We start from the raw sequence: 57,671 nt of genomic DNA on the forward strand, positions 1-57,671 counted from the left end.
CCTCGCCCCCGCCCGCGCCCACGCCCGCCGCGAACCCCTCTCCCGAGGAGCCCCCGCTCAAGCCGCTGTCGGACCGCGAGCGCGAAATCCTCCAGCTCATCGCCAAGGGCGTCTCCAACAGCGAGGCCGCCCGGCTCCTCACCCTGAGCAAGGCCACCATCCGCACCCACCTGGAGCACATCTACCGGAAGCTGGAGGTGACCAACCGCGTCGAGGCCGTCACCGAGGGCATCCGCAAGGGCCTCATTTCGGTGTGACGCGAGTTTTCCAAACAGGCTCTAAAAACCGACATTCCGGGTTTTGTCCTACTTAAGCCGCAACTCACGGACATGAGCGCCGATAACCCTCTTGTACGAAGCCTTCCGCCTTCGGCGAGAGAGAAAGAGGCCCTCCATGCTCCAGGTCGGTACGCGCGGTTCGGATGTGACGCGGCTGCAGAAGACCCTGGCCAAGGCCGGTTACAACCCGGGCACGGCGGACGGAATCTTCGGTGCGAAGACGAAGGCGGCGGTGGCGGCGTACCAGCGCAAGCACGGGCTGGAGGCGGACGGAATCGTGGGCAACAACACGGGCCGCTCCCTCTTCAACTCGCGCAACCAGGACATGTGGGACGGCAAGCCGGACGGCGCCAAGGGCCCCGGCACTGTCCCCGGCAACTTCCCGGTGAACGGCTCCAACCGCCAGAAGCTCGACTTCGCGTCGAACCTGGCCCGGCAGATGGGGCTGACCATCACCTCGACGACGGGCGGCACGCACACGCCGGGCTCGTACCACTACAAGGGCCGCGCCATCGACGTGGCGGGCAGCCCGGCGAAGATGGCCGAGTACTACACGCGCCTGGCGGGCACGAAGCCCACCGAGATGTTCTATGACCCGAAGGGCGGCATCAAGAACGGCTCGCCCATTGGCGCCATCGGTGGCCACGGAGACCACGTGCACGTCGCATACTGAGTCCCCGCCACACGCATGACACGCCGGGCCCGGTGGGAGCACGACTCCCGACCGGGCCTTCGTGCGTCAGGGCTTCGCCGCGGCCGCGGCCTCCACGACCAGGTCGGCATAGCGGTTGGCCGGGTCCTCTGGCTGCGTGCCGTCGCGGAAGAAGAACGTGTGCTCGTCCCACGCGTCCGGCCGCGCGTCGTTGGCGAACATCCACAGCGCGCCGGCGCCCACGGCGGACTTGCGCATGCACTCCAGCCAGCCGCGATACAGCGCGCGGCGCTGGGACAAGTCCAGGGCGCCTTCGTTGCGCAGGCCCAGCTCGCCCACGAACAGCGGCTTGCCCAGCCCCCGGGCGATGGCCGCGTGCTCGCGAATCCACCGCGCTCCCGCCTCGGCCATGTCCGCGTCGTCCAGGCCCCACGACTCTGGATAGAAGTGCACCGACGCGAAGTCGATGTACGGCGACGCGGTGTTGCGCGTGAAGCTGGAGCCCGGCGTGCGCAGCATCGTCGTGCCCGCGCGAGCCCAGAAGGCGCCGTCATAACCCTCCGAGGTCGGCTCGAAACCTTCCTCGCCCGTGCCCACCTGGTGGCCCGGCGCGCGGGACTTCACCTCGCGCGCCACCTCATCCACCCACGCCCGCATGCGCGCGCCCTCCGCGTCCAGGCCCCGGCCGCGCGGCTCGTTGAGCAGCTCCCACGCGAGCACCGCCGGATGGTCGCCATAGCGGATGCCATCCTCCGTGTTCACCCGCTCCAACATCCGCGCGATGTGCTCCTTGTAGAGCGCCACGACGACGGGCTCGGTGAAGAAGCGCGGGTCGCCCTGGATGGGAGACGGCAGCCCCGCCCACGTCACGTACTGGCGCGTACCGCCGTAGGCATCCCAGTAGTTGCCGAGCGTGAGCACCAGCCTGACACCATGCACGCGCGCGCGGGCGAGCACCCGGTCCAGCCCTCGCAGGGCGACCTCGTCGTACTGGAGAGGACCCACCTGGATGGTGCTGTCGCCCACCTTCTCCGGCGCTTCGTTGTGGCCATTGGTCCGCAGCGCCACGACGCCGAGCGCCGCCGCCTTGGCCAGCACCTCCTCGAGGACAGGCGACTCGGACAGGCCGCGGCGCACGTCGCGCGCGGCCTCCTCCTGGAGGAAATAGGAGTTGAGCACCATGCTGCCCACCGGCAGGCGCTCCAGGCGCAGGGGCTCGGCGCTCCCACAGTCGGCCGCCGTGGCTTCCAGCATGACGGGCTCTCCCTCACCACACGCGCACACCAAGAGGACGGGCGCGAGACAGGGACTCCAGCGCGGCGAGAACATGGAGCGCATGGTAACGGATGGGCTAGGTTGATGCCCGACATGGAGCTCCGACTCGAAGGCGTGTCCAAGACGTATCCCAATGGAACGAGGGCGTTGCACGACGTCACCCTCACCATTCCGCGCGGCATGTTCGGACTGCTCGGCCCCAACGGTGCCGGAAAGTCGACGCTCATGCGCAGCATCGCCACGCTGCAGGACGTTGACGGCGGGACGATGACGTTCGACGGCATCGACGTGCGCCGCGACAAGGACAAGCTGCGCGACGTGCTGGGCTTCCTGCCCCAGGACTTCGGCGTGTACCCCAAGGTGACGGCCTGGGACATGTTGGACCACCTGGCGCAGCTCAAGGGCCTGTCACAGCGCGGCCCGCGCCATGACGCCGTGAAGGCGCTGCTCACCAAGACGAACCTCTGGGAGCACCGGGACAGGCGCCTCGGCGGCTTCTCCGGCGGCATGAAGCAGCGCTTCGGCATCGCCCAGGCGCTGCTGGGAGACCCCAAGCTGCTCATCGTCGACGAGCCCACCGCGGGCCTGGACCCGGCCGAGCGCTTCCGCTTCCACAACCTGCTGGCGGAGATCAGCGCGGACGTCGTGGTGCTCCTGTCCACGCACATCGTCTCGGACGTGGCGGACCTCTGCCAGAACATGGCCATCCTCGCCCAGGGCAACGTCGTCACGAGCGGTCACCCGCTCCGGCTGGTGGACGCGCTGCAGGGGCGCGTGTGGAAGCGCTTCGTCACGAAGCAGGAGGAGCTGGACGCGCTGACGAAGGAGCTGGAGGTCATCGCCGTCAGGCGCGTGGCGGGCCAGCGGCTGGTGCACGTCCACGCGGAGAGCGCACCGGCGGGCTTCGAGCCGGCGACTCCCGACCTGGAGGACGTCTACTTCCACGCGCTGTCACGCGCGTCGAAGAAGGCGTGAGCGAGGACCCATGTTCAGCGCTCTCGTGACTTTCGAATTGCGGCGCCGGGTCAAGATGCTCTCGACCTGGATCTACGCCGCCGTGCTGGCGGGCGCCGGCCTGCTGATGATGCTGGCCACGGGCGGAGTCTTCCGCAGCGTCTCCGCCAGCTCCGGCTCCGAGCGCGTGCTGGCCAACAGCCCTCACACGCTCTTCGCCTTCATCACCATCATCGCCCTCTTCGGCCTCTTCATGGTCGCGGCCATCTTCGGCCAGGCCGCGCACCAGGACTTCGGCCACGGCACGTGGATGCTCATCTTCACGAAGAACGTGAAGAAGGCGCCGTACCTGCTCGGCCGCTTCCTGGGCGCGTACCTCTTCAGCGCCAGCCTGATGCTGGCCATCGTCCCCGGCCTGCTCGTGGGCGCGGGCGTCGTGTGGCTGGTCGATTCGACGCAGTTGGGGCCACACCAGACGCTCGCGTACATCTGGCCCTACCTGGTCGGCGTGTGGCCCACGCTGTTCTTCGCGGGGACGGTGTTCTTCTCGCTGGCCGCGCTCACGCGCCGCATGGCCCCGGTGTACGTGGGCATGGTGGTGCTGGTGCTGGGTTACCTGGTCATCAGCTCCGCCATGTCGGACGTGTCCAACCAGGACCTCGGCTCGGTGTTGGACCCGTTCGGGTTCACCAGCATCGAGAACACGACGCGGTACTGGACGCCCGCGGAGCGCAACCGGGACCTGATTCCGTTCGCCGGCCTGCTGCTCGTCAACCGGCTCTTGTGGAGCGCCGTGGCCGCCCTGCTGCTGGGCCTCACCGTGGCGCGCTTCCGGACCACCGTGGAGGAGCACAGCGGCGCGCGCCCCGCGGCGAAGGAGGAGACGCCCTCTGCTCCCGTGGCCATCCCCACCACGCGGGCCGAGCCCACGTTCGGCAGTTGGGTGCGCACGGCGCTGTCCTCCTCGTGGCTGGCGTTCCGCGACGTGCTTCGCTCGCCGGTGTACTGGTCCTTCGTCGTCGCGGGCCTGGCCTTCGTGACGATTGCGTCGCTCATCTCCAAGCAGCTCTTCGGCACCGCCACCCTGCCCGTGACGTGGCAGGCGCTGGAGACGACCACGTCCGCCTTCCATCCCTTCGTGCTCATCACCCTGACGTTCTACGCGGGCGAGCTGGTGTGGAAGGAGCGGGACGCGGGCCTGGGCGACATCGTCGACGCGACGCGGGCCCCGACGTGGGTCGGCTACTCCGCGAAGTTCGGGGCGCTGCTGATGGTGGTGCTGTCGCTCAAGGCCGTCGTCGCGCTCGCGACGGTCATCTCCCAGGTGAGCCGGGGCTTCTTCGACATCGAGTGGTGGCTGTACTTCACGGAGATCCTCCTGCTGGACTTCACGCACAACATCCTCCTGTGCGTGCTGGCCTTCTTCGCGCAGGTGCTCATCCACCAGAAGTACGTCGCGTACCTGGTGATGGTGCTGTACTTCGCCTCGCAGGCCGCGCTGGGGCTCTTGGGCATCGAGGAGCCGCTGGTGCGCTATGGCGCGGAGCCCTCGGCGCCGTACTCGGACCTGAACGGCTATGGCCACTTCCTGGCGGCTGTCGCCTGGCACCGCCTGTACTGGTACGGCCTGGCCACGCTCATGGTGGCCGTGGGCGCGCTCATCGTCGTCCGGGGACGCGGGACGGCCTGGAAGGAGCGGCTCGTGGAAGCGCGGGCCCGCCGCACCCGGGCCTGGACGGTGACCGCCACTGTCGCGTCGCTCGTGTTCGTGGGGACCGGCGCGTTCATCACCTACAACACGCGCTTCCTCAATCCGTACGTCACCGCGAAGGACACCGAGCGCGCGCTGGCCCGCTACGAGAAGGACTACAGGTCCTTCGCCGCCCTGCCCCACCCGCGCGTCACCGCGGTGGACGTCACCTTCCACATCCACCCGGAAGAGCGACGCCTGGAGACCCTGGGCACCTACCGCGTGCGCAACAAGACGGACCAGCCCATCTCCCAGGTGCTGATGGAGCTGCCTCGCGACGCTCGCGTGCGCAAGCTGTCCCTCGCGGGTGTGGACACTCCGACGAAGCGCGACGAGTCGCTCGGCCTGTTCGTCTTCGAGCTGCCCACGCCGCTGGCTCCTGGCGCCGAGACGGACCTGGTGTTCGACCTGGAGTACGCGCCGCGCGGCCTGAAGCATGGCTCCACGCGCACGGACATCGTCGAGAACGGCACGTTCTTCAACAGCGGCAACCTCCCCACGCTGGGCTACCAGGAGGACGCGGAGCTGGTGGAGGACGGTGACCGCAAGGAGTACGGCCTGGCGCCCAAGGAGCGCATGCCGGACCGGGATGACCCGAAGGCCAAGGCCAACAACTACATCACCTCGGACTCGGACTTCGTCAGCTTCCAGGCCACGGTGAGCACCTCGGCGGATCAGATCGCCCTCGCGCCCGGCTACCTGGAGAAGGAGTGGACCGAGGGGGGCCGTCGCTTCTTCCGCTACAAGATGGACCAGCCCATCCTCAAGTTCTACTCGGTGCTGTCCGCGCGCTACGCGGTGGCGCGGGACACGTGGAAGAACGTGGCGCTGGAGATCTACCACCACCCCAAGCACACCTATAACCTCGACAGGATGATGCGGGGGATGAAGGAGACGCTGGACTACTGCACCGAGAACTTCGGGCCGTACCAGCACCGTCAGGCCCGCATCCTGGAGTTCCCCCGCTACGGGGCCTTCGCCCAGTCCTTCCCCAACACGATTCCGTACTCGGAATCCATCGGCTTCATCGCCCGCGTACGGGACGGCGCCGCTGATGACGTGGACTACCCGTACTACGTCACCGCGCACGAGATTGCCCACCAGTGGTGGGCGCACCAGGTGGTGGGCGCGCGCGCGCAGGGCGCCACCATGACGTCGGAGACGATGTCCCAGTACACCGCTCTGATGGTGATGAAGCACCGCTTCGGCGCGACGAAGATGAAGCGCTTCCTCAAGTTCGAGCTGGACGGCTACCTCATGGGCCGCGCGCTGGAGCGCAAGAAGGAAGTGCCGCTGTCCCGCGTGGAGAACCAGCAGTACATCCACTACCAGAAGGGCAGCCTCGCCATGTACGCGCTGCAGGACTTCATCGGCGAGGAGCGCGTCAACCGCGCCATGAAGCGCTACGTGGAGAAGGTCCGCTTCCAGGGGCCGCCGTACACGGGCTCCACGGAGCTGCTCGGCTTCCTGCGCGAGGAGACGCCGCCGGAGTATCAGTACCTCCTGGAGGACCTCTTCGAGACCATCACCCTCTACGACAACCGCGCGGTGTCCGCGACGATGCGGCAGAACGCCCAGGGCACCTGGGACGTCACGCTCAAGGTGCTCGCGAAGAAGTTCCGCAGCGACGACACGGGCAACCAGACTGAGCTGGAGTTCTCCGACTGGATGGACGTGGGCGCGCTCGACAGCAACGGCGAGGCGCTGTTCCTGGAGAAGCGCAAGGTGGGCAAGGGGGAATCGGAGATCACCTTCACCGTGCCGGTGCAGCCAGCCGAGGTCGGCGTGGATCCCCTCAACAAGCTCATCGACCGCCAGTCACAGGACAACGTGACGGAGCCCAAGGTGGCCGGGGCGCTCGCGATGGGGAGCCCCACCCAGCCCTGAGCAACACGTCTGACGAGGGCTTCACCAGCGAATGCGCAGGTCGAAGCCCTCGTTCTCATACCGCTCGACGTTCACCGTGACGCTCAAGGCGCCCGCCTGCTTGAGGGCGCCCTCGCACGTGCCAGCGGCGGCCTCCGCGGGGAACGGGTACCCGCGGAACTTCACCCGATACTCGTGGGGCGCCAGCAGCTGGGTCTGGATGTCCACCGGATCGAACACCGAGCTGAAGCTGAGCGCCACGCGCTTCATCGCCCGCTCCGGGCCGGCCACCTTGAGGGCCATGCCCACCACCCGGCCCACCAGCGTTTCGAAGTACTGCCGGAGCAAGTCCCGTCCCAGTTCCCGCTGCGCCTGCTGCGACGGGAGTGCCCCGTACGTCGTGCGCAGCACCAGCCCCTGGCAGGCGATGAACACGGCGCTGGGGTAGCTGGCCCGGGGCTTGTCCACGTCGTAGCCGGCGGCGAGGAACTCCGCGCGCATGGCCGCGTCGGGATTCGCGCAGCGGACCAGCGACTCGAACAACGTGGACTGGACTTTGACCTCGGTCGGCATGTGGGACGACACCCTAGGGGAGCTGCGTCATCCGGTCATGACGCGGTGAACCAAGACGGGACGCCGGACGCCCCACCCTCGTCTGATAGCAGCAAGGCCCCGCACCCTCGGCGCCCGCGGGCGGGACTACGCGTCCACCCGCTCCTGGACCTCGAAGCGCCCCGCCGTGACGACGTGCTTGTCCTCCACCACGAGCTTCGCGGCGCGCAGCGTCCCTCGGACCTCCAGTGCGTAGTCGTTGTACTGAGCCTGGACGTGCGTGGCCTCCAGGTTGCCTCCGATGATGACCGGGCCCTGGGACTTGAGCGTCTCGCAGGTGAAGTCTCCACCGACGAAGAGCGAGCGGCCCTGGAGGTTGTCGACGGGGCCTCTCACCGTCAGGTGGCCTGTCACCATCAGCGAGTTCACCGGCAGCTTGCCGTCGACCTCCAGGTTGCCGTGGTGGATGTAGCTCGACTTGGAGACCTTCTTCACCTTCTTGTCCTTGGGCGCTTCCGCGACGGCCGCCTGGATGAGCCCGATGCCCGCGAAGACGAGGTCCGGGTTCATCGCGGCCTGCTCCTCGATGCCCTCGAAGAACGCGTCGAGGGAGACGCAGTGTGCCTCCACGAAGACCGCGTCCATGATGCGGCGGAGCTTCTGCCACGAAGCGGCGCTCACGCCCGGCGGCGCGGCGCCTTCGAGATACCGGAGGACCTTCTCTTCCGACAGGCCCTTGGGCTTCTTGGGCGGAGGTGGGCGCTGGGACTTCGTCGGCAGCAGCAGCTCCACCAGCAGGGCCGGAACCTTTCGGCTGTGTCGCGAGGTCCGGGCCGCGCCCAGCACGCTCTGACCTCCTGGCGTCAGGCCGCGAGGGTCCGCGCCCTGCTCGATGAGGAAGCGAACCACGCGGTCCGCGCCAAACTCCGCCGCGCGGTGCAGCGGCGTGTCGTAGTGGTATGGCGCGAGGAGGTCGGCGCCGTACTCCTTCAAGAGCAGGAGGAGCTCCACGTTGTTCTGGGTGACGGCGAGCAGCACCGGCGTGTGGTGGTTCTGGTCGACGAAGTCCAGGCTCACGCCCCCAGCGAGGAGCTGACGGAGCTTGCCGAGCGTCACCTCGTTCTCCCCGCGCTCCTTGGCCAGGCGCTCATCGAAGCTGTCCGCTTCGTAGATCTGGACATGGTCCTCGAGGTGTCTATGGCTCTGGACTTGTCGAATGAGCCTGGTCAGTTCGTACTGCTGTTCCGTCATGGTGCGAGGCCTCGGAGCTTCGCGAATCCATCGCGTGACCCGAGCGCGAATGCAACCCCTGACACGGCTCGCGCCTCAGTCCGCGCGCGTTCCACCCAGCGAGGGCAGTTGCCGTCGGAGGAACTCTCCTGGAGGGCCTCCGGTGAATTGCCGGAAGTCGCGGATGAGGTGGGCCTGGTCGAAATAGCCCTGCTCCAACGCGAGACGGGCCCAGCTCGCCGCCACGCCGGACTTCAACACCTGGATGACGCGGTCGAAGCGGATGAGTCGCGCGAGCAGCTTGGGCGTCAGGCCCAGCTCCTGACCACAGCGCGCGATGACGTGCTTCTGGCTGAAGCCCAGCTCCCGGGCCAGCTCGCCAATCTCCACCTGACCACCGCTGGCGCGCAGCCGCTGCCACGTCCAGGTGATGACGGGCGATACCTCGCGAGCCGCGAGGATGCGGGAGAGGAGGAGCTGATCCACCAGCGCGAAGCGGGCCTCCCAGGACGGCGCCTCCACGAGCCGCTCCGTCAACAGCGGCCCCTCCGCGCCGAGCACCGACTCCAGTCCGACGACCTGCCGCGCGAGGTGATGCAAGGGCATGCCGAAGAACAGCCGCGCCCCCACGGGCGTGAAGTTCACCTGCATGCCGTTCATCGCCCCGGACGTCTCGGTGATGGAGTACCCGTCATCCAGCCCCGCGACGAAGCCAACCGGATGTCGTCCGAGGGGGCGCCCCGTTCGCGGGTCGACGATGCGCAGCGGCGGACCGAAGTCGATGATGAGCACGACTTGTGGTGCGGGGAGCTCGCGACGACGCACCGGGCCAGGAGTGGACTCGTGATAGCCGCAGTAGTTGTGGACGTACTCGCGCAGTCGGGCGTCGGGCGGGCCGTCCACCAGCTCCCAACCGCCCTGCTCGGAGGCCTGCCGGACCACTCGAGCATGAGGGCTTTGCGTGGTCATGCGGCACCCTCCGAAGACACGCCTTGTTGACGCCTTAGCATGGCCACCGGCGCCAATAAGGGACTTCAGGCGCCTGCCAACAAGGACCGGGCTCACCTCGCCATTGCCGCGGCCCGTTTTTGCGCCTATGGGACGGGAACGGCCCGTCCCACGGTGCCACTCCCCTGCGAGGACACAGCATGTCGCAAGTGCCTCTTCACATCGCCACCGAGTTCCCGGCTCGCTCGCTCGAAGAGTGGCGCCGACTCGTGGACAAGGACTTGAAGGGAAAGCCCTTCACGTCGCTTCAGTCGCCGCTGGATGGCGGGCTGACGCTCCAGCCCCTCTACGCTTCCCAGGACGCCGCGCCGCCGCCCCCGGGCGTCGCGCCGTACGTGCGAGGCACTCACGCCCTGGGCCATACCGAGGGTGGATGGCTGGTGTGCCAGGAGTACGCCGAGCCCGACCTCGCCGTCGCCGCCGAGGCCATCCGCAACGACCTGGAGCGCGGCACGCTGGCCGTCTGGCTGTGCCTGGGCCCCGCTCGCGGCATCCCGGTGAAGGACGAGGCCACGATGGAGCGGCTCTTGTCCTCCGTGCTCCTGGACCGCACTCCCGTGCACCTGGAGTCCGAGTCGGCGCCCGTCTCCATGGCATCCCTGCTGCTGGGCGTCGCCACGAAGGCCGGTGTTTCGCACAAGGCGCTGAGCGGCTCGCTGGGCATCGACCCGCTGGGCATCCTCGCTCGCACCGGCGCGCTGCCGGGTGGAGTCGACGGGACGTTCACCGAAGCCGCGCCGCTCGTCATTTCACTGAGCGGGCGCGCGCCGGAGCTGCGCGCGCTGCTCGTCTCGACGCGGGCGTATTCGGACGCGGGCGCCACGTCGGTGCATGAGCTGGCGTGGGCCATCGCCACGGGCGTCGAGTACCTGCGCGGGATGGAGCGCGCGGGCGTGTCGCCGGAGGTCGCGGCGCGCTCGGTGCAGTTCGCGCTGTCGGTCGGCGGACAGTTCTTCCCTGAGATTGCGAAGCTGCGCGCCGCGCGGCTGCTCTGGGCCAAGGTCGTCGCCGCGTCAGGCGGATCTCCCGAGGCGCAGGCCATGCGGCTGCACGCGCGCACCGCGAGCGCCACGAAGACGCAGCGCGACCCGTGGGTGAACATCCTGCGCGGCACGGCCGAGTCCTTCGCCGCCATCGTCGCGGGCGCGGACAGCGTCAGCACGTCGCCCTTCGACGAGCCGCTGGGTGCCCCCGATGAGGGCGCGCGCAGGCTGGCGCGCAACACGCAGCTCATCCTGCGCGACGAGTCCAGCCTCAACCGCGTCGCGGACCCGGCGGGTGGCAGCTACTACCTGGAGCAGCTCACCACTGAAATCGCGCGCGCGGCCTGGACGGAGCTGCAGCGAATCGAGGGACTGGGCGGCATGGAGAAGGCGCTGGTCCAGGGCGACATCGCCCGCGTGCTCACGGAGACGCGCGCGGCGCGGGACAAGGCCGTGCGCACGCGCAAGCAGCCCATCGTCGGCGTCAGTGAGTTCCCCTTCCTGGGGGAGACGCCCGTGAAGCGCGAGGCTCGCAAGGCCTCCGGCGTCGAGGCGAGCGCGGAGGCGGGCAAGAGCGTGGCCCTCAAGCCCTCTCGCATCTCGGAGCCCTTCGAGCTGCTGCGCGACGCGAGTGATCGCACGCTCGCGGCGAAGGGACAGCGCCCCGCCGCGTTCCTCGCGAGCCTGGGCGCGGTGGCGGAGCACACGACGCGGTCCATGTGGGTCGTCAACGCGCTGGCCGCGGGAGGCATCGAGTCGCGAGAGAAGCACGGCTTCGCCGACCCGGCCGCCGCCGTGGCAGCCTTCGTCGAGTCCGGCGCGGCCCTCGCGGTCATCTCCGGACCGGACGCGATGTATCCGGAGTGGGTGCCCGCGCTGACCAGCCAGCTCAAGGCCAGGGGCGCACGAGTGGTCGCCGTGGCGGGCCGCCCTGGTGACAACGAGGCCGCGTTCCGCGCGGCCGGTGTGGACCTCTTCATCTACGCGGGAGCGGACCTGTTCTCGCTCCTGTCCTCGCTGCAGACGCAGCTCGGAGTGGCCTGATGCGCACCCACGTCCCGAACTTCTCCGGCATCGACTTCGACGCTCCCGAGACGCAGGCGGCCACGCCCGCGCTCGACAAGCAAGGCAGCCAGGCCGCCACCAGCCGGCGAGACGCCGAACGCTGGGACACGCCCGAGGGCATCCCCGTCAAGCCCGTGTACACGCGCGAGGACCTGGCGGACGTCGAGCACCTGGGCTCGCTGCCGGGCCTGCCGCCCTTCGTGCGCGGCCCCTACTCCACCATGTACGTGCAGCAGCCGTGGACGGTGCGCCAGTACGCGGGCTTCTCCACCGCCGAGGCGTCCAACGCCTTCTACCGACGCAACCTCGCGGCCGGTCAGAAGGGCCTGTCCATCGCGTTCGACCTCGCGACGCACCGGGGCTACGACAGTGACCATCCTCGCGTCGCGGGCGACGTGGGCATGGCGGGCGTGGCCATCGACTCCATCAAGGACATGCGCATCCTGTTCGACCGCATCCCGCTCGACCAGATGAGCGTGTCGATGACGATGAACGGCGCGGTGCTGCCCATCCTCGCGCTCTACGTGGTGGCGGCCGAGGAACAGGGCGTCAAGCCCGAGCAGCTCAGCGGGACCATCCAGAACGACATCCTCAAGGAGTTCATGGTCCGCAACACGTACATCTACCCGCCGGGCCCGTCGATGCGCATCATCGGCGACATCTTCCGCTTCACCGCCGAGAAGATGCCGCGCTTCAACAGCATCAGCATCAGCGGCTACCACATGCAGGAGGCGGGAGCGACGCAGGACCTGGAGCTGGGCTACACGCTCGCGGACGGCGTCGAGTACGTGCGCGCGGGCCTCGCCGCGGGCCTCGGAGTGGATGCCTTCGCGCCCCGGCTGTCGTTCTTCTGGGCCATCGGCATGAACTTCTTCATGGAGGTGGCGAAGATGCGGGCGGCCCGGATGATCTGGGCCAAGCTCATCAAGGGCTTCAACCCCAAGAGCGACAAGAGCCTGGCGCTGCGCACCCACTCGCAGACCTCCGGCTGGAGCCTCACCGCGCAGGACGTCTACAACAACGTGGTGCGCACCTGCGTCGAGGCCATGGCCGCCACCCAGGGCCACACGCAGAGCCTGCACACCAACTCGCTCGACGAAGCCATCGCGCTGCCCACCGACTTCAGCGCGCGCATCGCCCGCAACACCCAGCTCTACCTCCAGCTCGAGAGCGGGACGACGCGCGTCATCGACCCGTGGGGCGGCAGCTACTACGTGGAGCGGCTCACCCACGAGCTGGCGCAGAAGGCCTGGGGCCACATCCAGGAGGTCGAAGCGCTGGGTGGCATGACGAAGGCGATTGAAGCCGGCCTGCCCAAGCTGCGCATCGAGGAGGCGGCGGCCCGCACGCAGGCGCGCATCGACTCCGGCCGTCAGGCCATCATCGGCGTGAACAAGTACCCGCCCGAGCGTCCGGACACCATCGAGATCCTCAAGGTGGACAACTCCGCGGTGCGCGAGGCGCAGATCGCCCGGCTCAAGGAGCTGCGCGCGGAGCGCAACGCGGAGGAGGTGCGGCGACGGCTGGACGCGCTGACGGAGGCGGGCCGACGCAACGAGGGAAATCTGCTGGCGCTGGCCATCGACGCGGCTCGGGCGAAGGCCACGGTGGGGGAAATCAGCGACTCGCTCGAGAAGGTCTTCGGGCGCTACGAGGCCACGGTGCGAAGCGTGTCCGGCGTGTATTCGAGCGAGGCAGGCAAGGACTCCCAGGGCATCATCCAGGCGCGCGCCGCGGCGGACACGTTCCTCGCGCGGTTCGGCCGTCGGCCCCGCATCCTCATCGCGAAGATGGGGCAGGACGGGCATGACCGGGGACAGAAGGTCATCGCCACGGCCTTCGCGGACCTGGGCTTCGACGTGGACATCGGCCCGCTGTTCCAGACGCCCGAGGAGTCCGCGCGCCAGGCCGTGGAGAACGACGTCCATGTGGTGGGCGCCAGCTCCCTGGCCGCGGGCCACCTCACGCTGGTGCCGCAGCTCAAGCGCGCCCTGGCCGACCTGGGCCGCGAGGACATCATGGTCGTCGTCGGTGGCGTCATCCCGGCGCAGGACTACGACGAGCTGCGCGCCGCGGGCGCCGCCGCCATCTTCGGCCCTGGCACCGTCATCTCGAAGGCCGCGGTGGAGCTGCTGGAGAAGCTCTCGGCGGCGCAGGAGGAGGAGGCGTGAAGCTGCTGACGGCGGAGGCCTATGTGGACGGCGTCCGCTCGGGCGACCGGGCCGTGCTGGCTCGCGCCATCACCCTGGTGGAGAGCGGTCACCCGCGCCATCAGTCGCTCGCCCAGGAGGTGCTCACGCGCCTGCTTCCTCACACGGGGGGCAGCAAACGCGTGGGCATCAGTGGCGTGCCCGGCGTGGGCAAGAGCACGTTCATCGACGCGCTGGGCATGCACCTGGTGGGCGCGGGGCACCGCGTCGCCGTGCTCGCCATCGACCCGTCGAGCAGCATCTCCGGTGGCAGCATCCTCGGCGACAAGACGCGCATGGCCCGGCTGTCGCGCGAGACGGCCGCCTATATCCGCCCCAGTCCCTCCAGCGGCACCCTGGGCGGAGTGGCCCGCAAGACGCGCGAGACGCTGCTCCTGTGCGAGGCCGCGGGCTTCGACGTGGTGCTGGTGGAGACCGTCGGCGTGGGCCAGTCGGAGACGGTGGTCGCCGACATGGTGGACTTCTATCTGGTGCTGATGCTCGCGGGCGCGGGCGATGAGCTCCAGGGCATCAAGCGCGGCATCCTCGAAGTGGCGGACATGCTCGCCATCAACAAGGCGGACGGGGACAACAAGCCCCGGGCCGAGCGCGCCCGCGCCGAGTACCGCGCCGCACTGCACCTGATGCGCCCGGGCAACGAGCCCGTGGTGACGACGTGCAGCGCGATGGAGGGCACGGGCATCGATGCGCTCTGGACCTCGCTGGAGGCACAGCTGGCGAAGCGTGTGGCTTCAGGAGCGATGGAGCAGCGTCGGCACGCGCAGCAGGTGGGCTGGATGTGGTCCATGGTGCAGGACGGCCTGCGGGCGGCCCTGCATGCGAACCCCACGGTGGCCGCCCTGGTGCCCCAGTTGGAGAACGATGTGCGCGAGGGCCGCGCCACGGCGACGTCCGCCGCACTGCGCGTCCTGGGGGCATTCCTGCCAGAATCGAGGGCTTGACAGTCCGCGTCGAGCCTCGGCGGGCCCCGCTTCAATCGCTTGCCCGACATCCACCGCGCTCCTACTGTACGCGGCGTGCGAAACGTTCAGTTGACCCCGGTTCCCGGGCCCTACAAGCCGCGATTCCACGTGCGAATCGTGACGGCCGCCTCCCTGTTCGACGGGCATGACGCGGCCATCAATGTCATGCGCCGGCTGATGCAGTCCTCGGGCGCCGAAATCATCCACCTGGGACACAACCGCTCGGTCTCCGAGATTGTCGACTGCGCCATCCAGGAGGACGTCCAGGGCATCGCCATCACCTCCTACCAGGGAGGCCACGTCGAGTTCTTCAAGTACATGATCGACCTGCTGAAGCAGCGCGGGGCGAACATCAAGGTCTTCGGCGGAGGTGGCGGCACCATCCTCCCCACGGAAATCGATGAACTGCATGCCTACGGCGTGACGCGCATCTACTCCCCGGACGACGGCCGCTCCATGGGCCTGCAGGGGATGATCGACCACCTCATCCAGGAGTGTGACTTCGAGAAGCGCCCCGCGGACTACGGGCCCGCCGTCGCGGCCATGCCGGTGCGCGACTCGATGAAGATCGCCTCGCTCATCACCATCGCGGAGAACTTCGCGAGCGCGGGAGATGCGCTGCGCGACGCGATGACAAAGCTGAGCGCGAAGCAGCCGCGCGTGCCCGTGCTGGGCATCACCGGCACCGGTGGCGCAGGCAAGTCCAGCCTCGTGGACGAGCTGGTGCGCCGCTTCCTCACGGACTTCCCGGACAAGACGCTGGCGGTGCTCTCCGTGGACCCGTCGAAGCGCAAGTCGGGCGGCGCGCTCCTGGGCGACCGCATCCGGATGAACGCCATCGACAACCCGCGCGTGTACATGCGCTCCATGGCGACGCGGCAGAGCAACCTCGCGCTGTCCAAGCACGTGGGTGACTCCATCGAGGTGTGCAAGGCCGCGGGCTTCGACCTCATCGTGGTGGAGACCTCCGGCATCGGTCAGTCCGACACGGAGATCATCGAGCACTCGGACGTGTCGCTGTACGTGATGACGGCCGAGTACGGCGCGGCGACGCAGCTCGAGAAGATCGACATGCTCGACTTCGCGGACGTCATCGCCATCAACAAGTTCGACAAGCGCGGCTCGCTGGACGCGCTGCGCGACGTGCGCAAGCAGTGGAAGCGCAACCACAACGCGTTCACCACGGCGGATGACTCGGTGCCCGTGTACGGCACCATCGCCTCGCAGTTCAATGACCCGGGGATGAACCAGCTCTACCGGGCCATCGTCGACACGGTGGTCCGCAAGACGGGCGCTCCGCTCCAGTCGCACCAGGAGGCGACGCCGGGCATGAGCGAGAAGAAGTGGATCATCCCGCCCGAGCGCACCCGTTACCTCGCCGAGATTGTCGAGACGTGCGAGGCGTACGACAAGTTCGCGCGCTCGCAGGCGGCGGTGGCCCGGCGGATGTATCAGCTCCACGGCACCATCGAGGCGCTGCGGCAGAACGTCGGCAAGAAGCGCCTGGAGATCGTCGAGCCCAAGGACACCTCCGACGTGGTGCACGTCACCGAGCGCGTCGAGGGCGAGCCCGCGTACCTGAGCGAGCTGGTGGAGCTCTACAAGGACCTGGAGTCCCGCCTGGACCCCGACTGCCGTCGGCTGCTGACGGAGTGGCCCGCGACGAAGCGGCGCTACGCGGCGTCCAAGTACCAGTACCAGGTGCGCGACAAGGTCATCGAGCTGGACCTGTTCACCGAGTCGCTGTCGCACCTGCGCATCCCGAAGATCGCCCTGCCCCGCTACGAGGACTGGGGCGACATCCTCATCTGGCTGTTGAGGGAGAACGCGCCGGGCGCGTACCCGTTCACCTCCGGCGTCTTCCCACTCAAGCGCGAGGGCGAGGACCCGGCGCGCATGTTCGCGGGTGAAGGTGGCCCGGAGCGCACCAACAAGCGATTCCACTACGTGTCTCGTGGGCTCCCCGCGAAGCGCCTGTCCACGGCGTTCGACTCCGTCACGCTGTACGGTGAGGACCCGGACCACCGGCCGGACATCTACGGCAAGGTGGGCAACTCCGGCGTGTCCATCGCCAACGTGGACGACGCGAAGAAGCTCTATTCGGGCTTCGACCTGGCGGACCCCGCGACGTCGGTGTCGATGACCATCAACGGCCCCGCGCCGATGCTGCTCGGGTTCTTCCTGAACGCGGCGGTGGACCAGCAGTGCGAGAAGTGGATTCGCGCCAACAACAAGGTCGACGAGGTCGAACAGAAGATCGATGCGCTCTACCAGGAGCGTGGCGTGCCCCGGCCCCGGTACCAGGGCGACCTGCCGCAGGGGAGTGACGGACTGGGCCTGCTGCTGCTCGGCGTCTCGGGTGACGAGGTGCTGCCTCGTGACGTCTACGAGAAGATCCGCGCGGCGACGCTCCAGCAGGTGCGTGGCACGGTGCAGGCGGACATCCTGAAGGAGGACCAGGCGCAGAACACCTGCATCTTCTCCACGGAGTTCGCGCTGCGGGTGATGGGCGACATCCAGCAGTACTTCACCGACAAGAAGGTGAGGAACTTCTACTCGGTGTCCATCTCCGGCTACCACATCGCGGAGGCAGGGGCGAACCCCATCTCCCAGCTCGCCTTCACGCTGGCCAACGGCTTCACCTTCGTCGAGTACTACCTGTCGCGCGGGATGCACATCGACGACTTCGCGCCCAACCTCTCGTTCTTCTTCTCGAACGGAATGGACCCGGAGTACGCGGTGCTGGGCCGCGTGGCGCGCCGCATCTGGGCCAAGGCCATCCGCGACAAGTACGGCGGCAATGACCGCTCGCAGAAGCTGAAGTACCACATCCAGACGTCGGGCCGTTCCCTGCACGCGCAGGAGATTGCCTTCAACGACATCCGGACCACGCTCCAGGCGTTGCTGGCGCTCAACGACAACTGCAACTCGTTGCACACCAACGCGTACGACGAGGCCATCACCACGCCCACGGAGGAGAGCGTGCGGCGCGCGCTCGCCATCCAGCTCATCATCAACAAGGAGTTCGGGCTCTCCAAGAACGAGAACCCCAACCAGGGCGCGTTCATCATCGATGAGCTGACGGACCTGGTGGAGGCGGCGGTGCTCACGGAGTTCCGCGCCATCTCCGAGCGCGGCGGCGTGCTGGGCGCGATGGAGCGCATGTACCAGCGGTCCAAGATTCAAGAGGAGTCGCTGTACTACGAGATGCAGAAGCACGACGGGACGCTTCCCATCATCGGGGTGAACACGTTCCTGGACCCGAAGGGCTCTCCGACGGTGACGCCGCCTGAAGTGATTCGCGCGACGAAGGAGGAGAAGGACTACTCCATCACCGCGCGGGACGCCTTCTGGAAGCGCAACGCGGCCACGGCTCCGGCGGCGCTGGAGGCCGTGAAGCAGGCGGCGCTCGACAATGGCAACATCTTCTCCGCGCTGATGGACGCCTGTAAGGTCTGCACCCTTGGCCAGCTCTCCCGCGCACTGTACGAGGTGGGCGGGCAGTACCGGCGGAACATGTAGTGTCACCGGGCCCACGGACGTGAGCGAGGGGCTGGTGCGTTCATGGCACTTGCCCTAGCGTCGACCCACCATTCCCTTGGGGGGTCGAACGCCATGAATCAACCCCAGCTCCTCGCCAGTCTGACGCGGTACATCGCCGAAGAGATTCTCGAAGGTGACGCGGAGGACCTCCTGCCCTCCACCCCGCTGCTCGAGCTGGGCATCCTGAACTCGCTCGAGACAGCCCGAATGATGACCTTCATCGAAAAGCAGTACGGCATCACCGTGCCCGCCGACGCGATGCGGGTCGAGAACCTCTCGACGCTGTCCGCAATCGCAGACATGGTCTACGCCTGCGCCCAGACCCAGCCGTCGTAGCGTCACCGCGCGGCTGTCAGCCTCTTGTCTTCTGGCCCTCCAGCAGCGCACGGACCTGCTCGTCCGTGAGCTGCTCGAGCAGGTCGAGCTTCCCCGCGAGCGCTTCGAGGTCCTCCCCCGGCACGTCGGGCTTCGCCGCAGGCGTCGCGGGTCTATCAAACCAGTACCGACTGCGTTGGAAGCAGCTCGTCGGGAGCACCACCTTGTCGTGCGGTTGGTCTCGATAGAACTCCGACCACGCGACTTCGGCTCCCGAAGCCACGAGGCCCGCGAGGCTCTCAAGGAGCGCTGTCCTGTCATCGTCCGGAGCGCGCAGGCTGGGGAACCAGGACCGCTCGGACGTGGGACGAACGCGCTTTCCCAGGGCCGTCCAGCCCGCCCCTGGGCCCACGTCCAGATATCCATCCACACCCTGCCCGGCCAACGCGTCCAGCGCGGCGACCCATTGAACGGGAGTTCCCGAGGGCCCTCGCCAGGACTCCGCTCCCGGGGACTCCACTCCCTTTCCCGTGAGCACGGACAGCCACGGGACACGGGGCCGCTCGTGCACTTTCGAGCGCGCCGCCGCTGCTACGGCCTCGCGTGCCGCGCTCCAGGCCGTCGTGGTGATGGCGTGAGGCGTGTCTCGCAATCTGGCGCGGCTCCCCTGCTGGAGCAGCTCCGCCTGCACTGCTTCGATGGCGGCACGCGCTCCAGAGAGGACTCCGTTCCCCTCACCGTCGAGCCCCAGCAGGCACACTTCCGGGAACCGCTGGAGCAACTCCGAGAGGTGCTCTGGCCGCTCGATGGTCAGCTCGGAGCCTGGAGCAGCACGCTCTAGCTGCTCGCCCAGCGTCGCCACGAGCTTCATCCCCTCTTCCCAGGAGAGCACACCCGCGGCACAGGCCGCCGCGTACTCCCCCGCGCCGACGCCCACCACCGCCGACGGCGCGACGCCCCACGCCCGCCACAGATGCACCAAGCCACACTGCACCGCGTACATCCCCGGAAGCGAGTGGCCCGGTGCCGGTGCGCGTGAAGCCGCGCCTCGCGCGAGGAAGAGCGCTGGGACGAGTGGACGGCCCAGCGCGACCTCACAGCGCAGGACCGCTTCCCGGAAGACAGGCTCGGACTCGAAGAGTCTCCGCCCCCAACCCTGCCAGTCCTGTTCCCAACCCCCGAACAAGAACGCCAAGCGGGGCCGCTGCCTCCCGGAGCCAGCCCATACGCCGGGAGTCTCCTCCCCTTGCACGAAGCCCGTGAGCCGTTGGCGGGCCTCTTCGTCGCTCGACGCCATGACGGCGACCCGGTGGGGAAATGCGACCCGGCCCGTGTTGGCCGTGAAGCAGACGTCGGGGAACGAAGGCCGGTGCGCCGCCTCTGTCGAGAAGTGCTCCACGTAGCGCCTCGCCAGGTCCTGAAGTGCTGGCGCGGAGCGGGCCGATAGCAGCAGGAGCTGCCGTGTCGAAGCGACGTCCGCCGGTGTGGCTTCGACGAGCGGAGCCTCTTCGATGAGGACGTGCGCGTTCGTCCCGTTGAAGCCGAACGCAGTCACCCCGGCGATTCGCCGCTTCGACCCTCGCGCCCAGCGCCTCCGCTCCCTGGGCACGACGACGGGCAGCGCATCCCAGCGGATGTTGGGATTGGGCGTCTCCAGGTTCAGGTGCGCGGGGATCTCCTCGTGCTGAAGCGCGAGGACGACCTTGATGATGCCCGCCACGCCCGCGGCGCCCTCGGTATGACCGATGTTGGTCTTCACGGAGCCGACGACCACCGGGTCCTCCCGCGAATGCGCGGGCCCGAAGACGCGGCCCAGCGCCTCCATCTCGATGGGGTCCCCGATGGCCGTGCCGGTGCCGTGCGCCTCCAGGTAGCCCACCTGCTCGGGCTCCACGCCTCCGGACTTCAGGGCCGCGCGCATCACCTTCGCCAGCGCGTTGCCGTTGGGGACCGTCAGCCCGCTCGACTGACCGCTGTGATTGGTCGCCGAGCCTCTCAACAACGCCAGAATCGGATCCCTGTCCGCGACCGCATCCGACAGTCGCTTGAGCGCGAGCATCCCGCAGCCCTCGCCTCGCACGAAGCCATCCGCCGAAGCGTCGAACGTGCTGCAACGCCCCTTCACGGAGAGCATGCGCATCGCGCAGTTCACCACGGACGTGAGCGGCGACAGGATGAGGCTGATGCCGCCGGCAAGGGCCAGGTCACACTCGCGGGTCCGCAGGCTCTGACAGGCCAGGTGCACGGTCACCAGTGACGACGAGCAGGCCGCGTCCACGGCCATCGTCGGACCCTGCAGCCCCAGGCTGTAGGCCAGTCTCCCGGCCGCGACGCTCAACCCCGAACCAGAAGCAGTGTGGAGATCGATCTGCGTCGCATCCGTCATCAGGTGCGAGAAGTCCTCGTTCATCATCCCGACGAAGACCCCGGTGGAGCTGCCCTTGAGGTCCGTCGCCGAGAGGCCCGCGCGCTCCAGCGCCTCCCAGGTGACTTCCAGGAGCAGCCGCTGGTGTGGGTCCATCCGGGCCGCTTCGCGAGGGGAGATGCCGAAGAACTGGGGGTCGAAGTCCTCCACTCCTCGAACGAAGGCACCGTGCCGCGTGTACATCTTCCCCGGCGCCCCCGGCGTCGGGTCGTAGTACTCGTCGACATCCCAGCGCGAAGACGGAATGGGAGCGATGGCGTCCCTCCCCTCCCGCAACAACTCCCAGAAGGCCTCCGGGGTGTCCGCGCCTCCTGGGAACCGCAGACCCATTCCAATGATGGCGATGGGCTCGCTCAGCGCCAGCGCCAGCTTCGACTCGAGCTTGCGAGCCAGCAGCGCCAGCTTGAGCGGCGGCAGGTCGGAGATGCGGGGAGTGGAATCCGTCGTCATGGTGTCCTCGCGAAGGTCGACTCAGCGGCGACGGCGCAGCAGGTCCTGGACGTCGCCATCGGCCAGGTCGTCCACGTCGGACAAGAGCGCTTCCAGGTCCTGGTCCTCGACGACCTCTCTGGAGGGAGCGGCTTCCTCCCGGAGGCCCAGCACCTCCACCGCCAGATGGTCCACGAGCGCGTGGACAGTGGGGTTGTCGAAGGCAACTGTCGCTGACAACGAGACGCCCAGGCTTCGCTGGAGGACGTTGCGAAGCTCCACGGACATCAGCGAGTCCATGCCCAGATCGAAGAAGCCCTGGCCCGGGTCCAACGCCTCCGTCAGCGGCCGTCCCAGCACGCCGTTCACCAGGCCCCCCACGTGCGCGCGCAATTCAGCGCGGCGCTCGGCGGGAGGGAAACGCGCCAGCTTCGCCCGGAGGTCTTCGCTCGCGGCCGGACTCGCCTCCGTGATGAAGCCCTCGTACAACGTGGAGCGGCCCCGCCGCCCGAGCACGGCCCAGTCCACTGGCAGGATTCCAAGCTGTCCCCCCAGTCCCAGAGCCTGCTCGAACACCTGCAACCCGTCCGCCGGAGGAATCACGCCGAAGCCCAGTTGCTCCATGCGCCGCTGGAGTTGCGCGTCAGCGGCGGCGCCCACCTCGGCCCAGGCGCCCCAGTCGAGGCTCAAGCCGGGCAGCCCCACGGAACGACGCAGGTGGGCCAGTGAGTCCAGGAACGCATTGGCGGCCACGTAGTTCGCCTGACCGGCGGAGCCAATCATCGAAGCCGCCGAGGAGAAGAGGACGAAGAAGTCGAGCGATGCCCCCTGGAACACGCGGTGCAGATTCCATCCGCCGGAGACCTTGGCGGCGAACACGCTGGCGAAGCGCTCGGGAGTCATCTGCATCAGCAACCCGTCGTCGATGACGCCCGCGGCATGCACCACGCCACGGATGGGCGGCTGCCGTCCCTCGAGCCCACCCAACGCGCGCTCCAACTCGGAGGCCACGGACACGTCGCAGGCGAGCGTCTGGACATCCACGCCCCGCTCCACCAGCACCGCCAGCCGCGCGCGCGCCTCCACGCTCGGGGCCTTGCGTCCGAGCAGGACGAGATGTCGCGCCCCTCGCTCCACCAGTCGCTCCGCCACGGCGAGCCCCAACCCACCGAGCCCTCCCGTGACGAGGTAGCTCGCATCCGGACGCAGCGAGGCTTCGGGCTCGCCGCTCGACAACTTCAGCCGACGGCTGCGCACCAGTCGAGGCACGCGGCGACTGTTGCCCCGTAGGGCCACCTCCTCCTCCATGCTCGCGCCGAGGAGCTCGTCGTGGAGCTGTTCCACCTCGTGCTCCGGAGCATTCGAGTCCAGGTCCACGCGGCGGCACTGAAGCTCCGGATGTTCGCGCGCAATCGCCTTCCCGAGCCCCCAGAGAACGGCTCCGGCCGGACCGGAGACCGACTCTCCCTCCACGGCGGCCTGCGTCCCGCGCGTCACCAGCCAGAGCGATGTCGTCGTCCCCTTCGGGACTCGCACGAGGGCCTGGACCAGCTCCAGCACCCGCGTGCCGTGCGCCAGGGCCGCCCCGGGCACCTCGGTCCCCGTGCCCGTACCGTCCAGGCTCCAGAGGTCGATGACATGCACCGGCGCCCCGGCTTCGCGCATCGCGAGGAGCGCTTCGGCCCGCTCACGGTCGAGGCCATGGCCCCGCGCGCCAGCGTCCACCGTCACCACACGCCAGCCACGCCCCTGAAGGCGCTCCGCGAGACGACGTCCCACCCCTGTCCCATCCGTGAGGATGAGGCAGCGGGGAACGACCTCCGCGTTGAGAGAGAGCCCCTCGGACGAAGCCCTGGACGACGCCACCGACGGACCGTCCCGCCACTCCAGCTCATAGAGCCAGTTCTGCAAGCGCTTGCTCCTTGCTCCCAGGAATCCCTCGCGGCCGACACGCTGGAGTCTCAGCCGCTCCACGACCGCCACGAGGTCGCCCTCCTCGTTGAACAACTCCAGGTCACACGTGTAGCCGGGCCCCTTCGAGTCCTCGCCACGCGTCATCCGCGCGTGAGCCCAGACCTCACGGACACCCGCCACCCGCACCTGGACTCTTCCGACTCCGACGGGGAGCCAGGCGGCGTCCCCCTCCTCCTCCAGGACGGCACCCACCATCTGGAAGCAGGCATCCAGGAGCGCGGGCGCGAGGACATAGCGCTCCGCATCCGCCAGGGCCGCACCGGACAGGGCGAGCTTGCCCAGGACCTCGCTCCCACCGCGCCACAGTCCCCGAATCGCGCGGAAGCTGGGGCCATAGGCGAGGCCCGCGCGGCCCAGCTTCTCGTAATAGCCATCCACGGCCACTTCGGTGTCGAGCGCGGTCCGGAGCGCCTGGACGTCGACACGTCCTCCCGACTCTCGCGCCGCAGCGGAGAGCTTGCCGTGGGCATGCAGGGTCCATGACGGCTCGGCTTCGCCGCCGTGCGCCTCCTGGCTGAAGATCTCGAACCTCCCCGCGCGCTCACCCTCGGGCGTGTAGAGCAGGTGCACGCGGCGCTCCCCTTCATCGGGAAGGAAGAGGGGCTGGGAGAAGCCGAGCTCGTCGACGACACCTCCCTCCGCGCCGAAGAGCGCCAGGCCCGCGGCGAGCCCCATCTCCACGTAGGCCGCGCCCGGCACGACGACCTGCCCGTAGACGGCATGGTCCCGGAGGAAGGCCGGCGTCGCGGGCCCCAACGAGGACTCGAACTGTTGCACCCGGGCCGGCGAGGCCTGTCGATTCCCCAGGAGCGGGTGGACGCCCGCGGCGCTCCGGGCGCGCACGCCCTGACGATCCCAACCCGTGCCAGCCAGCTCCATCCAGTGCCTCTTCCGCTGGAAGGGGTATCCCGGCAGCGCGACCTTGCGCCGCTCCCGCCCCTCGTCCAGCCCGTGCCACTTCACCGTCGCACCCGCCCCGTAGAGGGCAGCGAGCCCCTCCAACATCTGACGCCAGTCCGAGCGCTCTGGCCGCAGGCTCGCCACCCAGAGCGTCCCCTCCCCCGCGACACACTCCTGTCCCATCGCCGCGAGGGTCGGCTTGGGCCCCACTTCCAGGAAGGCCGTGACTCCAGCCCTGCTCAGCGTCTCCATGCTCCGTGCGAACCTCACGGGCCCTCGGAGCTGCTCCACCCAGTACCGGGGTTCCATCAGCTCCGGACCCGCCTCGTGGCCGCTCACGTTGGAGATGAGCGGGATGGCCGGTGGCTGAAGCCGGACCTTGGCCACCTCGCGCGAATACGCGTCGAGGATGGGGTCCATCAGGGCCGAATGGAATGCGTGGGACACCCGCAGCGGAGAGCCGCGCTTGCCCCGCTTGTTCAGCTCGCCAAGGCAGTCACTCACCGCGCCCTCGCGGCCCGAGATGACGACGCTGCGCGGACCATTGAGCGCCGCGATGGAGACCTGTCCCGCGTACCGGGGCAGCAACTCCTCCACCAGCGCCGGGTCCGCGGAGACAGCGGCCATCGCGCCCCCCGAGGGAAGCGACTGCATCAGTCGAGCGCGCGCGGCGACGAGTTGGAGTCCCTCCTCCAGCGTGAAGACGTCGGCCACGCACGCCGCCACCAGCTCACCGACCGAGTGCCCCATCACGAAGTCCGGGACGATGCCCCACGCCATCCACGTCCGTGCCAGCGCGTACTCGAGCGCGAACAGCGCCGGCTGCGTGTTGCCAGTCGCATCCAGTCGCGCGCGGGCGAGGTCGTCGCGCGCGGACGGGTACAGCAGCTCCAGGAGCGACTGTCCCATCAGGGGCGCCAACACCTCGTCACAGCGCAGCAGCGTCTGACGGAAGACGGGCTCGGTCCGGAAGAGCTCCTCTCCCATCCCGAGCCGCTGCGAGCCCTGCCCCGTGAACAGGAAGGCGATGCGCGGCGCGCCCCCGACACGCGGCACCGGCGGCGGCGCGTCACGTCCCGCGAGGAACGTCTGGAGCTGCTCGCGCAGGCCCTCCCGCGTCTCCCCGAGGACGGCGAGGCGGTGCTGGAAGTGGGTGCGCCCGGTGTTCGCGGTGAAGCAGATGTCCTCCAGTGGCTGGGCGGCCAGCTCGGCTCCACCGAGGGCCTCCTCGTAGCGCAGCGCGAGCGCACCCAGCGCCTCCTGACTCCGGGCCGACAACGCCAGGAGGTGGACGGGCCTCGGGAACGCCTCCGGTGCCCTGGGCGGCTCGGGCGGCGCTTGCTCGACGAGGACATGGGCGTTGACGCCGCTGAGCCCGAACCCGCTGGTTCCCGCGACCCGGGGCCCCGCGGGCCACGCCGTCAGTTGCGTGGGAATCCGGAGCCGCAGCTGGTCCCAGTCGATGGCCGGGCTGGGATGACGGAAATGGAGATGCGGCGGAATCTCGCCGTGGCGCAGCGACAGCGCGACCTTGATGAGGCCCGCGGCGCCGGCGGCGGACTCCAGGTGGCCCAGGTTCGTCTTCACCGAGCCGACGATGAGCGGCTCCTCCGCGCTTCGCCCCACACCGAGCACCGCATCGAGGGCCCGCAGCTCGATGGGGTCTCCCAGCGGTGTCCCCGTCCCATGCGCTTCCACGTAGCGCACGTCCGAAGGCGAAAGGCCCGCGGACTTCAGCGCCTTGCGCAAGAGCTTCTCCTGCGCGGGACCGTGGGGCACCGTCAGGCCCCCGCTGGGCCCGTCATGGTTCACCGCCGAGCCCCGGATGACGGCGTGGATGCGGTCCTTGTCCCGCAGCGCGTCCGAGAGCCGCTTGAGCACCAGGACGCCGCATCCCTCGCCACGCCCGTACCCGTTGGCGGACGCATCGAAGGTCTTCGAGCGCCCATCCGGCGCCAGCGCCCGCATCTTGGACAGGACGATGTTGTTGTCCGGATGCAGGATGAGATTCACGCCCCCGGCCAGCGCCAGCGAGCACTCGCCCTGGCGCAATGCCTGACATGCGAGGTGGGCCGAGACGAGCGCGGAGGAGCACGCCGTCGCGACCACCATGGACGGGCCCTGCAATCCCAATACATACGAGACGCGTCCCGCCGAGAAGCTCAGCTCGTTCCCGGTCCCCATGTAGGGGAGGTCCCGGGTCGGCAGCGCGTTGAAGGGGACGCGCCCGTAGTCGCTGCTGAGGAAGCCGACGTACACCCCCGTGTCGCTTCCGGCCAGCGAGCCCGGCGCAATCCCAGCGTCCTCCAGGGACTCCCAGGCGACCTCCAGCATCAACCGCTGCTGGGGGTCGACGTAGCTCGCCTCGCGGGGCGACAGCCCGAAGAACTCGCAGTCGAACGCGGCGATGGGCTGTGAGAGGAAGCCCCCCTCGCGGACGGTCATCTTCCACGCGGCGTCGGGGTCCTCGGCGTAATAGGCCCCCGCGTCCCAGCGGTCCGCGGGCACCGGCCCCACCGCGTCGACTCCCGCGCGAAGCAGCTCCCAATACCGCCCCGGGGTGTCCGCCCCCCCGGGGAAGCGGCACCCCATGCCGATGATGGCGATGGGCTCCGAGCGCGCATGCTCCAGGCCCTCCACCCTCGCCCGGAGGGTCTTGATGGCCAGGGCCGCTCGCTGCAGGGGCGTCATCTCCTCCGGTGGGGAGGACGTCGAGTCGTTGGACATCGCCGGGGCCTAGTGGGAGGAGGCGACGCGCTGCGCGGGGCCCGGGCTCACGGCGGGCGTGGCCCCCAGACGGGACCAGTCGAGCTTGCCCAACTGCGCGGCCATCTTCAGGTCGATGATGCGCTGGCGCTCCGTCCGGTCGAGCACGAGGCTCAGGTGTCGAGCGCCCTCGTGGATGACCCAGCCCCACTCCATGAACCGCGCGAGCATCACCTCGAGGTCCGCCTCCGCCAGTGGGCCCCCCTCGCGCCCCTCGTTCACCTTCGCGAGCGCGGCCCGAGGGCTCTGGATGGAGTCCAGGGCCTTCAACAGCCGGATGCCATCCGGCGATATCTCCGTCTCCCGCGACGTCCCGTCCCGCGTGTCCAGCACGTGGGACACACCGTGGACGGTCTTCAACTCCAGCGTCACGCCCCGGCTGAACCCGTCGCGCCACTCCTCGGTCCGCTTCAACGTGTCCTGGAGGTAGACCATCGGGTCGATGTCGCCCTCGAGGTCGTAGTCGAAGTAGTAGGCGATGCGCCGGCGCTCCTCGGCGGGCAGCGCGGCGTAGACATAGTCATACGCCCACTTCTGGCGCACGTTCTTGAGGTTGTATTTCTCGGGCGTCTTCCAATACGGCGCGAAGCGGTCCATGCGGATGCGCCCGCATCCTCCGGGCGGAGGCAGATGGACCAGGGAGGGAATCAGCCGGGCCATCTCCGCGTACTCCTCGGGCGCCTCGCCCGGGAACCCGAAGAGGATGTTCCAGTTGACGTTGATGTCGAACTCCTCGCACCACTTGATGAGCTGGATGTTCTGCAGGCGCGTGGTGCCTTTGTCCATCAGCTCCAGGATGGGCGTGCTCAGGCTCTCGATGCCGGGCTGCAATTCGGTGACGCCCCCGGCGACCATCAGCTCCAACTGGTCCTTCCGGAGGTTGCTCTTCGTCTCATAGAACATCGTGATTTCATCCCCCTGCTCGATGAGCGCGGGGAACACCGACTTGATGTATTTCAGGTCCAGGATGTTGTCGGCCATCATGAAGAAGTTGAAGCCGTAGCGCCCCGCCAGCGTGCGCAGCTCTTTGACGAAGAGACCCGGGTTCTTGCTCCGGTACGCCATGCCGGAGCCGTTGAGGCCGCAGAAGGTGCAGTGCGATTTGGCCCCCCACCAGCAGCCCCGAGACGACTCCGCCGTCAGGTTGGCGCGCTTGGCCATCGGCATGTCCTTGATGGCCTCGAAGTAGTGGTCGAAGTCCGGCATCGGCAGCGAGTCCATGTCCTCAATCTGCGGCGCGGCCACGTAGCGGGGCTGGGGGCGTCCTCCCTTGCGCTCCAGTACGTTCTTGACCAGGTCGACGATGACGCCTTCGCCCTCTCCGGACACGACGTGGTCCATGAAGGGGAAGTTGTCCGCGAGCGCCTTGCCCATGTCGGCCTCGCAGTTGGCGCCCCCCATGATGAGCGTCAGCTCCTCGCGCGGGAGCAGCCGGCGCAGCTCCTTCGCCAGCGCGAGCGAGGCGACGCTCTGCTGGAAAGTCGAGGTGAAGCCGATGACGCGCGGCTTGTCCTTGAGGATCTCCTGGGCCCACTGTCTGACGATGCGAGGACTGTCTTCACGCAGCGCGCGAATCAGCTCGCGGGCGCGACCCCAGTGCAACGCCTGCTCACGCCGGGCTCCGCCCGAGGTGGCGCCCTCCGTGTGCTGCTTCACCTCCAGCAGCGGCGTCAGGAGATCCGCGTACTCCTCCCAGTTCGAGGCCGCGTCTCCCCACAGCGCCGGAGCGAAGACCATCTCTCCCAGCAGCAGGTCGGGAGAGGCCGGCAGGAAGGCCATCTCCCCCGCGAGGATCTCCGGAGGCGTGGCATAGGAGAGGTAGTAGTAGAGCTCCCAGCCAATCTGTCGCATGAACTGGACGTTGAGGTAGCTGACATCCGCCTGGATGCCACTATTGCGCAGCACGCCTATCAGCGTGCTCACCCCCAGCGCGGGCTGGTGTTCGGGGAGGAAGGGAGCGACGACGAAGCGGACCTGAACGGAATCACCAGACACATTCCACTCCTTTGCAAGACTCAACGCAGGGCTTCGTAGAGAGAACCCGACAGCTCACCAACGCTCTTGCCCCCCAGCAGCTCCTGGAGGGGAAACTCGACCCGCAGCTCCGCGTGCAGCAGCTTCTTGAGCTCCACGCCCATCAATGAGTCGAGCCCGAGCTCGTGCAACGTCTGCTCGGACTCCGGGAGTTGGGTGGCCCCCAGCTCCAGGACCTTCGCCACCCGCTCGCTGAACCACTCGAGCACCGCGCTCCGCCCGTCCTCCGCGGAACCTCCGCGCACGCGCCGCAGCAGCTCGCGACGACGTTCGGCATCCGCACGGCCCGAGCCGGCATCCCCGCCGAAGTCCGCGAACAACGGCGGGGGTCCGTCACCTGGAAGGCCCCCGAGGAAGGTGGGCCAGTGGATGGGCATCACCCCCACCACCGCCGGCACCGGCCCGAACACCTGCTCCAGGATGGCGAACGCCTGCTGCGTCGGCACCATGCCCACGCCCCGCTTGCGCATGCGCGCGTCCAGCGCCGCCGCGGCCTCGTCTCCCGGCTGTGCCCAGGCGCCCCAGCTCGAACTCTGCCCGGGCAGGCCCAGGGAGCGCCGATACTCGGCGAGTCCGTCCAGGAAAGCCGTGGCCGCCAGGTGGTTGCCCTGGCCCGATGCCCCCATCAACGACGTGGAGGAGGACAGCGAGAGGAAGAAGTCCAGCGGCGTACCCGCGAGCCACCGGTGCAGGTTCCAGGCGCCGGAGACCTTCGCCGCGAACACCCGGCCCAGTCGCTCCCTCGTCTGGTGCACGAGGATGCCGTCATCCACCTCGGTGGCGGCGTGGATGATGCCTCGGAGCGGCGGCATGCTCTTCGAGATGCCCGCCATCACGAAGTCGAGGTCCGAGTCCACGGACACGCCCGCGAGCGAGATGATCGCCGCGCCCCGGCCGCGCATCTCCCGCACCTCCTCCGCGGACACGTCGCTGGCCCGCTTGCGCCCCAGGAGCACCAGGTTGCGCGCCCCCCGTTCGACCATCCACCGCGCCACCTGGAGGCCCAGGCCGCCCAGGCCCCCTGTCACCAGATAGGTGGCGTCCGCTCGGAGCTGGAGGTGGCCCGCGCCCTCCCAGTCCCACTGTCGGTGCCTCGCCAGTCGCAGCACGTGGCGGCGCCCTTCGCGCAGCAGGACCTGGTCCTCTTCGTCGCGAGAGCGCAGCTCCGTCCACAGCGCCTGTGCGCCCTCTTCCAGTCCACGCTGGGGATCCACGTCGACCCGGCGGCAGTCGAGCTCCGGGTGCTCATAGGCAATCGCCTTCCCCACGCCCCAGAGCGGAGCACCCAGCAGGCCCGGCAGGCCTCCCGCGTCCTCCGCGCGCTGGGCTCCTCGCGTGACAATCCAGAGCGAAGGCGAAGCCGGGTGGCTCGCGCCCGCCTTGAGCAGCGCCTGGGTGAGGTACAGGATGCCGCCACACGCATCGAGCGTCTCGTCCTGGAGTTGAGAGACGGTCAGTCCCTCGGGCTCCGGAACATCGAGGCCCCACAGGTAGACGACGTGGGAAGGCACGGTCCCCGCGGCGGACAGCGCCTCCGTCAGCCGGAGGAAGGACTCCGGGTTCCGGATGGGCACCTCGTAGCCACCGTCTTCGTTCTGTCGGAACACCTCGCCCCGCTGGACGAAGGTGCAGCGGCCCCCCGCGGCATCCACACTCCTCGCGAGCGCTCCGCCCAGCCCTCCCTTGTCGGCGAAGACAAGACAGTGCCCTGGCGGCGAGGGGACCTCCTCCAGGCGTGGACCGCTCGCGACGGGCCTCCACCTCGGCGCATACAGCCACGTGTGCGGGAGGTCGGCGTAGCGAGGAACCGTCATCAAGCGCTCGCGGTTCAGCGCCTCCACCTGCCGTGGCTCCAGCTCACTCCGCTTCTCCGCGGTCAGCAGCAGATACGCCGCCGCGCCTCCCCGGAGCAGACCTCCCATCACCTCGTACGCCCGGGCCGCCTCCGTACGCGCATCCTCGTGGCCCCAACCGAGCTGCGACAGCCGCGCGTCCATCTCCGGCTCGTGGAGGAAGTTCCCCGCCTCACGGGCCGCATCCACGCAGTCCACGACGAGGAAGCCGTTCGTGGTGAGCCAGCCGACCAGCTCCTCCAGGAGGGGCAAGGACAGCCGCTCGACGTGCGGCAGCGACAGGCCCGTCTTCAGGAACACGTCCCCGAGGACCAGCCGCCCACCCTCGCGGACCTTCTTCCCCAAGGCGGCAAAGAGCGAGGCGCGCTCCTCCGGATGGCGGAGGGCCTCCAGTCCGAAGGCGACATCGAAGCCCGCCTCCAGTCCCTCGGAATCCAGCCCGCCCGTCACGACCTGGATGCGCCCTTCCAACGAGCGGGTACGCACGCGCTCGCGGGCCGCCTCCACGTCCTGGGGCGAGGACGCATGACCGATGATTTGAAATGTCCCGGGCCGCCGGGCCAGCGCCACCCACTCCCGGCCGTCACCGCCCCCGAAGCCGAGGACCCGCGCGCAGGTGGTGAGGTCCACGGCCCTGAACAACGCCCCGCGCAGGTCGCGGTGCGCGTCCTCCAGGAGCCGGGACTGCTCATCCGTCCGCGAGCCCCGCGCCGCCAACAACCAGGAGAACGACGGAGCGACCTCCGGTAGCAGCGCCAGCGTCGCGAAGTCCTCCGTCCCCTCCTGGAGCACCTCGCGCATGGAAGGACGCGGGCCCGGCGCGCGAGGGGCCGGAGCCCGTGGCCCCTTCAGCGCCAGCTCCAGCAACGCCCGCCGCTCGGGCGAAAGCGCGGCGAGTCGCTCCGCGAGGATACGTCCCTGTCCGTCCTGCTCCATGAGACCGCCTCTCGACGACACCTCACCCGTGGCGGGACAGCGCCCACCCTCGTGGCGAGGAAAACCGTGGATGTACGACGCGGATGACCCGGACTAGGTGGGCTTGATTCTCTCTGGGCCGGTGGGCCCGGGGCGGCTGCCCGGCCCCGCTTCCGTGCTCCTGGCGCTTCCCGCGACGCCGTGTGTGGGATTGCCCGGGGCGCTGGCGTGGTCGTGCGCCGGAGGTTCGTGGGGGGGAGCGCCCTTGGACGCGCGGAGCTTCGCGCTGGCCTCATCCATCAACTGCTTGATGGTCATCATGCGGGGGCTGAGCGGTGCCCCCGCCTGGATCGCCGAGTCGATGTGCTCCAGTTCGTGAATCTGCGCCTGGAGCAGGTGGGAGACCGCCTGCAGCACGTCCCTCTTCGCGCGGAAGAGCTGCTGGATGAAGCCTTTTCCTCCTGGAATCACGGCGTCGACGACCTCGGCGACCTTGGCCCCTTCCTCGGGCTGGGTCTCGAGCCGGAAGAAGCCCTTCGGCAAACGCTTTTTCTGCCAGGTCATTTTCAAACCCTCTCTTTCTTGAACTCAACGACAAGTTTGTCGCCATCCATGCTCGCCCCGACAGTGGCGAGCGGCGCAACCATCCTGGGGAGCAGGAGATTGCGGCGGAAGGCACCTACCTGGATGACGAGCTCCGCCTCGCGCCGGGAGAGAGTGACCTCTTCCTTGCTCACGAAGGGCAGCTTGACCTCCAGCCTGTACACATCCACGGCATCCTTTCCAATCCCATGCGCGGAATGGATGACCATGAGTCGCGACGGGTCTTCGCCTCGATAGAGCAGCGTCGAGAAGGCCTCGAGCGTCCCCTCTCCCACGACCTCCCCTGCCTGGAGTGCAATCCCTGTCACGGGGATGGGGCCGACGAGGCGCTGGAGGTTTTCGACAGCGGGGTGCCGCTCCAGGACCTCGTCCGTCCCCGCCGGCACGAGGCGATTGAGGACGATACCATCCAGGGCAATGCCTTGCAGGCTGAACGCCGTGCAGGCGCGCCTCGTGGCCTGCTCGGCCCGGCTGTCATGGGTGGTCACCAGCCGCAGGGTCGTCACGGTGGGGTCGCGCAGCAGCGCGCCCACGTCCATCAGCTTGTCACTGGCCCCGTGGAGCACGTCGGGGTTCGTGCGCGAGGGCCTCGCCCTCCGAGCACTCTGCTCCGGTGCCCTCGACCTGCGCGCATACCAGCTCACGGCGTCCGCGCCGCCGACGAAGCGCAGCGCGTCCCCCGTGCCAGGCCCATCAATGATGATGAACTCGTACGTCCGCGCACGAAGGTAATCGCCGAGCACGAGGAGCGCCAGCAGCGCGTCCAGCCCCGGGGTGAGCGCCACCTCCTCCGCCGTCACGTCCTCCAGCCCACCGCCCAGGAGCGCGGCCACTTCGCCACGGCCTTCGCTCCAGCGGCGCTGAAGCTCCGATGGGACATCCAACTCCTGGAGGTGCAGATGGTCATTGAGGCGAACGGGCAGGCCGCTGGCCCCCGGGAGCACCGGCACCTCCAGGCCAAAGGAGGCACTCAAGTCCCGGGTCGAGTCGAAGGAGAGGACCAGCGTGCGCAGGCCCCGACGCGAGGCCGCCAGGCCCGTCGTCGCCGCCACCGTCGTCTTGCCCACGCCGCCGCTTCCCGAGACAAGGAGGATCCGGGTCATCTCAGCTCACCTCTCCATTGGCTGGCCACGCTCGTGCTCCCCCGCACATCAGGTCCCGACCTGTGAGGGCTGCGCGCCCTGCTGCGAATCCCCCAGCCAGCCAGACTTCTCGAGCCAGTGCTGCGTTCGCTGGAGCTGGTCCATGGTGGACTGCTGGCTCAGCATCTGGACGAGCGCCGTCCCCACCTGCTGCAAGTCATAGGCGGAGATCCGCTGCTCGACGATGGGGTTCAGCCGGAAGTACTTCTTCCGGAGAATCATTCGGCACTGGTAGTTCACCGCGTCCGAGCCCGCCTCCAGCAACATCTTCACCAGCACCATCAAGTCTTTTGAGTCCAGGAGCCACCGGGCGAAGCCCCAGTTGGCCTCTCCGGCGCGGAAGGTCGGCGCGAGATAGGTGGACATGATGCCGTTGCCCAATGACAGCACCAGGATGGAGTCCAGGCTGGGCGGCTCGGTCGCCAGCGTGTCCACCTGCTCGTGCTTGTTCGGACGGGACATGTTGTTGATGGCCTGCGCCAGTCCCACGAGCGAGGGATTGTTGGCGTAGAGCCCGCCATCCACGTAGCCGCTGCCCTGGTCCTTGAGCCCTTGATAGATGGGATAGGAGAGCGGAGGCGACCCGCTGCGCATCAGGACGTCGATGAGCAACTCGTTGAGGTCGGGGTCATTGTCCGGGCCCGTGTTGTGGAAGATCTTCGACTTCCAGGTCCGCACGCCCTTGCGATGCCCATCGAGCTGGAAGCTCGGAATCACGACCTTGCGCTTGAGGTCTCCCAGCCGCGTCGTCATCCCGAAGTAGCCGCCCAGGAAGTCGCGCATGTAGTTCGAGTCGAGGAACGAGCTGGCGCCAGCCAGCGCCCGCAGGGAGCGTCCCAGGGACACGCCCTTCCGGTTCATCGCGACGGCCTCGCCCCAGAACTGGAGGCTCTTGTCGAAGGCGCTGTCGGGGTCCGCCTCGCTGGCGAAGAAGGCCGCGTTGAAGGAACCCGCGGAGGTGCCGACGAAGAGGTCCACCTGATTGAGCAGGGTTCGTCGGTCGCCTCCTGAGTCGAGCGTCTGCCGAAGCGCTCCGAGCATCCCAGTGGTGACATATCCCTCTCCACCGGAGATGGAGGAACCATCCATTGACAGGATTCGATGCGGCATCACGCGACCTCCTTCGAGAACTGCGCGTTCCACCCGTTCGCGGGCAACAGCGCCCGAGGGGTGTCTTGCATTGGCATCCCGGAAGCAACCGCGTCCAGGCACTGTTGAAGCCGTGAAGCCAGCACCGCGGCATTCTTCTCTTCCATGATGAGCGTCATGTGATTGCCGGGGACTGTAATGACTTGCATGCCATTGGGGGCGAACCTGCGCACGCTGTCGACGAGTGAATCCCTTCCTTCACTCGGAGGCGCGGCCCTGAAGAGGGTGGCGCGGCCGCCATACGAGGTGAAGGTGTAGGAGCGCTCGGCCCGCAGGGTGACCAGCATGTTGCGGGCCGTGCGCGCCACGTCCTTGATGAATCTGCGCAGGTAGGTGCGCCGCCCGCCCGAGTCCTTGCGCCAGAGGTCCTTGGGAGTCTCGGGCAGGCTGATTCCCATCCACTCGCCCACGAGCTTCAGGTTCTCGTAGTCGCGCGGAAGCGGGGTCTCCACCAGCACCTTCACGAGCTGCGAGCCCGTGGAGACCGCCTGCCGGAGGTCCTGGCTGTCCTGCGCGGCCTTGCGGTCGAGCGAGGCGCCATCAATCAGGCCGAGCAACGCGACCTGTTCTCCTCGGGCCTCCAGCTGGCGCGCCATCTCGCACACGACGATGCCCCCGAAGGACCACCCCGCGATGCGATAGGGCCCCTGCGGCTGGAGCTGTCGCATGACGTCCACGTAGTGCGCCGCCGTCTCCTCGATCGTGGCCCTGGGGACGCCGTCGTCCATCAGGCCCGGCATCTGGAAGCCGAAGACGGGCTGCTCGGGACTCAGGTGACGGGTGAGGGAGACATAGACAGCCGGATTGCCCGCGGAGGGAGGGGCGATGAACAGCGGCGGGTTGCTTCCTCGCGGCTTCAGCGCCACCACGCCGTCAGGCAGTCGCAAGGCCACCGCGCCGACTTGCGCGTCGATCCACCGGGCCAGCCCCTCCACCGAGGGCCGCTCGAAGATCTCGTTGAGGGGGACCTCCACATCCAGGACGCTTCGGATGCGCGCGATGAGGGTGATGGCCAGCAGCGAGTGCCCTCCCAGGTCGAAGAAGCTCGCGCCGGGCGCCACGGCGTCGAGACCGAGCACCTCGCTGAAGAGGCCTTGGAGCTTTCGCTCCGTGTCGCTCAGCGCCCCCGCGCCGCGCACCGCGAGCCCGCTCTCCCGCCTCCCGGTGGGCGGTGGAGGAAGGGCCTTGCGGTCGACCTTGCCGCTGGACGTGAGTGGCAGCGCGTCGAGGACGAGGAGGACCGACGGCCGCATGTATTCGGGGAGCTGCTCCTGGAGGAACTCGCGCACCGCTGCCTCCAGGGCCTCCCTGCCAGCGGGGATGCGTGGATCCGCGGGCTGGACGTAGGCGACAAGGCGGGGCTCCTGGCCCGGAGCGCGCTGCAACACCACGGCGGCGTGGATGACCTGCGGGTGCCGCGCGAGGGCGGCCTCCACCTCTCCCGCCTCGACGCGGTGGCCGCGAATCTTGAGCTGGTCGTCCAGGCGACCCAGGAACTCGAGCGTGCCGTCCGGGAGGTACCGGGCCAGATCTCCCGTGCGATAGAGCCGCGTCCCCTCCTGGCCAGAAGACTCGCTCGCGAAGGGGTTGGGGACGAAGCGCTCGGCCGTCAGGTCCGGACGCCCCAGATATCCCCTGGCCAGCCCCGCGCCGCCGATGTGCAGCTCACCCGACACGCCGACGGGCACCGGCTGTCCCTGCCGGTCCAGGACATACAACTGGGTGTTGGGGATGGGCCTGCCGATGGGGATGCGCTCGGGGAGCGGTCCTCCTCCCGTGGACACCTCGTGGAAGCAGCACGCCACGGCGGCCTCGGTCGGGCCGTATTCGTTGATGATGCGCGCGGAGAGGCGCTGCTCGCGCCACGTCTCCAGGTCTCCGCCATGAAGGCCCTCGCCACCGAGCACGACTGCGTGGGTCCGCTCGAGCACCTCCCGGAGTCGCCCCAGGCCGTCGAACGCCCGCAGGTGGGAGGGCGTCAGCTTGATGAAGCTGAAGCCCTGCTCGAGGTAGTCCCTGGAGGACAACAGGTCCAGCTCCTGTCCCCGTGGAAGCAGGAACAGGGCGCGTCCCGAGATGAGCGGGGCGAAGAGGCTCGTCAGCGTGCCGTCGAAGCTGATGGACCCGAGCACCGGGCTCCCCGTGCCCTCGTCGAGCCGGTACGCCTCCACGCTCCACTTCAGGTAGTTGACGATGCTCCGGTGCGTCACCTCCGTGCCCTTCGGCTGGCCCGTCGAACCGGAGGTGTAGAGGACGTAGGCGAGGTGGTCGGGGGTGACGTCCCGGCGCAGGCGCTTGCCGATGGCGTCCGGGAAGTGTGCTCCCGACGTGTCGACGTGGAGGACCGTCGCGACGGCCTCCAGCTCCGGGTGCGCACCCGAGGTGAGCAGCACCCGAGGATGGGCATCGCCGACGATGCGCCGCAGTCGCGCGGGAGGCTCATCCGGGTCGAGCGCGAGGAACGTGCCGCCCGCCTTGAGCACCGCCAGCAGGCTCACGATGAGCCCGGGCGAGCGCTCCATGCAGACGCCGACCCGCGTCTCGGGTCCCACCCCCAGCGCCTGGAGCGACACCGCGAGCCGATCACTTTGCTGGTCCAGTTCGCCGTAGGTCAGCTCCCAGTGCCCCACGACAAGGGCGCAGGCGTCCGGGGTCCGCGCCGCGTGGGCCTCGAACAGCTCGTGCAGACACTGCCCGCTGGCTCCTCCCTCAGCGCGCGTGTCGTTCCACTGTCGGAGGATGCGCTCGCGGTCGGCGGCCGGAAGCAGGGGGAGTTCCGACACGGGCCGCTGGGGCTCTGTGAGGAGCCCCTGGAGGAGCACCTGGAAGCAGTCCGAGTAGTGCTGGAGGGTGCTCCGGTCGAAGAGGCCCCGGTTGAACACGAACCGCACCGTGAGCCGGTCTCCGTGGTCCTCCACGAAGAGGTTGAGGTCGAAGCGGGACGTGGTGGTCTCGAACTCGAGCGGGAGGATCTTCATCCCGCTCGGGTCCGGAATCCCGCCGGGTGCCCGCGTCCACGAGAACACGGTCTGGAACAGCGGGTTGTAGCCGGGGTTTCTCGCGGGCTTCAGCTCCTCGACAAGCAGGTCGAAGGGCAGGTCCTGATGCGCGAACGCATCGAGCACCACCTCCCGGACTCGCTCCACCACGGTGGAGAAACCCGGGCGGCCTCCGAGGTCCACGCGCATCACCAGGTTGTCGACGAAGAAGCCCACCAGGGGCTCCAACTCGGTGCGGGTCCGGTTGATGGAGTTGGCGCCGAGGACCAGGTCCTCCCGTCCAGTGAGCCGGTGCAACAGGACGAAGAAGGCGCCCAGCATGCCCATGAACGGCGTGGCGTTGGCCGCATGGCTCAGGGCCTTCAGGGCCTCGGTGAGCGGAGGCCCCATCTCGAAGTGGACCTCCCCTCCCGCATAGGTCTGCACCCGGGGGCGCGGGCGATCCGCGGGGAGTTCCAGCAGCGGAGGCATCCCGGACAGGCGTCGCTTCCAGGCGTCCACCAGGTCGCGGCGAACGTCGCCCTGCAGATGGCTCCGCTGCCAGATGGCGAAGTCGGAGTACTGGAGCGGCAGCGGCGGCAGCGGCGAGGGCTGCCCCTGAGCGAAGGCCCCGTAGAGGGTCATCAGCTCGCGGATGAGGATTCCCCGAGCCCAGACATCCGCCGAGATGTGATGCAGGCAGACCTGGACGTACTGGCCGCGCGGCCCCCGGTCGATCACGAGGACGCGGGTCAGAGGGCCCTCGGACAAATCGAAGGGCCGCTCCCCCTCGCGGCGGAGGAACTCCTCCGTGCCCCCGGGCTCGTAGGCGAACACCTCCGTCTCGTCCATCACCACGAACTCGAGCCGTGGCTCGGGGTCGACGAGTTGGACCGGGACGCCCTGCTGCTCGGCGTAGCGCGTGCGGAGGATTTCGTGGCGCCGGACGATTTCGACGAAGCAGCGCTCCAGGAGCACGGCGTCGAGGTGCCCCTCGACGCGCATGGGCATGACCAGGTTGTACGCGACACCTCCCGGTTCGAGGCGGTCGAGGAACCACAGCCGCTGCTGCCCGTAGGACAGCGGGGCCGGCCCCGTGCGCGCGACGGGGGTGATGGGGCGCTCCTCGTTCACCCGGTGCCGCTCTCGCAGCAGCGCCAGCAGCTCGTGCTTGTGTTCGGCGAGCACCTTCCGGAGGTCCTCGCCCGCGGCCCCCTTCGGGCCTCGGAGCTTCAGGTGCTCCCCTTCCGCCCAGACCTCGAGGCCCCGCCGATTCAGCTCGGCGAGCAGCTCTCCCATTTTCATAGCGTCAGCTCCTCGATCTCGGACTGAGCGGAGGGAATGGGGACACGCGCGAGCAACTCACTGAGCTCCAGTTGCTCGTGCAGCGCCTCCACGATTCCGGCGACCCCGGTTCCATCGATGAAGCGGGCCATGGGCAGATCCACGCCCAGCTCCCGGCCCATGCGGTTCTTCAGCTCGACGGCGCGCAGCGAGTCGAGCCCCATCTCGTTCAGGGAGATCTTCTTCTGGAGCATCTCGTGCTCCGGGGTGAAGCCCAGCATGGGTGCCAGGCGGCCCTGGACGTAGTGCATCAGGAGTCCGCGCCGACGCGTGCCATCCGCGCGCCTGAACTCCTCCAACAGCTCCACCATCCGCGCCGTGCCGGCGGTGCGGGCCTGCTCACGCATGGCCAGCTCGGAGAACAGGGGGCCATGTCCCGTGGAGGGCGTGGCCTCCAGCGAGGAGAGGTTGACGGGCACCACGCCCATCTGCGCGACCTCCCGGCCCAGCAGCTCCTCGAGAATCCGCAGCGCGCGCTGGGGCGGAAGGCTGGTGGCGTCCGCTGTCGACGCGCGCCCCTTGCCCCGCGCCTTCTCGGCCATTCCTCCGCCGGCCCATGGCCCCCAGTTGACGCTGAGCGCGGGCAGCCCCTTCGCGCGCCGGTGGTGCGCCAGCGCATCCAGGAAGGTGTTGGCGGCCATGTAGTTGGCCTGCCCGGCGACACCGATGAGCGACGCCGCGGAGGAGTACATGACGAAGAGGTCGAGCGGGAGCCCGACCGTCGCCTGGTGCAGGTTCCACGCTCCCAGCACCTTGGGCGCGAGCACGCGCGCGAGACGCTCCCGGTCCTGCCGCAGGAACACGCCGTCCTCCAGCACGCCCGCGGTGTGGAAGATGCCCCGCAGCCGCGAGCCTCTCGCGGTGAGTTCCTCCACGAGCCGCCGCACGTCTTCCGCGCGTGAGACATCGGCGCGCGCCACCAAGACTTCGCAGCCGCGCTCGCGCAGCTCGTCGAGTCGGAGCTTCGCCTCTTCGCCCGGCGCTCCGCGGCCAACCAGGACCAGTTGGCGAGCCCCGGCCTCCACCAGCCACGCCGCGGTGGCGAGCCCGAGGGCGCCCAGCCCTCCGGTGATGAGATACGCGCCGTCGGCGTGAATCCTCATCGGACTGGCGCTGCTCGACGGAGCACCGGGCCGCACGAGCCGGGCCGCGAGGAGCCGGGAGCCTCGCAGGGCCAACATGTTCTCCCCCGGCGCACGGGCCATCCGCTCGAACAACCGCGAGGCCGCGTCCTCCGCGTCGTCCAGGTCCACCAGCCGACAGCCCAGCTCCGGGTGTTCGATGGCGGCGGCACGGCCGAGCCCCCAGAGCGTCGACTGCGCGAGACCCTCCACGACATCCCCCGGCGTGGCCGCGACGGCGCCTCGGGTCACCAGCCACAGCGCGGGCCGCTGGGCCCAGGTGGCGCGGGCCATGGCCTGGACGAGGTGGAGCACGCCTGTCGCGCTTCGCGCCGTGGCACCCGCCAGCGACTCGGGCGAGAGCGCCGTGGTCCCCGGCTCGTCGAGCCCCCAGAGACAGACGACGGTCGTCGGCGCGGCGCCCTCCGCGGACAGCGCCTGGAGGAGTCTGGCGAAGCCCTCGGGGTCGTTCGGGTCGATGCGGGCGTGGCCCGGCTCGGAGCGCTCGTAGCCCGGGCCCGGTGTCACGACCTCGCACGTCCCGCCGTGGCGCAGGACGTGCTCCTTCAGCCCTTCCGCGACGCCGCCCGAGTCCGCGAGCAACAGCCAGCGACCGGGCTGGGGAGGAAGTGGGGTCCACGCCCGGGGTGCCTCTTGCTCACGCCACGCCAGCTCGAAGAGCAGCTCCCGCGCGGAGTCGGAGAACGAGGTCATCAGCGCGCGCCGGTCGATCCGCTTCAGCAGCAGTCCCTCGACCTCGGCGATGACCTCTCCCCCTTCTCCGAGGATGCGCAGGTCGATGCTCAGCAGCTCGTCGGAGGTGGAGGAGCGGCCGTCGTGGCGCGCATGCACCCAGGCGCTGCTTCCGGGCTTCTTGAACCAGCGCAGGCGTTGGATGGCGACCGGCATCCGTTGCCGGTGGTCCGTCGCCTCCTTCGCCTCCTCCATGAACAGCGCGGCGACTGTCTGGAAGCAGGCATCGAGGATGAGCGGATGCAGCCGGTACTCGCCCATCCCGACGACCTGACTGTCGGGCAGCCGGACATGGGCGAGACAGGCCTTCTCGCCGAACCTCAGCGCGTCGATGGCCCGGAACGACGGACCGTACTCGATGCCATGGCGTGCCATCAGCTCGTAGAACGGGTCGACCGGACGGGGCGGAGACAAACGCGCGAACAGCTCGGCGTCCAGGTCGACGGGGCGCGCGGACTCGCGGTGCTCCACGATGTACCCGTGGGCGAGGCGAGCCCAGTCCCGCTCGGTGCCCGTCGTGGCCTGACCGTGGATTTCGAAGTGCGTGCGCCCCGCCTCCGGCGTCAGCACCGTCTGGACGTCACAGCCCTCGCCGAGCACGAGCGGGCGCTCCAGCTCGAACGAGAGCAGATCGAACAACGGCTCCGACCGCGCCGCGAAGTGCGCGGCCCCCAGCGCCATCTCGACGTAGCAGGCGGCCGGCAGCACCGTCGTTCCGAAGACGCGGTGCTCGGCGAGGAACGAGGGCTCACGGGCGCTCAAGCGCGCCGCGAAGCGCAGCTCCTTCGTCCCCGCCAGGGACAACGGTACGCCCGCGAGCGGATGGACCTTGTCGCGAGCAGTCCCCCGCTCCGACATGGAGCCCGGGGAGCCGCCTGTCGCGGAGTCGATCCAATAGCGCTCGCGGCGGAAGGGATACGTCGGCAGCGTGACCGACCGCCGCTCGAAGGGCGCATCGAACGCGGTCCAGTCCGCCTCGAAGCCGCGCACGTAGAGCGCGCTCAGGGTGGAGAGCAGTTGTGCCGTCTCTCCGGACGAGGGGCGCAGGCTCGGGAGCCAGCACAGCTCCTCCGCGTCCGGGAAGCCGCGCAGACCGATGCCCGAGAGGACCGGCGCGGGGCCCACCTCGAGGAACGTCCGGTGCTGCTGCTCGCGCAGGGCCTCCAGCGCCGCGGCGAAGGAGACGGGCTCACGCAGGTGGCGGCACCAGTACCCGGGCCGGGTCAGCTCCTCCGCGACGAGCCTGCCCTCCAGCGCGGAGACGAAGGGGATTCGCGGCACCGCGAGCGGCACCCCGTCGAAGCACGCCTCGAAGGGCGCCACCACCGCGTCCATCAGCGGAGAGTGGAAGGCGTGCGTGACGGGCAGCGGCTTGCAGGCGATGCCCTTGCGCGCGAGCTCCCCCGCGACCTCGGAGATCGCCGCGCGGTCCCCGGAGATGACCAGGTCCTCGGGGCCGTTGATCGCCGCGAGGGAGATGAGATGGGAGCGCGCGGCGAGCTCCTGGGTCAGCGACTCCAGGGACGCGTTGACGGCCAGCATCGCGCCCTCGCCCGGGGCCTCGTGGATGAGCCGCGAGCGCTCGACGACCAGCTTCAGCGCGTCCTCGATGGAGAGGACCCCGGCGACCACGGCCGCCGCGTACTCGCCCAGGCTGTGCCCGGCCACCGCGCCCGGGACGATTCCCCAGGAGGTCCACAGCTCCGAGAGCGCGAACTCGAACGCCACGAGCGCGGGCTGGGCATAGCGCGTGTCCGCGAGCAGGGAGGCGGACTCCTCGCCATGCAGGATGTCCTCGAGCCGCGGCTCGATCAGCCCGAGGAGAGCGCTCGAACAGCGCCGCACCGCCGCGCGGAACACGGGCCAGGTCTCGGCGAGCTCTCGGCCCACTCCGGGACGAAGCGACCCCTGCCCCGTGAACAGGAAGACCGGCTTCGGGCTCTCCGTCCCCCGTCGCGGCTCGCGCTGGGGACGCGGCTTCTCGGCGCGCAGCCGCGACAGGCCCGTCCGGAGTTCGTCCGCGGTGGCGCCCGTGACGGCCGCGCGATGCTCGAAGTGGGACCGGCCGACGTTGGCCGTGAAGCACCAGTCCCCGAGAACCACGTTGTCATCCGACAGAGCGGACTCATGCACCTCCACCTGCGCCTCCAGGGCGGCCTCCGTCTTCGCGGACAGGGTCAGCAGGTGGATGGGGCGCTCGCGCTCCACCGGGGGCCGGGGCAGGACGGGCGCCTCTTCCACGACGAGGTGCACGTTGGTGCCGCTGAAGCCGAAGCTGCTGAGCCCCGCGAGCCGCCGCTGCTCGCCTCTGGGCCAGGGCCGCAGCGCGGTGGGGATGACCACGGGCAGGTCATCCCAGCGGATGTTCGGGTTCGGCCGCGAGAAGTGGAGGTGCGCGGGGATGGCCTCGTTCTGGAGGGCCAGGAGCACCTTGATGAGCCCCGAGACTCCGGCGGCGGCCTCCAGGTGCCCGATGTTCGTCTTCACGGAGCCCACGAACAGCGGCGTGCCTCGCGTGGGCTTGCGGCCGAAGACCGAACGCAGCGCCTCCATCTCGATGGGGTCGCCGAGCGAGGTCCCCGTGCCGTGGGCCTCGACGTAGCTGATCTGCTCGGGCTCCACGCCGCAGCCCTCCAGCGCCATGCGGATGACGCGCTCCTGCGCGCGCCCGTTCGGCACCATCAACCCGCTGCTGCGACCATCGTGGTTGAGCGCCGAGCCCCGGATGACGCCGAGGATGAGGTTGCCCTGGGCCAGCGCGTCCGACAGGCGCATGAGCACGACGACACCGCAGCCCTCACCGCGCGAGAAGCCATCCGCGGACGCGTCGAAGGTCTTGCAGCGACCGTCGACCGCCAGCATCCGGTTCTGGCACTCGAACATCATGGTGAGGGGCGACAGGCTCAGGCTGACGCCTCCCGCGAGGGCCAGGTCGCTCTCGTCGTTGCGCAGGCTCTGACACGCGAGGTGGATGGCGACCGCGGAGGAAGAGCACGCGGTGTCCACCGTGAGCGCGGGCCCCTGGAGGCCGAGCGTGTGGGCGATGCGCCCTGCCGCCATCGAGGGGTAGTTGAGGGACGCGGAGTGCATCTCCACGCCCGCGGTGAAGCCGAGCACGTTGTAGTCGTTGTGCATCAACCCCACGAAGACGCCGGTGCGGCTCCCGGTGAGCCCCGCGGGGGGGATGCCCGCGCGTTCGAGGGCTCGCCAGCACTCCTCGAGCAGCATGCGCTGCTGCGGGTCCATGTCCTTCGCGTCGCGCGGAGGGATGCCGAAGAACGTCGGGTCGAACAGGTCGACGTTCTCGATGAACGCGCCCCGGCGCGTGTACACCTTCCCCCGCGCTCCCGGCGTGGGGTCGTAGATTTCATCGATGTTCCAGCGCTCGGGTGGCACCTCTCGGGTGGCATCTCCTCCGTCGCGGAGGAACTCCCAGAACGTCTCCGGCAGCTCGCCTCCGCCGGGGAAGCGGCACGACATGCCGACGACGGCGATCGGCTCCGCGGCCAGGAGGTCCTTCTTGGCGCGGAGCTGGCTCGCGAGATACGCGAGCTTGACGGCCGGCAGCTCGGAGATGCGTGTCGGTAGTTTCGCCATCCGGTCCTCAGCGGGTGAGCGCGCTCACCAGCTCCTGGTCGATGAGTGAGGTGAGTTCTGCTTCCGACAGGGCCTGGATTTCAGCGACCAGGGCGTCGTCTCGCGTCGGGTCCTCCACGGGCTTCCGGGCGTCCTCACCCAGCCCCAGCTCTCCCGCGAGATGCGAGACGAGCCCGCCCACCGAGGGGAAGTCGAAGACCAGGGTCGAGCGCAGGCTCTTGCCGAGGCTGCTCGCGAGCCGGTTCTTGAGCTCCACCGCCAGCAGCGAATCGAAGCCGAGGTCGAACAGCCGCTCGCTGCCCGAGAGCCGCTCCGACTCCGCCAGCCCCAGCGTCCGTGACACCTGCTCCGTCACGTGCTGACGCAGCAGCTCCAACCTCCGGTTCGGCGCGGCCGCCTCCAGTCGAGCGCGGAAGCCAGGCGACCGCGGCTGGAGCGGCGCCCCACCGAGCAGTCCCTGGAAGAAGGCCTGACGCGCCAACCCCGGCCACTGCTCCGCGAGTCGCGACCAGTCGACGGGGAAGACACCGAGCGAGGCGCTCGCTCCGCCCATGAGGCGCTCCAGGATCTCCAGTCCGCGCTCCACCGGAATCGTCCCGAACCCCAGTGCACCGGGCGACCGCGCGGCCCCCGAGCCCAGCCGCGCGGCCATTCCCGTCTCCGCCCAGGAGCCCCAGTTGAGCGTCAGCGCGGGTCGTCCCTGCGCGTGCCGGAGGTGTGCAAGTCCATCCAGGAAGGCGTTCGCGGCGACGTAGTTGGATTGGCCCGGAGTCCCCAGGAGCGAGGCCGCCGAGGAGAAGCAGACGAAGAAGTCCAGCGCCATCCCGGTGCTGAGCACGTGAAGGTTCCACGCGCCCTGGACCTTGGGTGCCAGCACCTCGCGGAAGCTCTCAGCGGTCTGATGGGTCAGGGTGCCATCGCGGAGGACTCCCGCGGCGTGGAAGATGCCTCGCAGTGGCGGGGCGCCGCGCGGCTGGACCAGGGCCGCCGCCACCTCCTCGTGCGAGGCGAGGTCCGCGAGGGCCACGCGCACGTGCACGCCCCGCGTCGCCAGTGCGTCGAGCTGCCGCTGGGCCTCCGCCGAAGGGCCATGCCTTCCCAGCAGGACGAGGTACCGTGCGCCCCGTTCCGCGAGCCAGCCCGCGAGTCGGAGCCCGAGTCCCCCCAGGCCACCGGCGACCAGGTAGGACGCCTCCGGGGAGATCGCCAGCGTGCGGGTCGCCGCGCGAGTGCGCGCGCGCTCCAGTCGCGCGGTGAACAGCCCCCCTGCGCGCACGGCGACCTGGTTCTCGTGCTCGGAAAGCGCGCACGCACGGACGAACGCCTCGGCCTCGCCGGCAACGGGCTCGCCGGGGAGGTCGACACGATGGCATCGCAGCTCCGGCAGCTCGGTCGCCACCGCTTGCCCGAATCCCCACAACGGCGCCTGCGCGATGCGCGGCCCCTGGGCATCGGAGGGCAGCGCTTGGGTCCCCCGGGTCGCGATGATGAGCCGGGGCATGGGAGCCCAGGAGGCTCGCGACAGGGCCTGCACCAGATGCAGCGCGCCCACGCAGCCCGAGAGCCGCGCTGCCTCCAGCGAAGCCTCCGAGTCAGGTCCCCCGTCGAGGCCCCACAGGTACATGAGACCGTGGGGCGGCGTGCCTTCCCACTCCGAGAACAAGCGGTCGAAGTGGGTGGGCATCGCGGGGTCCACCTGGATGCCGTCGGAGCCACTGCTGAACGCCAGGCCCTTGCGCACGAGAGTGACTCGGGCTCCCCGCTGTTCGAGCAGCGAGGCCAGTTCGTCCCCGAAGCCCCCGTCCCCGATGAAGAGGACCCAACGCTGGCCCACCGGGCGCAGCTCGTCCTGAGAGGGACACGGGCTCCAGGTGACGCGGTACAGCCACTCCTGCCAGTCCACGTCGAGTCCGCGCAGCAACACCTCCCGCTCGGCCTTGCGGACGGAGAGCCCCGTGAGGGACGCGACCACGGTGCCGTCATCGGCGCACAGGGTCAGGTCCGTGGTGGGGTGTCCTGTCGCTCCGACCTCCGCGCGTTGCGTCGCGAGCGTCCAGAGTCGTGCGGGCAGTCGTTGGTACAAGTCGAGTCGGTGGATGGCGACCGGGAGCAGCAACGCGTCGTCTGACGACAGCGGAGTGACAGCGGCCGCCGTCCGGAGGCACGCATCGAGCAGGGCCGGATGGGCGCGGTAGCTCACGCCACGCGCCTCCACCTCGCTGGAGGAGTATGCGGCGTGGGGGCCCCGCTGGAGCGACGACAGCACCCGCAGCGAGGGACCGTAGTCGAGCCCGCGTTGGCGAATCGCCTCGGAAAAAGCCTCGAGGTCGACGGGGCTGGGGCAGCCCTGGCGCCACGCCTCCAGCTCCGCGCGAGGAGGCGGCGTCGCGCTCAGCGCGGAGACACGACAGGTCAGGTGGGTGGTCCAGGAGGGACGCGCACCACTCCCCTCTTCCTGGCGAGCGTCCTCCCGGCTCATCACGGTGCACGTGAAGCCCGCTGCGCCCTGCTCCTCCAGGAGCGTCTGGACGACGCGCGTCCGCTGCTCCGGCAGGACGAGGGGATGGTGGAGCGTCACTTCCTCCAGCGTCATCGACTCCGAGCCCGACACCTGGGCCGCGGCCGAGACCACCATCTCCACGAAGGCCGCGGCGGGGACCACCGCCTTGCCGTACACGCGGTGGTCACCCAGGAGTGGAAGAGCCTTGGCCTCCAACTCCTGCGAGAACACCGTGGTGCCCTCCCGCAGCGCCGCGGAGTCCCAACGAGCGCCGAGCAGAGGGTGCGTCGTGGACCGCACGGGACGAGCCCAGGGCGCGGGCACATCCAGCCAGTGCCGCTGGCGTTCGAACGGATAGGTCGGAAGAGCGATACGCCCGCGTCCGGCGTCGAGGCGCTCCCAGTCGACCGGTGCGCCACGGACGTAGAGCTCCGACAGGGCGCGAAGCAGCCCCGCCCAATTCGAGCGACGGGGGTGCAGCGTCTCCAGAAACAGAGCGGCTTCGGGGGCCACCACATCGCGCGCGAGGTTCGACAGGACCGGCTTCGGCCCCACTTCGAGGAAGACGCGCACCCCACGTTGGACGAGCGTGCGGAGTCCTTCCGAGAAGCGGACCGGCTCGCGGACATGCCGGACCCAGTAGTCCGGAAGCGTGAAGGAAGCGCCCGCCTCGGCGCCGTCGAGGTTGGAGATGAGCGCCACCTGGGGCGCCTGGAGTCGCACGCGCCCGGCCACCCGCGCGAACTCCTCCAACATCGGCTGCATCAGCGGCGAGTGGAAGGCATGGGAGACCTTCAGGCGCTGGCTCTCGATGCCCTCGGCGGCCAGCTCGCGAGCGATGGCGGCGAGCGACGTCTCCGCTCCGGAGACCACCGTGTTCCGCGGCCCATTGACGGCCGCGAGCGTCACCCGGTCATGACCCGCCAGGGCCCGGAGCGCGCGTGCCTCGTCGGTGAAGAGGGCCAGCATCGCGCCACGCTCGGGCAGCGCTTGCATCAGTCGCGCGCGCTCGGCCACGAGCGGGAGCCCCATCTCGGGAGTCATGGCACCGGCGAAGATGGCGGCCGCATACTCGCCGACGCTGTGGCCCAGGACCGCATCGGCCTGGAGGCCCCACGAGCGCAACAGTCCGGCCACCGCCAGCTCCAGCGCCACGATGGCCGGCTGCGTGTAGCGGGTCTCGTTCAGGGCACCGCCGTCGTCCTGGAACAGCACCTCGGTCAGCGGCCGGTCGAGCTGGGGCCGGAGGATCTCCTCGAAACGGAGGAGGTCGCGGCGGAAGCCCGGCTCCGTGTCGAACAACTCCCGCCCCATGCCCACGTACTGGGCGCCCTGGCCGGTGAAGAGCCATGCGACGCGCGGTGGCTCCGCGCCTCGTTGTCCCTCCACCCACGTGCCGGTGGACCGGGACTCACCACGACCGAAGGCGCGAAGAGCGGAGGCCATCTCCTCGGAGGTCGAGGCCACGAAGGCCGCGCGCTCCTCATGCGAGCTTCGACTGACATTCGCCGTGTGGCAGACCTCCGAGAGCGCGTCCTTGCGCGCACCCGCGAGTTCGTCCGCGAACGACTCCGCCAGCCGGTGCAGGCTGCCGCCCGATCGGGCCGAGAGCGTCAACAAATGCAGGGGGTGCGCGGGGCTCCGAGCAGGCCTCTGCTCCGGGCGCGGCGCTGACTCCAGGATGACGTGCGCGTTCGTGCCCGAGAAACCGAACGAGCTCACGGCAGCGAAGCGCGACTCCGCCGCCTGCCAGCCGCGCCGTTCGGTGGGGACCTCGACGAACAGCCGGCTCCAGTCGACGTGAGGCGTGGGGGTCCGCAGGTGGAGATGGGATGGAATCTCCTCGTTCGCCAGACACAGGGCCGCCTTCATCAACCCCGCGATGCCCGCCGCGCCTTCGAGGTGGCCCAGGTTCGTCTTCACCGAACCCACCACCAGCGGCTGCTCCCGCGTCGTCCGGTCGCCGTAGACCGCTCCGAGCGCCTCCAACTCGATGGGGTCACCGAGCGCCGTCCCGGTCCCGTGCGCTTCGACGTAGCCCACGCGCGGTGCTTCGACCCGCGCATCCCGCAGGGCATCCTTGATGACCTGCTGCTGGGCGAGCCCGTTCGGAACAGTCAGCCCGCTGGTCCGGCCATCCTGGTTGACCGCCGAGCCACGAATCACCGCGACGATGGGGTCCCCATCCGCGATGGCATCCGAGAGCCTCCGCAGGACGAGGACTCCGCAGCCCTCTCCCCTGCCAATCCCATTGGCCGCCGCATCGAAGGTCTTGCAGCGACCATCAGCGGCGAGCATGTGCGCGCGCGACTCAATCAGCGTCGCGACGGGCGACAGCACCAGGTTCACCCCGCCCACCAGCGCGAAGTCGACCTCGCGCTGACGCAGGCCGCGGAGCGCGAGGTGGACGGCGACCAGCGACGAGGAGCAAGCCGTGTCGACCGTGAGGCTGGGCCCCTGGAAGCCGAACGTGTACGAGAGCCGACCCGACGCGACGCTCGCGCCATTGCCCGCCCCGGTGTGGGCGTCGATGAGGTCCGGGGACTGGGTGGCGATCTGCGTGTAGTCCTGCCCCATCATCCCGACGAAGACGCCCGTCCGGGTTCCATGCAGTGACGTCGGATTGCGCCCGGAGCGCTCCAGGGCCTCCCAGGCGACCTCCAGCAGGAGCCGGTGCTGAGGGTCCATCCGCGCCGCCTCGCGCGGAGAGATGCCGAAGAACCGGGGCTCGAACTGATCGACGTCTTCCAGGAAGCCGCCGTACCGGCAGTAGACCTTCCCGGGCTGGTCCGGGTCCGGATGGTAGAAGGCGTCCGCGTCCCACCGCTCGGGAGGGACTTCGGTGATGGTGTCGGTGCCTTCGAGGAGCAACCGCCAATAGCGATCGGGACTCGAAGCACCTCCCGGGAACCGACAGCCCATGCCGATGATCGCCAGGCCCTCGTGCCGCTCCCGCGCGTGGGCATCGAGCTGCGCCTGTGCGTCCTGGAGCTTCAGGAGCGCGCGCTTCATCAAGTCCCCGTAGTTTCCCTCGGCTGACATGGCGGGCCCCTAGTTCATCTTCGAGAGTTGCTCATCGAGCATGTGGGCGAGGTGGGCTTCGGACAGGTTCTCCAGTGCGGGCGTGCCCACGTCCGGTGCCTCGGGACGCGCGACGGTGGGCGAGGCGAACTCCAGGGGAATGAACGCGGTGGCGAGCTGCTCCGCGAGCTTCTCGGTGGTGGGGTAGTTGAAGACGAGGGTGGCGGGCAGCGAGAGCCCGAAGCCGCTCTGGAGTCGGTTCTTGAGCTGCAACGCCGCCAGGGAGTCGATCCCCATCTCGTTGAAGCCCTGCGTCGGGTCCACCGACGCGCCGGAGCCCGCGCCACGAATCCAGGCCACCTGTTCACGCAGGTAGTCCATCAGCAGCTTCCGGCGATGCATGACGGGCGACTGGGAGAGCGTCTCCAGGAAGCGCGCGCGCTCCACGGTCCGCCCCCGCGCGGCCTCCCGCAACTCGGCGTCATAGGGCGCGGGGCGACCGCCGCCGAACACCGCCCAGTCGATCTCCGCGACGCCCACCTGGGCGACAGGACTCGTGAGCAGCGCTTCGAGCGCCCGCAGTCCCTGCTGCACGGGGAGAACACCCCAGCCCGGGGTGTGGGATTGCGCGCCGACGTCCACGCGTGCGCCAGCGTCACCGGCCCACACGCCCCAGTTGATGCTCAGCCCCGGCAGCCCGCTGGCGCGACGGTGGTGCGCCAGCGCGTCCTCGAACGCCGTCGCCGCGCAGTGGTTCGACTGTCCAGCGGAGCCGACCAGCGAGGCCACCGACGAGAACAACACGAAGTGGTCGAGGGCGAGATGCGCCGTCTGGCGGTGCAGGTTCCAGGCGCCCTTCACCTTGGGCCGCAGCACCTTCTCGAAGCGGGCCCAGCGCTGCTGACGCAGGACTCCGTCATCGAGCACTCCCGCCGAGTGGAACACGCCGCCCAGCGGCGCGAAGTCGTCCGAAATCTCCTGGAGCAGCGCCGCGAGCGCGGCCTCGTCCGCGACGTCCACCTGTCGGTACTCGACGCGCACCCCTCGCGCACGCAGGCGCGCCAGCCGCTCGGTCGCCTCCAGTCCCACTGCGCCACGTCCCGTCAGCACGAGGCTCCGCGCGCCGCGCTGAGCCAGGAGCTCCGCCGTCAGCAACCCCAGCCGCCCGAGTCCGCCCACCACGAGCTGGCTGCGATCAGCCCGGATGGAGTCGGACTCCACTCGCATCGAGGACGCAGTCATCACCTCGCGCGACGCGACCCTTCGCAGCCGCGCGACGCGGCGGCCACCACGGAAGGCGACCTGGTTGTCGGCTACCTCGGAGCGACCGTGGAGCTCCCGGACGAGCGCCTCCACTTGAGCATCAGACTCGCTGCTTGGATCGAGATCGACGCACCGGACATCCAGCTCGGATGATTCGATGGCGACAGGTCGTGCCATGCCCCAGAGCAGCGACTGCGCAATCCCGGGAAGTGGCTGCCCCGCGACCACGGCCTGTGCTCCCCGGGTGACCAGCCACACCGCTTCGGAGTATCCGCGCTCGATGAGGTAGCGCAGCAGCCCGAGTCCGCTCCCGCATCCACGCAGGGTGTCCGAATCGAGGTGCGCCGGGTCCAGGTCCTCGGCATCCGCGCCGTCGAGTCCCCACAGCAGGATGACGTCCGACAGTGAAGCAGGAAGCCCCAGTGTCCGCAGGGCATCAGCGAGCGCCTCGGGGTCCTCGGGCAACTCGAAGTGCTTGTCGTCGAGGGTCCGAAGCGTCTGTCCGCGGAACGCCAGGAAGCACGTTCGTCCGTCGCGTTCGAGCGCTTGCGCGAGCTGACGTCCCAGTCCGCGCTCGTCCGCGAGAATCAGGCACGGTCCGCCACCCGTCTCGAACGGAGCAGGAACTGTCGCCTCCAGCGCGAGCGGCTCCCACCGGCGCTCATAGAGCCATCCGTCCAACGATGCCGGTGTCGCGGGGCTCAAGGCTTCCCGGCTCGTCCGCTGGAGCTCCATTCCCAGGACGCGCGCGCACAGCCGCCCGTCACTTCCGAAGACGCTGACGTCGGCGCGCAGACGCTTCCGCGTCGCGTCCACGGGCCGAACCACCGCGTGACTCCACATCCGCTCGTCGAGTCCTCCGAACAGCACGAGGCTCTCGATGTTCATCGGCACATAGAGCTCGGAAGCGCTCGGGTCTGGATAGGCGCCCCCCACCACCTGGAGACAGGCATCCAGCAGCGCGGGGTGCGCGATGAAGGCGCCGTTGCCTCCGAGCATGGCGGGCCGCTCGATGCGGGCAAGGACCTGCTCTCCCTGTTGGCGCAGCTCGGTGATGCCCTGGAACTCCGCGCCGAAGTCGACGCCGGACTCGCGCGCCCTTCGATAGGGGTCCTGGATGAGCGGAGCGGTCCGCAGCGTCGCGAGCACCGCGTCGTGCCCCGGCTCCATGGAGGCAAGCTCGCCGTCGCGAGGGGCGCGGAGTGTCCCGGTCGCATGGAGGATCCACTCACCCTCCGAGTCACCCATGGCGCGACTGAAGATGCGCGCCGTCGCCGTGCCCGCCTCTCCCCTGTTCACCGCGCACTGCACCCTGCGTCCGGCGTCCTGAGGGAACGTCATCGCCGCGAGCAGGGACAGGTTCTCCAGCCGCGGCGTCTTCGTCCCCAGCAGCCGAGCACCTCCGGCCAGCGCCATCTCGACGTAGGCGGTGGCGGGCAGCGTCGGCGTCCCGAAGACGCGGTGCTGTCCCAGGAACGCCTGCGTCGAGGGACCCAGCGTCGTCTCGAACAGCAGCGCGTCGGCCCCGAGCACGGCCAACGGAACCCGAGCGCCGAGCAGCGGATGCTCTTCCCGAGCGACGCTCGCGCCATGAAGGCGCTGCAGCCCCGCCCCCTCCTCCCAGTACCGCTGGCGCTGGAAGGGATACGTGGGGAGCGCCACCTTGCGCCGGGCGAAGCCCGCATCGAAAGCCGCCCAGTCCACCCGGGCGCCTCGCACGTACAGGGCCGACAGACTCTCCAACATCTGCTGCCAGCCGCCATCCTCCGACCGCAGGCTCGGCAGCCACGCGCACGCCCCTTCTGGAAGGCACCGCGCCGCCATGCCGAGCAGGGTTGCCTTGGGTCCTATCTCAACGAACACCCTCGCCCCATCGCGATACAGGCGCTCCACGCCCTCCGCGAAGCGCACCGGGTCGCGGAGCTGGCTGCACCAGTAGTCCGGCGTGGCGATGGCCTCCGTGACGGGCTCGCCGGTCATCCCGGAGACCATGGGAATCGCGGGCCGCGCGTAGGTGAGCGTGGCGGCGACGGCCCGGAACTCCGGGAGGATGGCCTCGACCATGACCGAGTGGGCCGCGCGCGGAATGTTCAGGCGCCGGACCTTGAGGCCTCTCGACTCCAGGGCCGAGGCCACCTCTCGCAGCTCGCCGGGAGGACCGGAGACGACCACGTTGTCGGGGCCGTTGAGCGCGGCGATGGAGCAGCTCCAACCGCCTGCCGCCAGGACCTCGCGGACCTCTGCCTCCCCCGTGGAGACCGCGAGGTTTCCGCCTTCGGGGAGCTGATGCATCAGGCGTCCGCGATGAATCGCCAGCTTCAGCCCGTCCTCGATGCTGAACACGCCGGCGAGGCACGCCGCCGCCAGCTCTCCGGTGCTGTGTCCGAGCAGGACATCGGGCTGGATGCCCCAGGACATCCACAGCTCGGCCAGCGCGTACTCCAACGCGAAGAGCACCGGCTGGGCGTAGTCGAACTGGTCGATGGGCGAGGTCTGCCCCGGCTCCGGATAGAGCACCGAGTGGAGCGATTGTGTCCAGGCGCCGCGCAGCAGCGCATCGAACGCATCGATGCGGCGGCGGAAGCCCGGATGCGTCGGATAGAGCTCGCGAGCGGCCCCGACGTACTGCGAGCCCTGCCCCGAAAAGAGGAACGCGACCTTCGGCGACTGCTTCGGGTCGAGCACCCCGTGCACCATCCCCGGACGCCCTTCCGTCTTCGCCGCTGCGCCGAGCAACGCGGCCATGTCGCCGCGCTCCGAGGCAACCATGGCGAGCCGATGCTCGAAAGCGACCCGGCCGGTGTTCGCGGAGAAGCACACGTCCGCGAGCGCCGCGTCGGTGCCCTCCAGCAGCGACTGGTACTGGCCCGCGAGCTGGCGCAGCGCCGCGTCGCTCCGCGCCGAGAGCGTCAGGACATGGCGGGAGCGGTCCCTCCGCGTCGCCGAGGCCTCCACCTCCCGTGTCGCGGGAGCCTCTTCCACCACGACATGGGCGTTGGTGCCGCCAATGCCGAAGGAGCTGACTCCCGCGCGGCGCGGGCCGCTCGCCACGTTCCAGGGCATGGCCTTGTCGACCACGTAGAAGGGACTGTGCTCGAAGTCGATGCGCGGGTTCGGCTGCTCGAAGTGGAGCGAGGGCGCCAGGGTGCGGTGCTGAAGGGACAGCACGACCTTGATGAGCCCGGCGATTCCCGCCGCGCTGTCCAGGTGTCCGATGTTGCTCTTCACCGAGCCCAGCCCACAGGACCGCGACTCCGTCTGCTCACCAAAGGCCCGGGTCAGCGCGGCGATCTCGATGGGGTCGCCCATCGCGGTCCCCGTCCCATGCGCCTCGACGTAGGAGATGGTCCGCGGGTCGACACCCGCGTGCTGGTGCGCGCGCCGGACGACGTCGAACTGCCCCTCCACACCGGGCGCCATGAAGCCGACCTTCCGGTGCCCATCGTTGTTGACGGCCGAGCCCTTGATGACCGCGAGGACGCGGTCCCCGTCGGCGAGCGCCTGGCTCAAGCGCTTGAGGACCACGACGCCGGCCCCGCTTCCAGGGAGGGTGCCGTTGGCCCGGGAATCGAACGGCCGGCAGTGGCCATCTCCCGAGAAGATGCTGCCCTCTTCGTAGAGGTAGCCGACCTTGTGGGGGACCTTGATGGCAACCCCACCCGCCAGCGCCATGTCGCAGCGTCCGTCGAGCAGCGCATCGCAGGCCGTCGACACGGAGACGAGCGACGTCGAGCACGCCGTCTGGAGGTTCACGCTCGGCCCGCGCAGGTCGAGCTTGTAGGAGGTCTGCGTCGCCAGGAAGTCCTTGTCCTGGGACACGAGGTCCTGGAAGAAGCTGATCGGCCGCGTCAGGTCCGGATAGGGATAACGGTAGTGGCTGACGCTCTTGCCGGCGTAGACCCCGACGACGGCGTCACACGCGCTGGGTGGGTAGCCCGCATGTTCGAGCGCCTCCCAGGCACACTCCAGGAACACGCGCTGCTGGGGGTCCAGGGAGCGCGCCTCGCGGGGCGTGAGGGAGAAGAAGTCGGCATCGAACGCGTCGAACCCCTCCATCACCGCCGAGGCGCGGACGTAGCGGGGATCCCGGAACGCGCTCTCGCTCACGCCCGCGGCCAGCAGTTCCTCATCGGTGAAGGTGCCGACGGACTCGACGCCCCCCACCAGGTTGCTCCAGAACGCGTCGAGCGTGGCGGCTCCGGGGAAGCGACCGCTCATCCCGATGATGGCGATGTCCCGGTCCCCCTGCTTCCGAGGTGCCTCGGCGACGGGCACGGGCTTCACGGCGGCGCCAGGGGCACCAAGCCGCATCGCAAGGGAGCGGACAGTCGGGTTCCCGAACAGCTCGACGACGGGGATGGTGAGCCCCAGCTCCTGCTTGATTCGCAGGTGGAGCTGGATGAGATGCACGGAGTTGGCGCCGAGCTCGAAGAAGTTGCGCTCCGGATGGACCGCGGGAACACCGAGCACGGCCCCGACGGCCTTCGACAGTGCGTCCTGGAGCGCGCGGGCCTCGCCACTGCCTCCGGTGGCGACGGCCGATCCCGACGCGGTGTCCTGCTTCGCCTGGGAGACCAGGTCCGGGTGGGGCAATGCCCGTCGGTCCACCTTGGCGTTTCGGGTCAGCGGCAGGGCGTCCAGGACGACGTACGTCGCCGGCACCATGTGATCTGGAAGCGTGCGCGAGAGGAACTCGCGGACCCGCCGCGTGTCGAGTTCCCGCGTCCCGTCAGCGAGGACGACATACGCGACGAGCCGCTTCTCATGGTGCTCACCGACGGCGCCCACCACGGCCGCGCGGATGCCCGGCTCCCGCAGCAGGGCCGCTTCGATTTCACCGGGCTCGATGCGCTGTCCCCGGATGGAGAGCTGGAAGTCGACGCGGCCGAGGAACTCGATGGTTCCATCGGGCAGGTAGCGTCCAAGGTCTCCCGTGCGGTAGATGCGCTCGCCCGTGCGCGGATGGACGGTGAACTTCTGGGAACCCGCCCCCGCGCCGATGTAGCCCAGGGCCACGCCGATGCCCGCGCAGCACAGCTCACCCGGCACCCAGAGGGGCCGCTCCTCCAGTCGCTCGTCCAACACGTAGTACCGGGTGTTGGCGATGGGCTTGCCGTACGGAATGCTGCGACGGCGCTCGTCCGCTTCTTCAACCGGATGGGTGATGTTCCACAGTGACGTCTCGGTCGGGCCTCCGACGCTCACCACCCTCACGCCACCGAAGCGCGCCCGCAGGCGCCCGGGGAGCGTGACGGCAATCCAGTCGCCGCCCAGCATCACCAGCCGCAACGGACACGAGAGCCGGACGTTGCCTCCTTCGAGGTACGTCATCAGCATCTCCATCATCGCCGGCACGGTGCTCCAGACCGTGACGCCGTGACGGGCCATCAGCTCGACCCAATGCGAGGGGTCCCGACGCCGGGACGCATCCGGCATCACCACCGTCGCCCCCGCGCTCAGCGTCCCGAACACGTCGTAGACGGAGAAGTCGTGGTGGAGCGCGCTCAGGGCGATGAGTCGGTCATCCGGTCCGACACCGAACTTCCGGTTCGTCCACTCGATGGCGTTGACCATCCCCGCGTGCGTGAGCATCGCCCCGTTGGGCTGGCCCGTGGAGCCTGACGTGTAGAGGATGTGCGCGAGGTCCTCGGGTCGCTGCGCCGTCGACAACGGCGCGTCGGGGTACTCGCTGAAGGCCTCCGGAGTGAGGACCAGCACCTGGACATGGTCCGGCCAGGCATCTCGGGCGAACTTCGGCTGCGTCACGATTCGCTCGACGCCGCTGTTGCGCATCATGAAGGAGCGGCGCTCCAACGGCAGGCCCGCGTCGATGGGCACGTAGGCCGCGCCGGAGCTCAGGATGCCCAGCACCGCGACGACCTGCTCCCAGCCCTTCTCCATCACCACCGCGACCACTTGATTGGGCGCGGCGCCCCTCTCGCGGAGCACATGCCCCAGGCGGTTGGCGCGCCGGGCCAGTTCGCCGTAGCTCAGCGTGCTCCCCTCCGAGACCAGGGCGACCGCGTCCGGACGCGCGGCGGCGTTCCGGAAGAAGCCGGAGTGGAGCAGTTCACCACTCAGCGGGCGTGCCGTGTCGTTGACGCGGGCAAGCAGCTCGCGTTGGCGCGCCGGCAGGAGGTCCAGGTCCGCGCGCTCCCAGGCCGCGTCATCCTCCGCGAGTCGGAGGATCAACGCGTGGAAGGCGTTGAACATGTCCTCCAGCATGCCGGGCGGAAACAGCTCCTCCGCCACGTCCCAGTT

Annotated in this window: 24 protein-coding genes (1 of these 24 running past the window's edge); 9 read left to right on the top strand and 15 right to left on the bottom strand. The window is 69.3% G+C overall.

Annotated features, from left to right (window positions below; genetic code table 11):
• A partial coding sequence (locus HUW62_RS07450) for a response regulator transcription factor (RefSeq protein WP_176434004.1) occupies positions 1–257 on the top strand: 257 nt, incomplete at its 5' end.
• 136 nt (positions 258–393) lie between these two features.
• The gene (locus HUW62_RS07455; RefSeq protein ID WP_176434005.1) at positions 394–951 is read left to right on the top strand and encodes a peptidoglycan-binding protein; all 558 of its coding nucleotides are present in this window, start codon (positions 394–396) and stop codon (positions 949–951) included.
• A gap of 66 nt (positions 952–1,017) precedes the next feature.
• Here the strand turns inward: HUW62_RS07455 and HUW62_RS07460 are convergent, their stop codons facing one another.
• Positions 1,018–2,184, bottom strand: coding sequence for a cellulase family glycosylhydrolase (locus tag HUW62_RS07460; RefSeq protein ID WP_255203300.1), 1,167 nt, complete (start codon positions 2,182–2,184; stop codon positions 1,018–1,020).
• 114 nt (positions 2,185–2,298) lie between these two features.
• Between HUW62_RS07460 and HUW62_RS07465 the strand changes: the two genes are divergently transcribed.
• Together HUW62_RS07465 and HUW62_RS07470 are read left to right on the top strand one after the other, a co-directional pair.
• Positions 2,299–3,180, top strand: coding sequence for an ABC transporter ATP-binding protein (locus tag HUW62_RS07465; RefSeq protein ID WP_163864672.1), 882 nt, complete (start codon positions 2,299–2,301; stop codon positions 3,178–3,180).
• Positions 3,181–3,235: 55 nt separating this feature from the next.
• The gene (locus HUW62_RS07470) at positions 3,236–6,796 is read left to right on the top strand and encodes a M1 family aminopeptidase (protein WP_255203301.1); all 3,561 of its coding nucleotides are present in this window, start codon (positions 3,236–3,238) and stop codon (positions 6,794–6,796) included.
• 21 nt (positions 6,797–6,817) lie between these two features.
• Here the strand turns inward: HUW62_RS07470 and HUW62_RS07475 are convergent, their stop codons facing one another.
• The 3 genes from HUW62_RS07475 to HUW62_RS07485 form a co-directional block, all read right to left on the bottom strand.
• Positions 6,818–7,348 carry a DUF2378 family protein gene (locus HUW62_RS07475; RefSeq protein ID WP_163864670.1) on the bottom strand — a complete coding sequence of 177 codons (531 nt, stop codon included), beginning with the start codon at positions 7,346–7,348 and terminating at the stop codon, positions 6,818–6,820.
• Between the two features lie 126 nt (positions 7,349–7,474).
• Positions 7,475–8,578, bottom strand: a complete 1,104-nt coding sequence (locus HUW62_RS07480) for an ankyrin repeat domain-containing protein (protein WP_176434007.1) — start codon at positions 8,576–8,578, stop codon at positions 7,475–7,477.
• A 75-nt stretch (positions 8,579–8,653) separates the two neighbouring features.
• The gene (locus HUW62_RS07485) at positions 8,654–9,526 is read right to left on the bottom strand and encodes a helix-turn-helix domain-containing protein (RefSeq protein ID WP_176434008.1); all 873 of its coding nucleotides are present in this window, start codon (positions 9,524–9,526) and stop codon (positions 8,654–8,656) included.
• A 179-nt stretch (positions 9,527–9,705) separates the two neighbouring features.
• On the opposite strand from HUW62_RS07485, the gene HUW62_RS07490 reads away from it, so the two are divergent.
• The 5 genes from HUW62_RS07490 (at position 9,706) to HUW62_RS07510 (ending at position 18,664) form a co-directional block, all read left to right on the top strand.
• Positions 9,706–11,592, top strand: coding sequence for a methylmalonyl-CoA mutase subunit beta (locus HUW62_RS07490; RefSeq protein ID WP_176434009.1), 1,887 nt, complete (start codon positions 9,706–9,708; stop codon positions 11,590–11,592).
• Complete coding sequence (gene scpA, locus HUW62_RS07495; protein WP_176434010.1) at positions 11,592–13,784, top strand: methylmalonyl-CoA mutase; 2,193 nt, start codon at positions 11,592–11,594, stop codon at positions 13,782–13,784. Before HUW62_RS07490 ends, scpA begins: the two co-directional genes overlap by 1 nt.
• The gene (gene meaB, locus HUW62_RS07500) at positions 13,781–14,764 is read left to right on the top strand and encodes a methylmalonyl Co-A mutase-associated GTPase MeaB (protein ID WP_163864665.1); all 984 of its coding nucleotides are present in this window, start codon (positions 13,781–13,783) and stop codon (positions 14,762–14,764) included. Before scpA ends, meaB begins: the two co-directional genes overlap by 4 nt.
• A gap of 75 nt (positions 14,765–14,839) precedes the next feature.
• Entirely contained in the window at positions 14,840–18,307 is a 3,468-nt protein-coding gene (locus HUW62_RS07505) for a methylmalonyl-CoA mutase family protein (RefSeq protein ID WP_163864664.1), read from the top strand.
• A 93-nt stretch (positions 18,308–18,400) separates the two neighbouring features.
• Positions 18,401–18,664: an acyl carrier protein gene (locus tag HUW62_RS07510; RefSeq protein WP_163864663.1), complete on the top strand. Its 264-nt coding sequence runs from the start codon at positions 18,401–18,403 to the stop codon at positions 18,662–18,664.
• Positions 18,665–18,680: 16 nt separating this feature from the next.
• Here HUW62_RS07510 and HUW62_RS07515 read toward each other — a convergent pair whose 3' ends face one another.
• From HUW62_RS07515 to HUW62_RS07565, 11 genes are all read right to left on the bottom strand, one after another.
• Complete coding sequence (locus tag HUW62_RS07515) at positions 18,681–21,518, bottom strand: type I polyketide synthase (RefSeq protein WP_176434011.1); 2,838 nt, start codon at positions 21,516–21,518, stop codon at positions 18,681–18,683.
• A gap of 21 nt (positions 21,519–21,539) precedes the next feature.
• The gene (locus HUW62_RS07520; RefSeq protein WP_163864661.1) at positions 21,540–27,098 is read right to left on the bottom strand and encodes a type I polyketide synthase; all 5,559 of its coding nucleotides are present in this window, start codon (positions 27,096–27,098) and stop codon (positions 21,540–21,542) included.
• Positions 27,099–27,107: 9 nt separating this feature from the next.
• On the bottom strand, positions 27,108–29,132 hold the full coding sequence (locus tag HUW62_RS07525) for a RiPP maturation radical SAM C-methyltransferase (protein ID WP_163864660.1): 2,025 nt from the start codon (positions 29,130–29,132) through the stop codon (positions 27,108–27,110).
• A 20-nt stretch (positions 29,133–29,152) separates the two neighbouring features.
• The gene (locus tag HUW62_RS07530; protein WP_176434012.1) at positions 29,153–31,960 is read right to left on the bottom strand and encodes an SDR family NAD(P)-dependent oxidoreductase; all 2,808 of its coding nucleotides are present in this window, start codon (positions 31,958–31,960) and stop codon (positions 29,153–29,155) included.
• Between the two features lie 93 nt (positions 31,961–32,053).
• A complete protein-coding gene (locus HUW62_RS07535; protein WP_163864658.1) occupies positions 32,054–32,503 on the bottom strand; it encodes a hypothetical protein in 450 nt (149 codons plus the stop codon).
• Positions 32,504–32,505: 2 nt separating this feature from the next.
• Positions 32,506–33,645, bottom strand: a complete 1,140-nt coding sequence (locus HUW62_RS07540; RefSeq protein ID WP_176434013.1) for an ArsA family ATPase — start codon at positions 33,643–33,645, stop codon at positions 32,506–32,508.
• A gap of 48 nt (positions 33,646–33,693) precedes the next feature.
• Positions 33,694–34,794, bottom strand: a complete 1,101-nt coding sequence (locus HUW62_RS07545; protein ID WP_176434014.1) for a patatin-like phospholipase family protein — start codon at positions 34,792–34,794, stop codon at positions 33,694–33,696.
• The gene (locus HUW62_RS07550; protein WP_176434015.1) at positions 34,794–39,116 is read right to left on the bottom strand and encodes a non-ribosomal peptide synthetase; all 4,323 of its coding nucleotides are present in this window, start codon (positions 39,114–39,116) and stop codon (positions 34,794–34,796) included. Before HUW62_RS07550 ends, HUW62_RS07545 begins: the two co-directional genes overlap by 1 nt.
• On the bottom strand, positions 39,113–44,626 hold the full coding sequence (locus HUW62_RS07555; RefSeq protein WP_176434016.1) for a type I polyketide synthase: 5,514 nt from the start codon (positions 44,624–44,626) through the stop codon (positions 39,113–39,115). Before HUW62_RS07555 ends, HUW62_RS07550 begins: the two co-directional genes overlap by 4 nt.
• Positions 44,627–44,633: 7 nt before the next feature.
• Positions 44,634–50,168: a type I polyketide synthase gene (locus HUW62_RS07560; RefSeq protein ID WP_176434017.1), complete on the bottom strand. Its 5,535-nt coding sequence runs from the start codon at positions 50,166–50,168 to the stop codon at positions 44,634–44,636.
• Between the two features lie 9 nt (positions 50,169–50,177).
• A protein-coding gene (locus tag HUW62_RS07565) for a non-ribosomal peptide synthetase/type I polyketide synthase (RefSeq protein ID WP_176434018.1) crosses the window boundary here: on the bottom strand, positions 50,178–57,671 show its 3' portion. It continues 1,419 nt past the right edge of the window; only the last 7,494 of its 8,913 coding nucleotides appear in the window; the start codon falls outside the window, past its right edge — the gene reads right to left on this strand; its stop codon occupies positions 50,178–50,180.

Source organism: Myxococcus sp. AM011 (assembly GCF_013372595.1).
Lineage (GTDB): Bacteria > Myxococcota > Myxococcia > Myxococcales > Myxococcaceae > Myxococcus > Myxococcus eversor.

What these genes read in the sequence shown, in the direction of transcription:
- HUW62_RS07470 (WP_255203301.1), top strand. Translation starts at nt 3,236, where the DNA reads ATGCTCTCGACCTGGATCTACGCCGCCGTGCTGGCGGGCGCCGGCCTG.
- scpA (WP_176434010.1), top strand. Translation starts at nt 11,592, where the DNA reads ATGCGCACCCACGTCCCGAACTTCTCCGGCATCGACTTCGACGCTCCC.
- HUW62_RS07555 (WP_176434016.1), bottom strand. Translation starts at nt 44,626, where the DNA reads ATGGCGAAACTACCGACACGCATCTCCGAGCTGCCGGCCGTCAAGCTC.
- HUW62_RS07520 (WP_163864661.1), bottom strand. Translation starts at nt 27,098, where the DNA reads ATGTCCAACGACTCGACGTCCTCCCCACCGGAGGAGATGACGCCCCTG.
- HUW62_RS07460 (WP_255203300.1), bottom strand. Translation starts at nt 2,184, where the DNA reads ATGCTGGAAGCCACGGCGGCCGACTGTGGGAGCGCCGAGCCCCTGCGC.
- HUW62_RS07560 (WP_176434017.1), bottom strand. Translation starts at nt 50,168, where the DNA reads ATGTCAGCCGAGGGAAACTACGGGGACTTGATGAAGCGCGCGCTCCTG.
- HUW62_RS07535 (WP_163864658.1), bottom strand. Translation starts at nt 32,503, where the DNA reads ATGACCTGGCAGAAAAAGCGTTTGCCGAAGGGCTTCTTCCGGCTCGAG.
- HUW62_RS07465 (WP_163864672.1), top strand. Translation starts at nt 2,299, where the DNA reads ATGGAGCTCCGACTCGAAGGCGTGTCCAAGACGTATCCCAATGGAACG.
- HUW62_RS07455 (WP_176434005.1), top strand. Translation starts at nt 394, where the DNA reads ATGCTCCAGGTCGGTACGCGCGGTTCGGATGTGACGCGGCTGCAGAAG.
- HUW62_RS07530 (WP_176434012.1), bottom strand. Translation starts at nt 31,960, where the DNA reads ATGGAGCAGGACGGACAGGGACGTATCCTCGCGGAGCGACTCGCCGCG.
- HUW62_RS07540 (WP_176434013.1), bottom strand. Translation starts at nt 33,645, where the DNA reads ATGACCCGGATCCTCCTTGTCTCGGGAAGCGGCGGCGTGGGCAAGACG.
- HUW62_RS07490 (WP_176434009.1), top strand. Translation starts at nt 9,706, where the DNA reads ATGTCGCAAGTGCCTCTTCACATCGCCACCGAGTTCCCGGCTCGCTCG.
- HUW62_RS07480 (WP_176434007.1), bottom strand. Translation starts at nt 8,578, where the DNA reads ATGACGGAACAGCAGTACGAACTGACCAGGCTCATTCGACAAGTCCAG.
- HUW62_RS07475 (WP_163864670.1), bottom strand. Translation starts at nt 7,348, where the DNA reads ATGCCGACCGAGGTCAAAGTCCAGTCCACGTTGTTCGAGTCGCTGGTC.
- HUW62_RS07545 (WP_176434014.1), bottom strand. Translation starts at nt 34,794, where the DNA reads ATGCCGCATCGAATCCTGTCAATGGATGGTTCCTCCATCTCCGGTGGA.
- HUW62_RS07510 (WP_163864663.1), top strand. Translation starts at nt 18,401, where the DNA reads ATGAATCAACCCCAGCTCCTCGCCAGTCTGACGCGGTACATCGCCGAA.
- HUW62_RS07550 (WP_176434015.1), bottom strand. Translation starts at nt 39,116, where the DNA reads ATGAAAATGGGAGAGCTGCTCGCCGAGCTGAATCGGCGGGGCCTCGAG.
- HUW62_RS07515 (WP_176434011.1), bottom strand. Translation starts at nt 21,518, where the DNA reads ATGACGACGGATTCCACTCCCCGCATCTCCGACCTGCCGCCGCTCAAG.
- HUW62_RS07485 (WP_176434008.1), bottom strand. Translation starts at nt 9,526, where the DNA reads ATGACCACGCAAAGCCCTCATGCTCGAGTGGTCCGGCAGGCCTCCGAG.